This is a genomic window from Tractidigestivibacter sp., from assembly GCF_057241865.1.
This window is the reverse complement of the sequence record NZ_DBHHPX010000006.1, coordinates 55,942-104,896: the sequence shown is the minus strand read 5'-3', so window position 1 is coordinate 104,896 and position 48,955 is coordinate 55,942. Positions and strand designations below refer to the sequence as shown.

The window sequence follows — 48,955 nt, the reverse complement described above, 5'->3', positions numbered from 1 at the left end:
ACACGTTATCCCTGTTCGGGGACGGTATTCTCTAAAATTTGCTGCGGAAGTCAGGATCAAAGGCGATGGGGGAGAAGGAGGGTTTCCACAGGATGTGCGCTTCCCCCCGCGCCCTTCTTCAGGAAACCGCCAACGCAAGACGCCAAGGCAGGTAGCAGGAGCAAATGACGGTACCCCGAACAGTGCTTCCTCCATCAGTACCGAGGCTTTCTGACATGGGTTACCTTCTTCGGCCGAATCTTCTTGCAGAAGGCCACGCCCTCCTTTGATTTGACCTTCTCAGTCACTTTTTTGAATTGGATTCGGATGGGGGCAAAGTCGGCATCCATGTTCGCTTTTGCTAGACGCTGCTGGCGCTTGTTAAGCGCTGCGTACCACCCGTCGATGTCGGTGGGGACAACGCACATGTAGTCATCGTTGTGGAGGCGAAGAAGATATACCTCCTGGATATCTTCCCAAGCGATGAACCCTGATGAGAATGATGTCGTGTGGTCGGTCACGCCCTTCTCGTCGATGAGGATGGCATTGCGTCGGTTGACGACCCGATGCACGTTGTAGGCGACAAAGAGTATCGCGAAGGGAACACCAAGGTAACCCGTGATGTACTTCATGAGGGCTGGGTTGGGGGCATAGGGAAGGCTCTGAGTGGCAGCAAGTATTGCCGCAACTAAGATGCAGACGCCCATGAATATAAGCAGCAGATGAATGACGACGCCATTGTTCACTGTGAAGCTCTCGCCCGTAACTCGTGCCTCGACCCTCAATGTTGCCTCCTTCTGACGAATCTGCACGCCACGGTCTGCATTCTAAACATGTCCAGCTCCTTTGGTGACTGCAAGCAATTAAATATGTAAAAAATATGTATTATAAATCTAGTTATTTTATAAAAACCCTACTAATACGAACAAACATAAGAACAAAAAATGTTTAAATAATGGAATAGAGGTCAAATCAGCAATATGACAGGCAAACTACTATGAAGAAAATATGATTCAGCCATACGACACCGTCCCTCAGCGTGTAGCCACCACAAGCAGATAGGGGACGGCCGGTACAAGGAATTTGGGAGAGGAGGAAAGACAGATGTCAAAGAAGATGTACATCGTGGGGATCACGGCTTGTCAGATTGGTATCGCTCATACCTTTATGGCGGCAGACGCCCTGCGCGCAGCTCTCGAGGAAGCAGGCTGCGAGGCAAAGATTGAGACGCAGGGGGCAACCGGCGCCGAGGACGTCATCACTGACGGGGACATTGCCCGCGCGGATGGCGCAATCATTGCCGCAGATATCAAGATCAAGGGCAAGGAGCGCTTTGATCCTGTTCCCACGCTCAGCTGCAAGACCAAGGAAGTCATGACAAAGGACAAGGCCGCGGAAGTCGTGGCGGAGCTATTGGAGGCGATTGGCTAGATGGCCGAGATTCAGCGCAAAGGTGCCAAGAAGCAGTCCCAGGGCGCGTTCGTGTGGGACGCGGTGCTGACAGGCATATCCTACATGATTCCATTCATCGTCGGAGGAGGCGTCCTTTGGGGCATTGCAAAGGCGATGGGTGGCTACAACGTCGGCAACGAGATGGCAAACCTCGCCTACACCGAGTACACTCCGGCAATGGTTGTTTATGCCATTGGTAGCGCCATCTTCAATGTCTGCGTACCAATTATCGGTGCCTACATTGCCTATGCAATGGCGGACAAACCTGGCCTGGCGCCTGGCTTCGCCGTGGGTGTCATTTCCAACACCATTAAGGCGGGCTTTCTCGGGGCTGTTCTCGGTGGCATTATTGCCGGGTATATTGTCATCTGGCTCAAGGGACTATCCAAGAACGCACCTGATTCGCTGCAGTCTATTTTCCCAATCCTCGTTATCCCTGTGGTTGCAACTGCGGTGACATCTTTGCTCATGTGGTATGTGGTAGGAGTCCCCATCAGCTGGCTTATGGGCATCATCACATCTGCTCTCACCAACCTGCAGGGTGTTGGCGGCTTTGTCTTTGGTGCTGCCATCGGTGTGGGTATGTCCATTGACCAGGGCGGACCTATCTCCAAGGCAGTTGCTCTTGTGACGAACGGCCTTAACGCCAACGGCATCTATGGACCGACCGCATGCAAGATGTGCGGTGGCATGCAAAACCCGCTCGGCGTCTGCATTGCCCAGATTATCGACCGCTTCACTGGTAGGAAGAAGTTCACCCAGAAGGAGCGTGATACCACCATCTCCGGCCTTGTCCTTGCTTGCTGCTACATTCAGGAATATGTCATCCCGTTCCTCGTGCAGGATACCTGGCGTTGTCTCGTCCCTTGCATGATTGGTGGCGCAATCTCTGGTGGCCTCTGCGGCATGACCGGTCTGGGGTCCCCCTCTCCTCACGGCGGCGTATTCGTCATTGCCCTTATGAGCAACCCCCTCCAGTTCATCCTGTTCTGGTTCATTGGCGCGCTGGTAACAGGTGTCCTGTACTTCCTCCTTCGCAGGCCCGTTGCCGAAGAGCAGGAGATGGGGCAGAACGGCGTCCTCGACAAGCTGTTGGGCTAACCAAGAGCGGTTTGATGGAGGCGCCTGCGGGCGCCTCCATTCTTTCGGGGCATCCCACATTCGCTGGCGAGCAGCCGGAGAGACAGGCTGATCCAAACACTGGAAGGAAAGTTCCATGTACGTCTCAGTTTCCGAAATGCTCAAGCACGCGAGCACCAACAACTACGCGGTTCCCGCTCCCAACTGCCCGGACTTCAACACCATGAGGGCCGCCCTCATGGCGGCGCAGGAGGAGCGCTCTGCCGTCCTCATCGACATCTCGCCAAGGCAGATGCACATGCACATCGCTCCCGAGGTCGCGGCGGCGATGGTCCGTGCCGCCGCAGAGCCCCTCGACGTGCCTGTCGCCCTACAGCTTGACCACGGCACAGAGTTCGAGGACATCTGCCGCTGCATCAAGGCCGGCTACACGTCGGTCATGGTGGATTCCTCGAGCCTGCCGTTCGAGGAGAACGTTCGCCGCGTGTCCCAGATCGTCTCCCTCGCGCACGCCCACGGCGTGAGCGTCGAGGCGGAGCTCGGCCACGTCGGCCAGGCTGCGGCTGGCGACGGCCGCAGCGCGGACATGTACACCAAGGTGGACATGGCTGTCGAGTTCATCGAGAGGACCGGGTGCGATGCCCTGGCGGTTGCCATTGGTACCGCGCACGGCAACTATCCCAAGGACTTTGTCCCCAAGCTCGACTTCGAGCGCCTGCGCGAGATCAAGCAGGCGGTGGGGGACTACCCGCTGGTGCTGCATGGCGGCTCTGGCTCGGGTGACGAGAACTTCAAGAAGGCCGTCGAAGGCGGCATCAACAAGGTGAACCTTTGGACTGACTACTCCGCCGCGTACGTTCGCGGCTTGCGTGAGGAGCTTGCTGGCCAGGAGAAGCCCGACTACATGCTTCTCTCCCGTGCCGTCGAGAGCAAGGCCTCCGATTGGCTCAGGCACTACATGCGGCTGTTCGGCTCTTCGGGCCGCTACCAGTTTGGCGAGGAGACGGTGGAGGCGACTGACTAGCCCTGCCCATGTCCCTCAGAAACCCAGATTGGATCGTTGGAGCGCAGATGCGTCGCGGAGGTGATAGAAGATGATTTCCGGAAAGAACTGCTGGAGCCCATCGCTCCAGCGAGGGATGTCGACGCGATACGTGTCGGGCAAGGAGCTGTATGCCTTCGACGACATGGCACCCAGCCTCTACCACCAGCTTGCGCAGACGGCATCCTCATATCCCCAGCTGACAGCCATTGTCGACGACTGGGGCCGCCCAACGACCTACGAGCGTCTCCTCTCCCTGACGGATGACTTCGCAGCCTTCCTGGCTACCGAGAAGGGGCTTGGGCACGGTTCCCTCGTTGCCCTTATCATGCACGCCGACCTCGAGTTCGTGGTTGCCCTCTATGCAATCTCAAAGCTTGGGGCTGTGTGCGTGCCCATACCGACAAAGTATCGCGAGCGTGAGGTGACGTCGCTTCTGGACATCGCCAAGCCCGACGCCGTTATTGCTGGCGAGGAGTTCGAGGACTGGGCATCGGACTTTCCCGTTGACCCCAAAATGTGCGTCTGGTCTCGAGGGGTCGAGGACGGCTATGGCTTTGACGGGGTCTGCGGCTACACCTACCCTGCGGTACGTGCCTCCGGAAGTGCCAGCGACCCCGCCATAATGATGTTCACCAGCGGCACCACATCCGCTGCCAAGGGCGTGGTGCTGAGAAACTACAACCTCGTCTTTGCCACCATGATCTACCAGCGTCTCATGGGGACGACGGTGGACGACTCCTGCCTGGTGCCCATCCCCATCTACCACGTCACGGGCCTGGTGGCCCTCCTTGCGCAGTTCGTCTTCGTTGGAGGGACGGTATACCTCCATCGCAGGTTCGATGCGAGAAGGGTCCTCCAGTGCGTCCGGGACGAGGGGATAACCTACCTGCACGGCTCGCCCACCAGCTTTGCCGAGCTCCTGCCACTGCGGGAGGAGTTCCCCTCGCTTCCAAGCGTGCGCGCGATGCTTTCCGGCTCGAGCTACGAGCCGGTGTCGAAGATGAGGGCCTTCCACGAGTGGATGCCAACGGCCACGTTCCAGGTGGTCTATGGCATGACCGAGACGAGCTCCCCGGCGCTCCTCTTTCCCTGGGACTCCGCCACCTCCATCTACGCGGGTGCCACGGGAAAGCCGGTTCCCGGAGTGGATGCCGTCCTTCTCGACGAGGAGCACCACGAGGTTCCCACGGGGGAGGTGGGGGAGCTCGCCCTTCGTGGCACCTGCGTGACCGAAGGCTACTTCCACCACGACTCGGGCGACCTGCTTCCTGGCGGGTGGCTGCTCACGGGCGACATGGGCTATGCGAACGACGAGGGCATGGTCTGGATCGTCGACCGCAAGAAGGACATGATCAACCGCGGCGGCGAGAAGGTGTGGTGCTCCGCGCTCGAAGAGGTGCTCTGCGAGACCCCGGGCATCAGCGAGGCCTGCGCCTGTGGGATGCCGGATGACCTGTACGGCGAGGTTCCCGTCGCCCTCTGCGTGAGACAGGCGGGCTCGCATGTCACGGAGGACGACGTCAAGGCCGCGCTCAAGGGGCGGCTCGCGCACTTCAAGATTCCCGTCCACGTCGCTTTTGCGGAAAAGATTCCCCAGACGAGAGGCGAGAAGCCCGACAGGCGTGCCGCGCTCGAGCTCGTTCGCCAATCCCTTTCAGACAAGACACCGAGAGAGGCTTGACTCATGGCTAGCAGGGACCTTCAGGCAAACTTCGTGACCCCGGAGGAGGCGGCTGCGTCCATCGCTGACGGAACGGCCATCTGCACCATCGGCATGACGCTCGTCTCTGCCTCGGAGTCCAACCTCAAGGCGATAGAGAGGCGCTTCCTCGAGACGGGGCACCCATGCGGACTCACGCTCCTTCACTCGTGTGGCCAATCAGACAGGGCGCGCGGCATACAGCACCTGGCTCACGAGGGGCTGGTGACGCGCATCATCGGCTCCCACTGGGGTCTCCAGCCCAAGTGGATGGACATGATCGCCAACAACAAGGTGATTGCGTACTGCCTCCCGCAGGGACAAATCGCCCAGCTCTACCGGGCCATGGCCTGCGGACTGCCTGGAAAGATGAGCAAAGTCGGGCTGGGCACCTTCATCGACCCGCGCATCGAGGGCGGCAAGATGAACGAGCGCACCCAAAGCGAGCCGGACATCGTGGAAATCGTCACCTACCACGGCGAGGAATACATGATGTACAACGAGGTGCCCATTGACACCCTTCTCATTCGTGGCACCACCTGTGATGAGATGGGGAACATGACCACGACGGACGAGGCCATGAAGCTGGAGGTCTTCAATGCGGTCCTCGCCACGAAACGCTATGGCGGACAGGTGATTGCTCAGGTACGTGACGTTGCCCAGACCGGGACCCTCAACCCCAAGGACGTGACGGTACCGGGGGTGTTCATCGACAAGGTGGTCGTCTGCCCCGACCCGGAGGAGGACCACCGCATGACCTCATCGATTTACTTTGACCCCTCGTATGTTGGAAGGCTGCTCCGGCCGATGGCTGCAATGGAACCTGCTCCATTCAACGTGCGCAAGTTCATCGCACGCCGTGGTTGCCAGGAGCTTTATCCCGGTTGCATCGTCAACCTCGGTACGGGCATCCCCAATGACATGGTGGGGCGGGTCTGCGCGGAGGAGGGCCTCTCCGACAAGGTCATGATTACGGTCGAGAGTGGCATCTATGGCGGTGTGCAGCTTGGCGGCATCGACTTTGGAATTGGCCAGAACCTCTACGCAATGGTGAGCCATCCCGAGCAGTTCGACTACTACGACGGAGCTGGCGTCGACGTCACGTACATGGGGCTCGGTGAGCTTGACGGAGAGGGAAACGTCAACTCCACCAAGATGGGCGAGAGATGCACCGGCGCAGGTGGCTTCGTCGATATCACCCAGAACGCGAAGTGTGTCGTCTACCTGGGCACATTCACGGCAAAAGGCGCCGAGTACAGCTTCGATGGCAACGAGCTGCACATCCTCAAAGAGGGTGCCGCGAGGAAGATGGTCAGTCACGTTTGCCAGATATCCTTCAACGGCCCGCAGGCCCGCAAGAGCGGTCAGCGCGTCGTTGTCGTGACCGAGCGAGCCGTGTTCGAACTGGTGCCTGCAGGGGTCAAGCTCGTCGAAATCGCCCCAGGCATCGACCTCAAGACACAGGTGCTTGACATGATGGACTTCGCGCCCATCGTTGCCGACGACCTCAAGACCATGAGTCCGAGCCTCTTTGCCCAAGACGGACCCTGCGGGCTCCTGGAGAGCTTCGGCAAAAGGTAGATTTCCCGGAACGTCTCATCACGCATCAGATGCAAAACGGAAAGGATCACGGACATGGAAAAGGTCAAGGTTGCGGTCATCGGGTCTGGTCTCATGGGCGCAGGAATCGCCCAGGCGTGCGCCACCGCCGGCTTCCCGGTCGTTAACATCGACATCGCCCAGGAGCCTCTGGACAAGGCGAAGGCGCTTGTCGGAAAGCTCGTGCAGAAGAAGGTGACGAAGGGCAAGATCACTCAGGAGGAGTGTGACGCCATCCTGGGCAACCTCACGTACTCCACCGATTACGGCGAGCTGGCAGGTGCCAAGTACGTGATCGAGGCAGTCCCCGAGCGCCTTGACTTCAAGCAGTCGACGTTCGAGAAGGTCGACGAGCTCGCCGACGCAGACGCGGTGCTTCTCACCAACACCTCTGGCATCGACATCGACCAGATCGCCTCGGCGACCAGGCGTCACGCATCGGTCATGGGCATGCACTTCTTCTATCCCGCCCCCGTGATGAAGCTCGTCGAGCTCGTCCGCGGCGAGAAGACCTCTGATGAGGCCCATGAGAAGGCAAAGGAGCTTGCGGAGGCGATTGGGAAGACGACCGTTGACGCCCCCAACACCCCCGGCTTCATCGTCAACCGCATGATCAACCCATACGAGAACATGGGCGCGTGGCTCGTCTCCGAGGGAGTCTCTGCCAAGGACGTCGACATAGCGATGAAGCTGGCATGCAACCATCCAATGGGTCCCTGCGAGCTCATGGACTTCTCGGGGATTGACGTGGTGTATGCCTCGCTCATGAACCTCTACGAGGGCTATGGCCACGACGACCTGTACCGTCCCGCCCCCGTGTTTAAGGAGCTGCTCGACGCAGGCAAGCTTGGCCGCAAGACCGGCCACGGCTTCTATGACTACGAGTAGCGAAAAGCAGGACTCGTTGCAATCACCCAAGACCATCCAGACACTACGAAGGGAAAGTGCCATGAGCAACAGGCAGTTTGACAAGAATCCAGATGACGTCGTGATCGTTGCTGGCGTGCGTACCGCAATCGGCAAGTTTGGCGGAAGCCTCAAGACCGTCCCCACAATCGACCTGGGCGCCATTGCGGTCAAGGAGGCGGTCAAGCGCTCGGGCGTCGATCCGAGCAAGGTGGGCGAGGTCATCATCGGAAACGTTGGCGGCTGGGGCCCCAACGGCTTTCTGGCCCGCGCGATCTCCCTCAAGGCCGGGATGCCCAACAAGTGCACCGCATACTCGGTGAACCGCCAGTGCGGCTCTTCCGTCCAGGCAATCGCCGACGGCCTGCAGGAGATTCAGACGGGCTTTCGCGATGTCGTCGTCGCTGGCGGCGCCGAGTCCCTCTCGACGCTCCCTTACTACGTTCCGTCGGCGCGCTGGGGCGCCCGCATGGGCCACAAGCAGTTCGAGGATGGGGTCATCGACGCCCTCGTCTGGCCGCTCGACGGCAACCACAACGGCATCACTGCCGAGAACGTCGCCAAGAAGTTTGGCGTGAGCCGCGAGGAGCAGGACGCCTTTGCCGCCCGCTCGCAGCAGCGTGCCTGCGCGGCAGTCGCGTCCGGCGTGTTCAAGCCCGAGATCGTTCCCGTCGAGATCAAGGGGCGCCATGGGGCCGTGACGGTCTTCGACACCGACGAGGGTCCGCGCGAGGGCGCGACCGCCGAGAGCCTCGCGAAGCTCAAGCCCTGCTTCGTGACGGACGGTACGGGCACCGTGACCGCGGGCAACTCCTCGAGCCTGAACGATGCCGCCGCTGCCGTGGTGATGATGACGCGCTCCAAGGCGGAGGAGCTCGGGTGCACCCCCATGCTCGCCATCCGCGGATGGGCAGTTGCGGGCTACGATGCCACGCTCATGGGCTACAGCCCCTACTTCTCCACGGTTCAGCTGTGCAACCAACTTGGGCTCGACGTACAGGCAATCGACATGTTCGAGCTCAACGAGGCATTTGCCTCCCAGTCGGTTGCCGTGAGCCGTGACCTCGGCCTCGATCCCGAGAAGCTCAACATCTACGGTGGTGGCATCTCCCTTGGTCACCCCATTGGAGCCACCGGCGCCATTCTCGTTATCAAGTGCGCCTACGAGCTCGCCCGTACCGACAAGCGAGATGCGATGGTCTCCATGTGCATCGGCGGCGGTCAGGGCATCTCGATGTACTTCACGAAGGACTAGCCACAAATCGCGAGAAGCGAAAGGAGAACCGCTATGGTCAACTTCGAGTATCTCGTCCCCACGAAGATTCTCTTCGGCAAGGGGACCGAAAACGAGGCCGGCAGGCTCATCAAGGAGTTTGGGGGCCACAAGGCCCTTATCCACTGGGGTGGGGATTACGTGCGCACCACGGGGCTTCTCGATCGCGTGCACAAGGGTCTCGAGGCTGAGGGCATTGTGTACGTTGACCTCGACGGCGTTGTCCCCAACCCACGTCTCTCCCTTGTCAAGAAGGGTGTCGGGCTCTGCAAGAAGGAGGGCGTCGACTTTGTCCTGGCCATTGGCGGTGGCTCTGCCATCGATTCCTCGAAGGCAATAGCCTACGGCCTTGCCAATGACTTCGATCTCGAGGACCTCTTCCTCGGAAAGGTCTCGACTGACAAGATCGCAAAGATTGGCGCAATCTCCACCCTGGCGGGTACTGGCTCCGAGACCTCCAACTCGGCCGTGATCGACATCGATACGATGGGTCCCAAGATTCTCAAGCGCTCCTACAACCATGAATGCGCGCGCCCGCTCTTTGCCATCATGAACCCCGAGCTCACCTACTCGCTGCCTCCCTTCCAGACAGCCGCGCCAGGTGCCGATATCATGATGCACACTATGGAGCGCTACTTTACGACCGAGCGTGACGTTGAACTTACTGACGGGATTGCCGAGGGGCTTCTCCGCACCGTCAAGACCATGGTTCCCGAGGCGCTCGCCCATCCAACGAGCTATACCGCTCGTGCAAACCTGCTTTTGGCAGGTGCCAAGTCTCATGATGGGCTCACTGGACTCGGCAGGGTGGGGGACTTCGCCTGCCATGCCATCGAGCATGAAATCGGTGCCATGTTTGACGTTGCTCATGGAGCTGGCCTCACGGCTATCTGGTCCAGTTGGGCTAAGTACGTCATCCACGTCGACCCCGAGCGCTTCGCGCAGTTCGCCGTCAATGTATGGGGCGTCCAGAATGACTTCCATGACCCCATGTCAACTGGCCTGCGGGGCATCGAGGCGTGGGATCAGTGGTGCCATTCCATCGGGATGCCCACGAGCCTCTACGAGCTGGGGGTTGATCCTACGGACGAGCAGATCAAGGAGATGGCCGAGGGTGCCGTGGAGGCACGTGGCGGCGATCACGCCGGCAACTTCATGCAACTCCATGTCGACGACATTGTGAACATCCTCAAGAACGCACGCTAAAAGGCGTGGGCTGCCCGGATTCCCGGGTGGCCCGCTTTCTTGTGGCAAGAATGGGAAGATGTACGAGAGAGCCTCTGGATGAGAGGTAACCTCGGGTTTCTTCCTAGGGGGTCACGTTGTTGTATTTGCGTGCAGAGAGGGGAGCGCACATGAAGTTCGTCTTCGCGTCCGACACGCTCAAGGGCACCATCAGCTCGACTCGTGCGGCCAGCATTCTCGAAGAAGAGGCGATGCGCGTGTTTCCCCGCGTCGAATGTGCTCGGCTGGCCGTTGCCGACGGGGGCGAGGGGACCGTCGATGCCGTGGTTGCCTCCCTCGGCGGAACACGTATCGAAGCCAGCGTGGCTGATCCTCTCGGCAGGCCGGTCGAGGCGTCCTACGGCATGTTGCCGGGGAACCGCGCCGTCATCGAGATGGCCGCCGCCTCTGGACTGCCTCTGCTCATGCATGCAGAGCGCAATCCGGCTCTCACCAGCACCTATGGCACGGGCCAGCTCGTTTTCCATGCGCTTCACAACGGTGCCACCGAGGTCACGCTTGCCATTGGCGGAAGCGCAACGAATGATGGTGGCATGGGGGCCATGCGTGCGCTGGGCGTCCGATTCCTGGATTCGACGGGAGGGGAACTCGAAGGGACGGGTGCGGACCTCGGGAGGGTTGGTCGCATTGACCTCTCTGGGCTCGATCCTCTCGCCACGCGCGCAAGCTTTCGCCTCTTGTGCGACGTCGACAACCCCCTCCTTGGACCTCGCGGCGCAACCCGCGTATTTGCCCCACAGAAGGGGGCCACGCCGCAGCAGGTCGAGGGGCTTGAGCGGGGCATGGAGTCGTATGCCCGCGTGCTCGAGCGCACCTTTGGGCGTGTCGCAGACCAGCCGGGAGACGGAGCCGCAGGCGGCCTTGGTGTGGCAGTTCGCCTCTTCTTGGGCGCCACGTCGGTTCGGGGGATTGACTGGGTTCTCGATGTCGTTGGGCTTGACCAGGCACTTCTCGGCGCAGATCTCTGCGTCACGGGAGAGGGGCACGCAGACGCGCAGTCGACCCACGGCAAGGTGGTGTCGGGCGTGGCGTCACATTGCAAGGGGGCTGGCGTGCCCTGCGTTGCCGTTGTGGGCGGTATGGATTCCGGTGCCCTTGGCCTCGTTGACCTTGGGGTGGATGTGCTTGTGCCTACGGTCATCGACTGCGGTGACGTGGTAGAGGCGCTTGCTCATGCCGAGAGGAACTACCGCCTTGCCGCGGCAAGGGTCTTCTCGCTAATGGCCTTGGGGCAGCGCCTCTCGGATTGATTGCGGTGGCGGGCTACGAGTGCGGCACGGGCTGTCCGTCGTGCGTACGCACATGTGTGGGTTTCTGCCCAAAAGCGGGCCTTGGAGGCCTCCGCCGGCAAGGAGTTTCCCTTCTGCGTACGCACGACCAACGAGATTTGACAGTGCTTTCAAGTTTGCCCAGTTGCCAAGAGGGGTCGTGGTAGAAGTTTGCACGTATGCGTACGCACGAGCGACGCTTCTCGCCAGCCGGGTCTCGCCACTATGTGCAATGAGACAAGGGGAGTGCCCTTGCCTCACTGCGGCGCGTCTCCCTGCTACTATTATGGAGCAAGGGATATTGTGCCCACGCGCAAGAGTCTATGTCTTCCTACGTCACAAAGGAGCACCAGTGAGCGATTTCGTAACTTCCAATGACGTTTTTGTTAACCAGCACGCCGAGAGTCGCGACGAGGTGCTGCGCTTCATCTCCCAGAAGGCAGTCGAGCTTGGCGTCGCCGATGATGCCGACGCCGTTTACAAGGCTTTCATCGCCCGTGAGGACATGGGCGAGACGGGCATGACCGACGGCTTTGCGGTGCCGCACGCCAAGGACGCCTCCATCAAGCAGGCTGCCGTTATCGTCTTCAAGAACGACCACGCCCTCGATTGGCCCTCCTTCGACGAGAAGCCCATCGACATCGCAATCTCGCTCCTGGTCCCTGCTGGCGAGGCGGGTACCACCCACATCAAGCTGCTCTCCAAGACTGCCGTGCTCCTCATGAAGGACGACTTCAAGAGCCTCGTCCGCAGCTCCGATGATCCCCAGGTCATCGCCGATGCCATCAACAAGGGCATTGACGAGCAGAGCTAGCTTCGCGAGCTTGGCCCAATGTGCCTGCAGCCACAGTGTTTTGGAGGGACGGTCGCATACGGTAGGCCGTCCCCGTTTCGTCCACGCGTTGAGATAAGGTTCGCATCGTGGCGGGGCGCCGCCCCCGGGAGGAGCATGCCATGTTCAGGCAGTCGACCGACAAGCGCGTTGCAGTGTTCATTGCAAACGGCCTCGAGGAGATCGAGGGTCTTACGGTGGTGGACCTGCTCTATCGAGCTGGCATTCCCGCAGACACCGTATCCATCACTCCCGAGCACACCGTGACCTCCTCACACCAGGTCACCATCACGTGCGATCGCTCGATTGCAGATGGGGACTTCTCCTTCGACGACTACGACATGCTCGTGCTTCCCGGTGGCATGCCGGGGACGCTCAACCTCAGGGCCTGCGAGCCTCTCGTCGCTGCCGTCAAGGCCTTTGACCGGGCTGGCAAGGGCGTGGCTGCCATCTGCGCCGCCCCGTCCATCCTGGCGGAGCTGGGCATGCTCGCCAACCGTCCTGCCACCTCGAACCCCAGCTTCCAGCACGTGCTTGTCGAGAACGGCGCCATCCTCTCGGAGGAGCCCGCCGTTGTGGACGGCAACGTGATCACGAGCAAGGGCATGGGAACGGCCATCGCGTTTGGCCTGGAGATCGTCCGCTGGTTCCTAGGGGATGCTGCGGTCGAGGACCTAAGGCCTCGCATCGTGCTCGAGGGCTAGCGTGGCAGATGCCCCTGCAGCGCGCACCTCTCAGCGCCAGTACCTCTGCATAGACCTCAAGAGCTTCTACGCCAGCGTCGAGTGCGTGGAGCGTGGGCTTGACCCGCTCGCCGCCCGCCTCGTGGTGGCGGACCCAACGCGCACGGAGAAGACCATCTGCCTAGCGGTCTCGCCGGCCATGAAGGCGCTTGGGGTGCGCAACCGCTGTCGCGTCTTTGAGATTCCCCAGACCATCGACTACGTGATGGTTCCTCCCAGGATGGCGCTCTACATGGAGCGTTCGTGCGACATATATGCCGTCTACCTGCGGTGGATTGCCCCAGAAGACATCCACGTCTACTCGATAGACGAAGCCTTCATGGACGTTACGGGGTATCTCGACCTTTATGGCTGCTCGGCCCGTGAGCTTGGCGAGCGTATCCGCGAGGATGTGGTGAGAACCACGGGCATCTCTGCCACGTGCGGCCTTGGCACCAACCTCTACCTGGCAAAGACCGCGCTCGACATCACGGCCAAGCACAGTCCGGGCTTCTTTGGAGAGCTCGACGAGGAGACCTACCGGGCTACGCTTTGGGACCACCGCCCCATCACGGACTTCTGGCGCGTGGGGCCTGGCATTGCCGAGAGGCTCTCGGCCATGGGCATCCATACGATGGGACAGGTTGCCACCTACCCACAGGAGCCTCTCTACCAGGAGTTCGGCGTGGACGCAGAGATTCTCATCGATCATGCCTGGGGTGTTGAGCCTGTGACCATGGCAGACATCAAGGCCTACCGCTCGGGCTCGCATTCCGTCTCGACGGCGCAGGTCCTGGGGTGCAGCAGGGACTTCGATGGCGCGCGCATCATCTGTCGTGCGATGGCCGATGACCTCGCCCTTGACCTCGTTGAGCAGGGGCTCGTTGCCAGTGGCGTGAGCCTCTTTGCTGGATACGACCTCTCGCCCGAGGAGCGCGCGGGCATCAGCGACCGCTCGGACCCGCGTGCATGGTATCGTGCCGCGGCCTCTACGGGCGGCATTGAGCGATTCCTCGTGCCTACGAACTCCCGCGAGCGGGTTCTTGCGGCAACAACACGGCTCTTCGATGCCAACGTTGATGCCTCGCGCAAGGTCCATCGCCTGGGCCTTACCGCAGTGGCCGTGCTGCCGGAGGATGCATCGGGCGTACAGGGCAGCCTCTTCGCCACGCCCGAGGCAGATGCCCGTGAACGCCGCCGCCAGGAGGCCATCAGCGCCGTGAAGCGCAAGTTTGGCAAGAACTCTCTGCTCAAGGGCGTGGACCTTCTCCCCGAGGCCACCACGCGCGAGCGCAACCTCCAGATTGGAGGCCATCGCAGTGGAGAGTGACGGCCCTCGCACGCCGCCCACACCTGCAGGCGACGTGCCCACGGCACGCCAGCCCATGCCCCTCTCGGAGCGCGCAAAGATCTTTATGCCGTTCGACCCGCTTAAGGGGTACCGTGCCATGCTCGTCGAACGAGAGCGCCAGCAGGAGGAGGGGCACGTCCACGGGCCTTTACCGTGGCCTCACCCAGCTCCCCCTGCATTACACCGCGGGCCCGGGCATAATGGAGGGGTAGGCGCAAACGGGGGCTCGCCCGGAAGATTGGGCACATGACATGGCATTTGTTGAGTTCAGAGACGTCGGCAAGGTCTACCGCATGGGCTCGGTCGAGGTCCATGCGGTAGACGGCATGACCTTCGACATCGAGAAGGGTGAGCTCTGCGTTATCGTGGGACCCTCCGGCGCTGGCAAGACCACTGTGCTCAACATGCTTGGCGGCATGGACTCGTGCACGTCGGGTACCATCATGCTGGCCGGCCATGAGGTCTCGGGCCTCTCGGAGCGCGAGCTCACGCTTTACCGTCGCCATGACATAGGCTTTGTGTTCCAGTTCTACAACCTGGTCCAGAACCTCACCGCTATCGAGAACGTCGAGCTGGCAAGCCAGATCTGCGATGACCCACTGCCCGCAGCCGAGGTCTTGGACGAGGTGGGGCTCTCCTCGCGCAAGGCCAACTTCCCCGCACAGCTCTCCGGTGGCGAGCAGCAGCGCGTGGCCATTGCACGTGCGCTTGCCAAGAACCCCAAGCTCCTGCTCTGCGACGAGCCGACGGGCGCCCTTGACTACGTGACGGGCAAGCAGGTCCTCGGCCTTCTCCAGAAGACGTGCAACGAGCATGGCCGCACCGTGGCCATCGTGACTCACAACACGGCGTTCACCCAGATTGCCGACCGCGTGATTCGCGTGCGCGAGGGCCGCGCCGAGAGCGTTGAGAAAAACGCACGTCCGCTTGCCGCCACAGAAGTCGAGTGGTAGCAATGGCCGCTCGCTCCGCCTTCTCGAAGGGGGTCTGGCGCTCCATCAAGGGGTCGCTCGGTCGCTTCCTGGCCATCACCGGCATCGTAGCTTTGGGCTGCGGTTTTCTCGCCGGCCTTCAGATGAGCGGGCGAGACATGCGCACGGCGGCAGACCGTTGGTTTGATGGCTGCAACCTCTATGACCTGCGGCTTGTTTCCACAAAGGGCTTTGGCGAGAATGATGTTGAGCGTGTTGGTGCCCAAGGGGGCGTCACGGCCGTCATGCCTTCCGCGACAGCGGACGTGATGGCTCGCCTTGGTGACGAGCAGATGGCCGTGCGCGTGTCATCGCTTGACGTGGACGCGGCGCGCGCGGCAACGGTGGCCTCCTCCGAGGAGGTTGACTCCGCGGATAAGAGCTACGAAAACCGCGTGCGGCTGCTGTCGGGTCGCTGGCCGGAGTCGTCAGACGAGTGTGTGCTCGACGGGGATGCCGTGACGCCCGGCCTAGGGATAGGCGGCACCGTCGAGGTCCTCTACGGTACGAGTGACGTGGGCGACGCGCTCGGCGTTCGCACGTTCACGGTCGTGGGGCTCGTCAGTTCTCCCAGCTATCCCTACACAGGCACCTTTGGCACAACGAGTCTGGGCGATGGCTCCATGAGGCAGGTGGCCTACGTGTTGCCTTCCGCGTTCGCGGACGACTACCCGTGGACGGAGCTCTACATCACCGTTGACGGCGCAGCAGAGAAGACGGATGGCACGACGGAATACGACGACGCCGTTGCCCCAGTGAAAGACGCGCTCTCTGCAAGCCTGGACGAGCTTGCCGAGGCGCGCCTTGATGACCTCCGCGCGGACGCGCAGGCCAAGGTGGACAATGCCCAGGCAACGCTCGACGAGAAGCGCGCTGATGCAGACTCTGGGCTTGCTGACGCAAGGGCGCAGCTCGATGATGCTGCGGCTCAGATCGCGGAGGCCGAGGACGAGGCCTCGTCCGGCAAGTCACAGCTTCAGGCGGGCAGGGAAGAGCTTTCGCAGAGCCGCGCGAGCGCCGAGTCAGAGCTGGCATCTGCCCAGGAGCGGCTTGACTCAAAGCAGCAGGACCTTGATGCGCAGTCTGCTCAGATTGACGAGTCTGTGGCCTCGACGCTCGAGGGCCTGGGTGCCACGTCGCTTGACGAGGCTGCCTCTACGCTGGCCTCGCAGCTCGAGCAGACAAGTGCCGCGGCCGATGCGCTTGCACAGCAGGTGGCCGCCCTCGAGGCAGCAGGGGATGCGGTGGACCCGGCGCAGCTTGCTGCAGCACGCGAGCAGCTTGCCCAGGCACAGACAGCGGTGGCGCAGCTGCAGGCCGCCGCGGACGGCGTTGCCCAGCTCCAGGCTGCGGAGCAGCAGCTTGCGGACGGCCAGGCGCAGCTCGATGACGCCAAGGACGAGCTTTCGCAGAGCCGCGCGAGCGCCGAGTCAGAGCTGGCATCTGCCCAGGCCACACTCGACGAGAGTGCGGCCCAACTCGCAGATGCCGAGGCCCAGCTTGCGGATGCGAAGGAAAGCTACGAGGAGGGCCTTGCCCAGTACCAGGAGCAGGAGGCACAGGCCAACTCCGAGCTGGCAGACGCCCAAGCACAGATTGACGACGCACAGGCGCAGGTAGACGCCCTCGAGAAGCCGGACGTGTATCTCCTCGACCGCACGCAGGACGAGGGCGTGGAGACCTACATGCAGGACACGCGGCGCATGGACGGCATCGCCAACGTGTTCCCTGTCTTCTTCTTCCTCGTGGCAGCGCTCGTGGCGCTCACCACCATGACGCGCATGGTGGACGATGACCGCGTGCTCATCGGCACGCTCAAGGCCCTTGGCTACTCCAAGGCGCGCATCGCCTCTCGCTACCTCACGTATGCGGCCATCGCAAGCGTGAGTGGTGCGGTTCTCGGCATAGCTGTGCTCTCGCAGGCGCTGCCACGTATCATCATGTCCTCCTACAGCGTAATCTACGCGGTCCCCGCCATGCCCTTCCCACTGCCCGTTGAGCCTGCGGTCGCGCTCGTTGCTGGCGGCGCGGGCGTGGGTGTCACGCTCGTTGCCACGTGGGGTGCCGTTGCGTCGAGCCTTCGAGAGACGCCGGCAAGCCTCATGCTGCCGCTTGCGCCCAGGCCGGGCAAGCGCATCCTCCTGGAGCATATTGGCCCTGTTTGGCGGCGGCTCTCGTTCTCGTGGAAGGTCACGTGCAGGAACCTCTTCCGCTACAAGCGGCGCCTCGCCATGACGGTCGCGGGCGTTGCCGGCTGCACGGCGCTGCTTCTTGTGGGGTTTGGCCTGCACGATGCCATCTGGGACATCATCGACTGCCAGTACGGGCCAATCGTCCACTACGACGCTGCGGTGGGCCTCAAGGACGGCTCGACGGAAGGTGACGTCAAGGCGGCTGAGGATGCGCTTGAGGCCACCGGCGAGGTGTGGCGCATCGAACGGGTGCAGCAGGTGACCATGCGTGCGGGCTCCCGGAACACGTCGGACACGCTCCGCGTGAGTACCATGGTACCGCAGGACTCCTCGTCGTTTGACGGTGCCATAACGCTGCGCGACAGGGTCACGCACCAGCAGGTTGCCTTTGGCGACAATGCCGTGGTTATCACCGAGAAGCTCTCAGTGCGCCTGAAGATCGGCGTGGGTGACGAGGTGGTGCTCTTTGACGTTGACGATGTGGGCAACTCGACAGGGGAGGGGCATGCCCTCACGGTGACCGGCGTCTGCGAGAACTACGTAGGCAATAGTGTCTACGTGGGACACAACGCCTGGGCCCAGGTGGACGATGCCACGCCGGCCTTCTCCACGCTTCTCGCCCAGACCTCACTTGACGAGGAGGGCCGCTCGCAGGTCTCCGAGGCCCTCCACGACGGGGGCGCGGTCTCGACGGTGTCCTTCTCGACAGCGACCATCGAGCAGTACCGCTCCATGCTCTCGGTCGTGGATGCCGTTGTGGTGGTGCTCGTGGTGTCTGCCGCCGCACTTGCCTTCATCGTGCTGTACAACCTCACGAACATCAACGTCTCCGAGCGCATGCGTGAGATCGCAAGCCTCAAGGTGCTCGGCTTTACTCGCCGAGAAATACACGCCTACATCTTCCGCGAGATAGTGATTACCGCACTCCTTGGCGATGCGGTGGGGCTTGCCTTGGGCACATGGCTCGAGAGCTTCGTGGTCACGACGGCCGAGGTGGACTATGTGATGTTTGGTCGCACCATCCATGCGGCAAGCTACGGTGCGGCGTTTGCGCTCACGATGGCATTCGCACTTCTGGTGATGCTTGCCATGCGTCGGCGCCTCGATACCGTTGACATGGTCGAGAGCCTGAAGAGCGTTGACTAGGAATGCGGGATGGGGCCTGCGGCATGACGCGGCCACCCGTGATGTGAAGGAGTCGGGGCGCATGCCCTGGGCTGGTATCATTATGCCGTTAGCGAACGCCGTCCAGCAATATGCCCTTGGGAGGCATCATGCCCAGAATCTCCGTGATCATCCCGGCCTACAATGTGGATGCCTACCTTGAGCGCTGCCTTGCCAGCGTGGAGGGGCAGTCCTTCAAGGACTGGGAGGCAATCGTGGTGGATGACTGCTCGCCGGACCAGTCTGGCAGCATCGCTGAGCGCTTTGCGTCAAGCGACTCGCGCTTCCGCGTGATCCGCCACGAGGAGAACAAGGGACTTCACCTTGCGCGCAAGACGGGTGTCGAGGCTGCGAGGGGAGAGTATTCGTTCTTCCTTGACGGCGACGACTCCTTTGCGCCCGATTTTCTCGAGGGGATTGCCCGTGCCGCCGAGCAAGACCCCAAGGCCGACGTCTTTCATGTAGGCATTACCGTCATTGCCGAAAACGGTGTGACGGACCAAGGCGCTCAGGGGTTTGCAGGCTTTGTCAACAGGCCAAGCGATGTGGCCGAGGGTGATGATGTGCTCCTCGACATCTTTGACGAGAAGCACGGACAGCTTGTTGACTGGCGTGCGACCCAGCGCCTCTATCGTACCGAGCTTTTGAGGCGTGCGTTTGCAGCGATGACCTCTGAGCGACTGGAGCGTGCGGAGGACGGCTACGAGGTATTCGTCATCTCCGACCTTGCCGAACGCAGTGTTGGCATCGAGGAGAACCGGGGCTACATCTACCACTACGGCGAGGGGATTACAGGAGTGAGCCCTATCACTTCTGCTCGCTTTGGAGCATTCTGTGACCAGTTCCTCGCCTGCATTGAGGCGGCGGGCGACTACGTCCATGGGCACGAGACGGCAGCGCTCTTTTCGTCCTTTGTGGGCATGCGTCACAAGATGCTCGAGCTTCTCTCGAATGACCTGCTCGTTCGTGTTCCAGATGACGAGAAGCCCGGTGCCGCCCTGCATCTTTCGCACACGTTTGGGCCTGCCGCCTGTGCCCGCGAGCTCTGGCGCCTCGTGCGCGACCGCGCGTACTCGTTTGTGGATGCGGGCGCGCTTCCCTCCGAGGAAGACCAGCTGCACCTGCTCCTCTCGCTTGCCGAGCGCGTAGATTCAAAGATTGATGTCGCCACGTCCAATCAGACCGACCTCCTCCGTGCTCGCGCCATGTGCGAGAAGGCGCACATTCACCTTTCTCAGCTGCATGTAGCGGACTTCTCCGCTCAGGACATCCGCATACTCGTGACCACCCACAAGGACGTTGACGTTCCAAAGAGCAACATCCTTCAGCCCATCCAGGTTGGGCCAGGCAACAATAATTGGGACACGAGGTTTATCTGGGCTCTTCACGACGACGAGGGAGATAACATCTCGCCTAAGAATCCCATGTACTGCGAGCTCACCACCCAGTACTGGGCGTGGAAGAACACCACCTCCCCATACGTGGGCTTCTGCCACTATCGACGCTATTTCAACTTCACGGATACCGCGTACGAGGAGAACCCCTATGGTGAGGTCATGGATGACTTCATCGACGCCGATGCGGTGAGGCTCTACGGCCTGGACGACGCAAGCATCCGCCGCTGCATTGAGGGTTACGACCTCGTTACCACGGGCTTCAAGCGCCTAGCAGACTTCCCCGGTGACTTCTCTACGCCCCGAGAGCACTATGCCGCTGCGCCGTCACTCCACATCGAGGACCTCAACCGCTGCGTGGCAATCGTCCACCGTCTGTTCCCCGATTATGCCCCGGACTTCGACGCCTTCCTTGGGGGCGAGAAGTCCTGCTTCTGCAACATGTACATCATGAGGCGTGAGCTCTTCTCGTCCTACTGCGAGTTCCTGTTCCCCGTCCTTGACGAGTTTGTCCGCGAGACGGACATGTCCACCTACAGTCGCGAGGCGGTTCGTACTCCCGGGCACCTGGCAGAGCGTCTCTTCAACGTGTGGTACCTGCATGCCATGCGTGCAGGCGAGGGAGCTTCGTGGAAGACCAAGCAGCTCCAGTGCGTCCACTTCACAAATCCCGAGCCGGCACAGACGTTCACCCCGGTCTTTCTCGACCGTGAATCCGTTGAGGCTTCTAAGGTGGTGCCGGTGGTCTTCGCCTCCGACGACGCCTATGTTCCGGTGCTCACGGTTGCCATCGAGTCGATGCTGAGAAACGCCAGCCCCGAGCGCTTCTATGACGTTGTGGTGCTCACGCGCGACATCTCTGGCGACCACCAAGCCGCCATGCGCGCCTTCCTTGGCCGTCACGAGAACGTCCGCATCACCTTCTTTGACGTATGGCGCATGGTTGAAGGCTTTGACCTCGATACCAACAATGAGCACATCTCGGTTGAGACCTACTATCGCTTCCTCGTGCAGGATGTCCTTTCGGCCTACAACAAGGTGGTCTATCTCGACTCGGACCTTGTGGTCGAGGGCGACGTTGCGCAGCTTTTCGATACCGATCTGGGCGACAACCTGGTTGCTGCAACGCGCGATGTCGACTACCTTGCCAACCTTAATCTCCCAGACGGCAAGCGCATGCGCTACACACGCGGCGTTCTCAAGATGAAGAGCCCGTACGACTATTTCCAGGCTGGTGTGCTCGTGCTCAACACGCGTGCCATGCGAGAGCTGCATACGGTTCAGGAGTGGCTGGAGGTTTCTCAGCGTTCTGACTTCATCTATAACGACCAGGACATCCTCAATACCGAGTGCGAGGGGAGAGTTACCTACCTCGACGCTTCGTGGAATGTCACAAACGACATCTTCCACCGGACAACCGCGCTCTACCCCAACGCTCCCGCCGCTGCCTACGATGCCTACCTGGCGTCGCGCAGCAATCCCAGGGTCGTCCACTTTGCTGGTGCCGTAAAGCCTTGGACCCATGGGTGGATTGACCTTTCCGAGCACTTCTGGAACTATGCCCGCGAGACGCCGTTCTATGAGGCCATCATTGCAGGGCTGCACAGGGCCGACGTCCGCCAGGCGGAGTCCCAGGTGATGGACTACATCAACAACGAGTGCACAAGGCTGGGAGTTCACGAGCGCGCGGTAGGTGAGGACAACCCCCTCCGTCAGATTGTTGACCCCCTCGCGCCTGTGGGAAGCACGCGCCGGGAGGTGCTCAAGTCGATTGGCCGTGGGCTTCGCGGCCGGAGCTAGGGCGGCGGGCGGTCATCTCCAATTGTGTCAGGGAGAAAAACAGATTGCCCCTTGCGGTGCAGCCCTGCGCGCCTGTGCTATCCTGCACCCAATAAACAAAAGCAATTTTGCATACTAGATTATGTTTATGCATTATTATGGGGTGATTGAGGGAATGGAGCGCATAAGGGCCTGTGTCGTGGGGGCAACCGGCTTTGCCGGGGTCGAGGTCTGTCGCATTGTCCTGGGGCACCCCTCCATGGAGCTTGTCATGGCAACGGACCGCAAGGCCGCTGGTGCCAGGCTGGCCGACGTGTACCCTGCGTTCGAGGGTGCAACCAACATCGTCCTCTCGCTTCCCGAGCCGGGGGCAATCGCCCAGAATGCGGACGTCGCCTTTCTCGCCGTGCCCCACACGGCCTCGCTTGCCATCACGCCGCAGCTTCTTGCGCTGGGCGTTACCGTGATCGACCTCTCGGCGGACTATCGCCTGCATGACGCGGCCGTCTACGAGCAGTGGTACGGCACGCCGCACACGAGCCCTGAGCTTCTCAACCAGACGGCCTATGGCCTGCCCGAGCTCAATCGCTCTGAGCTTCTCGCCTTGGGGGAGCGCCACGCGAAGGATGAGCCAGTGCTTGTTGCCGTACCGGGCTGCTATCCCACGGCCACGGCGCTTGCCGCCATCCCGGCGCTCGAGGCGGGCCTTGCCACAGGGGACCTCGTAATCTCTGACGCCATCTCCGGCGTCTCTGGCGCAGGTCGCGCGGCCAATGCGCGCACGCACTTCTGCCACGCCAACGAGTCCGTCGAGGCTTACGGCGTGGCGCGCCACCGCCATACCCCCGAGATCGAGCAGACGCTCACCCAGGCAGCAAATCGCGAGATGAACGTCGTGTTTACGCCGCACCTTGCCCCGCTCACCCGAGGCCTTCTCGCCACCGTGTACATGACGGCGGCAGACGGCGTCACCGCACATGATGTGCAGGGCGCCTACGAGCGTCGCTATGCCAACGAGGCGCTGGTCTCAACGCTTCCCTCCGGGCGCATGCCGCAGACCTCGTCTGTTGCGGCGACCGCTCGTGCCCAGGTTGGCGTGGCCCTTGATGACCGACGACGTAGGGTCATCATCGCGTCCTGCGCGATCGACAACCTCGGCAAGGGGGCTGCTGCCCAGGCCATGCAATGTGCAAACCTGGTGCTGGGGCTTCCGGAGACCCAAGGCATTGGGGCTACCGCCCCGCTCATCTAGGCTCATGGCCGAGTCCGTCGGCTGGCGCAGGACCACCGCGTTGTCCATTCCGGACGCGTATGCGGCGCGTCCCCGTCCAGAAGGGCCCTTTCATGACAAGCATCAAGCCTCTCGCCATCCCCTTGCAGGATGACGCTCCCCAGTCGTTCGGCTTTGCCCCCTGCGAGGGAGGCGTCTGCGCGGCCGCAGGCATGCGTGCCGCCGGAATCTCTGCAGGATTTCGCAAGAATCCCGAGCGCAAGGACATGGCGCTTGTCGTTGCCGATAAGACCTGCGTCTGCGCGGCAACGTTCACGCAGAACCGCTTCTGCGCCGCGCCGGTGCAGGTGAGCAGAGCGCGTGCCGCCTCGGGCCACGCCCGGGCCGTGGTTCTCAACTCCGGCAACGCCAATGCGGCCACCGGTGAGCCGGGCCTGCGCTGTGCCGAGAAGGCCTGCGCCCTTGTCGCCCAGGCTCTGGGCTGTGACGAGAAGGACGTGCTTGTGGCGTCGACAGGCGTCATCGGCGTGCGGCTCCCCCTCGAGCCCTACGTGACAGGCGTGCCAGCTGCCGTCGAAGCGCTTGCGGCGACGCCCGAGGCCGCCCATGACGCTGCCTGTGCGGTTATGACCACAGACACGCACCCCAAAGAGGCGGCCCTTGTGGGGTCCGCCCATCAGGCGGACGGCGGCTCTGTCACGGTGCACGTGGGCGGCTTTGTGAAGGGCTCGGGCATGATTCAGCCAAACATGGCAACCATGCTCTGCGTGCTCTCGACCGATGCCCCGCTTACGCCCGAGGCCGCGCATGCCGCGCTCCTCTCAGCCGTTCGCCAGACCTTCAACAAGGTGACGGTGGACTCTGACACTTCCACCAATGACACTTGCATCCTTTTTGCCACGGGTGCTGCCGGTGGCGCCGCCATCGACGAGGGCTCGCCTGCGTATCCGGCTGTCGCTGCGGCCATCAGGGGCGTCTGCACCAACCTTGCCCGGCAGATTGCTGCGGACGGCGAGGGCTCGACCAAACTCGTGACCGTGGACGTCCTTGGAGCGACCAGCCAGGAGGACGCCGATAAGGTTGCCTTTGCCATTGCAAACTCGCCGTTGGTCAAGACTGCCATCTTTGGACACGATGCCAACTGGGGCCGCGTGGCTGCGGCTGCCGGCAAATGCGGCGTGCCCTTCTCGCAGGAAGCCGTCGACATCGACTTCATGGGCGTGCCTGTGCTCCGTGTGGGACTTCCCGTTCCCATGGACGAGGACGACATGCTACGCCGCTTTGAGCAGCCCGAGATAGACATTGCCATTTCGCTTGGTGCGGGAAAGGCATGCTCGCGGGTGTGGACCTGCGATCTCACGCACGACTACGTCAAAATCAACGGAGAGTACCGAACCTAGGGCTTCGGATTGCCCGGCCGCGTGCGCCGTGCCCATGACCAACAAAACCCACGGCAGGAGGTACACATGCAAGGTCGCGAGGAAGGCGAGCTCGAGCTTGCCCAGAAGAAGGCAGAGGTTCTCACCGAGGCGCTCCCGTGGATCAACAGGATGCGCGGGAAGACCATCGTTGTGAAGTACGGCGGGTCTGCCATGGAAGATCTTGAGCTCATGGTCCAGGTGGTCGGGGACATCGAGCTTCTCAAGCTCATGGGCATGCGCGTTGTTCTCGTGCACGGTGGTGGGAAGGCGATAAGTGCGCTTCTCGGCAAGCTGGGCATTCCCACAAAGTTCAAGGACGGCCTGCGCGTGACGGATGACGCCACAATGGAGGCCGTACAGGAAGTGCTCGTTGGCAAGGTGAACCAGCAACTGGTGTGGGCATTGAACGAATACGGTCACAACGCGGTGGGCATTTCGGGTGCCGACGGGAAGACCTTCAAGAGCGAGCCCGTCTCGGCCGAGCTTGGCCGTGTTGGCCGCATTCGCGAAGTGAGCCCGGAGCTCATCAATTCCATCCTTGATGACGGATACACCCCCGTGGTTGCAAGCGTTGGTTGTGGCCCCGATGGGTTCTACAACATCAATGCCGACATCGCTGCGGGCAGGGTAGCGGAAGCGCTCCATGCCGACAAGCTCATCTACCTCACGGATGTTGATGGACTCTTTGGTGACTATCGCGACAAGGACAGCCTTATCTCGTCACTTACGCTATCTGAGACAAAAGAGGTCCTTGCCTCTGGAGAGTTGGACGGCGGCATGATTCCAAAGATTCGCTCGATTGAGGAGGCAATGGAGAACGGCGTCCATGAGGTTGTCATTCTCAACGGCAAGACACCGCATTCGCTCCTCGTCGAAATCTTCACTGACGCCGGCGTGGGCACCCTTTTCACCCAGGACTAGAACAAGGAGAGCAACATGGCAGACACCAGCTTCGAGAGCGCCAAGGCCCTTGATGATGCGTATGTGATGCATACCTACGGGCGTCTCCCCGTTGAGTTTGTCTCGGGCGAGGGGGCGACGCTTACCGACTCGACCGGCAAGGCCTACATCGACTGCCTGGGCGGCATTGGCTCCGTGAGCCTGGGACACCGCAACCCCGTGGTGGCAGCGGCACTTCACGCGCAGGTCGACAGGGTATGGCAGGTTGGCAACTACTTCTACGTCGAGAACCGCGGCGAGCTCGCCCGTGACCTCTCGGGGCTTCTCTCATCCACGTGCGACGAGGAGGGCCATGTGGTTGGCTCCACGGGCTCTGCGTGGAAGACCTTCTTTGCGAACTCGGGTGCCGAGGCAAACGAGGGAGCCATCAAGGTTGCAAGACGTTGGGGCGAGAAGAGGCTTGGTGGCGCGTCCGGCATCATCACGGCGCAGAAGAGCTTCCACGGCCGTACGCTTGCGACGCTGGCGGCGACCGGTCAGGCTGTTTTCCACAAGACATTCCTCCCCATGCCCGCCGGCTTTGCAGCGGTTCCCCTAAACGACGCGGACGCACTTGTGGCGGCGTTGGACAACCCGCCGGCGTCATGCGGTCCCGTGTGCGCCGTAATGCTCGAGTGCGTGCAGGGCGAGGGCGGCGTGTGGCCTGCCGACTACGACTACCTGCGCTTTGTTTCTGCGGAGTGTGAGAGGCGCGGCGTGCTTCTCATCATTGACGAGGTCCAGACCGGCTTCTTCCGTTGCGGGGCGCCGTTCTGCTACCAGCTTGCCGGCATCGAGCCGGATGTGGTGAGTATGGCCAAGGGCATCGCAGATGGCTTTCCTATGGGAGCCGTTGCGGCAAAGGCTGAGGTTGCGGACCTCATGGGGCTGGGGGATCACGGCTCTACCTTTGGGGGCAACGCACTTGCGGCGGCTGCCGGCCGCGTCACGGTGGAGGTGCTGGTCTCCGAGGGGATAGGGGAGCACGTTATTGCCTGCGGCGCACGCCTGCGCCAGCGCCTTGAAGCGCTGCCGCACGTGACCGAAGTGCGTGGGCACGGGCTCCTCCTTGGCGCGCAGCTTGACGTGCCCATGGCCAACGAACTTGTCGACAAGGGCCTTGAGCAGGGACTCGTTCTCAACCACATAGGTGATTCGATCCTGCGCTTCCTTCCTCCGCTGGTGATTACCGAGGAACAGGTGGACGAGGTCTGCGACAGGCTTTTCGAACTTCTCGATTAGCTACAGACCGGGGGCATTGAAGCGGGCTGGCCTCAATGCCCCCAGTCGGAGTTCCGATGCATGAAAACGCGATATCGTACGGTTTTTTGCTCTTCGCTGCATGAAATCGCGCTATCGCGGGGTGGTTTTGGCGTTCCGACATAAAACATTGAAGTATATTTGCATATTTATGCATATTTGTTGTGAAATATAGAAATATATGCAAATATAGTTGTAACTTTTATCTTGGGGTGCGGAAGAGGCCCCGCGATAACGCGATTTCATGCAGAGGCCGCTAGAAAACCGTACGATATCGCGTTTTCATGCAGGACGATTTGACTGTGGGCTACCCCGTTAGCCGTAACTTCGGCTTCTCCGAAGAAAACCCTCGGCATGCCACGCTCGTTGCACTGCGAAGAACAAGTATCGATGGATGCTGTCATCAAAATCGTGGAAATCGTGGCATTCAGGCGTGGCGAAAAAATGCCATGGCCATCGGCGAAGGGCAGCGGCTCAGATTTGGCCACCCTAGCACTGTGCCCCTCGCCGATGGGGAATGCTATTGCTCCGACTTGGCGCCCGTGCGCTCTGGAACGCGCAGCATGACCACGAAGCCAATCACGAACAGCACCACGATCGAAAGCACGCCCAGCGAGCCGTTGCTCGTGATGGCCGTCATGGTGCCCACGATAAGGGTGCCGAGAATGGCGGCGTACTTGCCAAAGATGTCGAAGAACCCAAAGTACTCGTTTGCGTGCGCCTTGGGGCAGAGCTTGCCAAACTCGGAGCGCGAAAGCGCCTGCAGTCCGCCCTGGAAGAGGCCGACCATGATGGCCAGAATCCAGAACTCGACGGCGGAGCGCAGGAAGAAGGCAGCAAACAGCGTGATAAGGGTGTAGCCGGCGATACCCACAAGAATCATCGTGCGCGTGCCAAGCTTGTGTCCCAGCCTGCCGTATGCGATCGCCGAGGGGAACGCCACAAACTGCGTGACGAGCAAGGCCAGCACCAGCTGCGTACCGTCGATGCCAAGGTCCGCTCCGTACGAGGTTGAGAGCTTGATAATGGTGTGTACGCCGTCGATGTAGAAGAAGTACGCAATGATGTAGTTCCTGATGGACGGGTCGCGCCAGATGCGCCCCGCCGTGGCTCCGATGCCGTGCACTGCGTTGGCAAGGGCGTGCTTCTCGCGCGGCTTGTAGTGGGTCTGTTCGACGTTCTTGAGCATGGGGATCGTAAACGCCACCCACCAGGCAGCCGTAATGAAAAATGAAATCTGCATGGCTACCTGCAGGCTCATGCCAAAGGGCCTTGCCAGTACAAAGGCAAGGCAAGCGAGGAACGGCACGCAGCTGCCGATGTAGCCCCACGCATACCCCCGACTGGAAACGTCATCCATGCGGTCATCCGTCGTGGCGTCCACAAGCAGCGCGTCATAGAACACGAACGACGTGTTGAGCGCCACGGAGGAGATGACGTAGATCACGAGAAACGCCATGGCGTTTGTGGGGAAGCCCATGGCCACGCAAGCCACGGCACCCGTTCCTACGGAGCCGATGACGAACTTCTTCTTCATGCCCTGCTGGTCGGCAATGGAGCCGAGGATGGGCATGAGCAGTGCGATGACCAGCGATGCAACCGTCTCTGCATAGCTCCACGCGACAAGAGCGGGGCCATCTGCCAGCGACTTGAAGTAGATGGGAATGACGCTCGTGGCGAGAAGCACCAGCGCGGAGTTACCCACGTCATACATAACCCAGCTTTTCTCGGCCTTCGTCATCTTAAAAGACATAGCAATCCTCTCCGTTGGCCCTCCTGGAATCGCGCTCAGACAAACCAAAACGGTGTCGCTGGAATGGCGGCGAAACTCCCGGCTTCTGTCAGGATTATGTAATGGCTTGCCCGATGCGTCATCCATGCGCCGCCGTGCGGCCGCACCGCAACCGTAGACGTGCAAGAGATGGCGTCGCCTCGGCGCGTGTGCGCCAGATGTCCCTTGGATGGGGCATAATGGCGGAGCGGCACAACGGCGCCTCTCGCGCCGCTCACCGGAACCAGAAAGGGGTTACGATGCCGGCCATTCTCACGCACGACTTCTTTGCACGCGACGTTGCCGAGTGCGCGAAGGCGGAGCTTCCCCTGGCAACCCTGGACGAGCGCGACGCCTTCCTCTTGGGGAGCCAAGGCCCCGACCCGCTCTTCTACATCGAGCTGTACCCCCTCATGGCGAAGTGGGCCGAGATGGGAGGCCTCATGCACGACAAGCGCCCCGCCAGGCTCCTTGCAGCCATGCGCGAGGCCGTTGACCGCCTGTCCAAGCGCGAGAGGGCGGTTGGTGCAGCATATCTGGCGGGCTTCTCGTGCCATTGGCTCTTGGACTCGACGGTCCACCCTTTTATCAACGCCTGGGCCTATGACCTGACGCACGCGGGGGTTGCCGGGCTAGGACCGGAGTGTGACAGCAAGGTCCACATGGAGGTCGAGCGTGACCTCGACGAGGCTGTGCTTTTCCGTAAGACCGGCAAGACGATTGCCGAGTACCGCCCGTTTGCAAATACCCTGCGGGCTTCGCGAGAGGCGCTTGCCATTATCGACAAGCTCTACTTCTATGCTGCCCTGTGGACCTATGGCAGGCCCATCGACCCCACGACGTTCTCGGCTTCGGTGGGATGTTATCGAACCATGATGCGCCTGCTCTATGCCACGCGCGAGCACCATCGCAGCGCGATCGCTGCTCTTGAGCGTGCTATTTCCGGTGCCCCTTACTCCACCTACAGCGCCCTTTCGCATCGCGTGCGGGCGTCTGCCTCCTCGGAGTTTGACAACTCTGAGCACCGTGCATGGACCAACCCCGCGACTGGCATTGTGAGCAGGGAATCGTTTGCGAACCTCTACGAACGCGCTCTCGATCGCGCGACCTCGGTGGTTGCGTCCGTGCTCTCTCCCGGCTTTGACAGTGCGGCGTCGTACGCGCTCACAGGCAACATCAACTTCGGGGGTACGCGAGACGAGGAGAGTTTCCCCTTGTCTCATGGCACGGAGGCTGCGGCGTCTTGACGAGTGAGGCTACGCGCCATGTGATGCAGGCGAACAGGAGCAAGAACACCAAGCCAGAACTTCTCGTGCGGGCAAGGCTTCGCGAGGCCGGCTACACCGGCTACAGGCTGCACTGGAAGAAGGCGCCAGGCAAGCCTGATATCTGCTTTCCCGGCAGGCAGGTTGCCATTTTTGTGAACGGCTGCTTCTGGCATCGCTGCCCCCATTGTCTCCTGCCGCTTCCAAAAACCAACGTCGAGTTCTGGAAGGCCAAGTTCGACCGCAACCGCGCACGCGACGCCCGCGACAATGCACTGCTGGTACAAGACGGGTGGACAGTCCTTGTGGTATGGGAGTGCATGCTCAAGGAGGAGCGGCTCGACTCCACCATGCGTGAGGTCCTGCGCGAGCTCGACCGGGCAAGCAGGGAGGGCCAAAACGTTGCTCGGATGGTGGAGATTGGCTCTCCCCGCCCTTGGAAGCTTCGCCGAGAGCGACAAAAGCTACGCTCACGGCATACTTTGCGCTAAACCAGTCGCAGGTCTAAGCTAGTGCCCATGGCCAACGACGGGGGGTATCGCCATGTCGACATACGTATTCTCTGATGTCCACGGACATCGCGCGACGCTCGAGCGCGTTCTCGAGCGCGTGTCCCCCGGCGCAGATGACGCCGTGTTCTGTCTCGGGGACATGATTGACCGCGGGCCCGATCCCGTCGGCGTCATGCGCCTCGTGCGCTCGCTTCCCAACGTGTGCGTGCTCAAGGGCAACCACGAGGACCTCATGCTCGACGCGCTCGGCCACGAGAATGACGTGATGTCGCAGGCAAACTGGGCAATCAACGGCGGCATGGCTACGCTTTCGGGTCTTCAGGGGCTCCCGGGCGACGAGGCGAGCGAGCTTATCGAGTGGGTGCGTGGCCTTCCGCTCTCGACCCACGTGGAGGTGGCGGGACGCCACTACATCATGGTCCATGCCGGAATCCGTCCGGATGGCCCGGCACCAGCCGATGGCACCTGGAACGGTGCCGCAATCGATGCGCTGCTCGGCGCGCAGACCCCCGATGACCTGCTGTGGATTCGCGACGAGTTCTGGTCGGTCCCCACAGGCCTTCTCAACGAGAAGGGAGAGGGACCCATTGTGGTGGCGGGGCACACGCCGACGCCCTACCTTGCGTCCATGACGGACGAGCTTGACCGTCCGGTAAGAGACGAGAATGGCATCGCACAGATGGTGCGCGTTGGAGCGCGCGACGCCACGGGTGGTGTGGCTGATCGCTGGGACATAGACTCCGGTGCCGCTGGAGGTGCCGGTTTTGGTCGGGTCACGGTCATGCGCCTGGATGACGGCGAGGAGTTCGCGGAGCCCGTTCGCGATGGCGAGTAGGGAAGACGTGTGCGGCTCCGGCCGAGCGGGCCAGCGCGTGGTTCATCCGCTTGCGCCAATCTTCGATGAGACGAGCCGCGTGCTTGTGCTGGGTACCATGCCCAGCCCCAAATCGCGTGAGGTGAGCTTCTACTACGGCAACCCTCAGAACCGCTTCTGGCGCGTGATGGCTGCACTGTGGGACGAGTCTGTGCCGACGGGCAACGACGGCCGTCGCGACCTATGCCTGCGACACCACGTCGCGCTGTGGGACGTGCTCGCAAGCTGCACCATCACGGGTGCGAGCGACGCCTCCATACGCGACCCCGTCCCCAACGACGTGGAAAGGATCCTCTCGGTCGCGCCAATCGTTCGCGTATTCTGCACGGGCGGGGCTGCCACAAGGCTCTATCGGCGGCTTATCGAGCCCTCGTGCGGCCTTCCGTGCACGGGACTTCCCTCGACGAGCCCGGCAAACGCCCGTATGAGGCTCGATGACCTAGTGGTGGCCTACGAGCCCCTGCGTTGTGCGGCGGAGAGAGAGTGGTGCGCAAAAACTGCGGTTTGATGACGGCTCCGTGCACCCTCGCCGTTTGGGAGTGAGTAGTTAAACGGCGAGAAAACGCGACTGGTGGGACGGCTGCCTGTGCCGCCTGGCGAGCGACCGCCTCCAATGGCAGAGGTTCGGTGTCGTGCGTATGCACAGGCCCACATGCTGGCCAGCGAGGTAAAACTGCGGATTAATTGCACGTCGCGGAGAAGGACAGCCTGTCCGCCTGCTTTCTCGACGGCACCTGTCGAAGGCCGCAATTAACCCGCAGATTTGTCAGGCGATGCCTCATGAGGCGTCGACAACGCCCACGGCTCCGCGAGTTTCTGCCACAATGGATGCCCAACATCAATCGCAGCGCACACAACGTGGCTGAATCGCAGAGGGGCGACATGCGATGAGCGTCAGTGAACTCATGGATGAGAAGGACATGGCCGACCTGCTCGTGAGCGTTCCCGCAGAGGGACTGCTGCACGGCGTCGTGTGGGCAGAGCCCCTGGGCCACGGGTGGACTCACCCTTGGCGCTTTGCAAAGGGCCAGCTCAAGGCCATTGGGAGTTGCCGCGCCTGGCATCCGGGCCTCTACCGGACAATGGCTGCCTGCACGGCGGGCGTGACCGTGGAGCTCGAGACGGACTCTTCGGCCATCGTGCTCGAGGCGCGCGTGGAGGCCTTCCCGCGCGGCTCGCGCGAGGTCCTGGCCGAGACTTCCGAGTGCGCCTTTGCGCCGGACGGTCCGCTCGACGGCTTCTCTTGCGACGTTGACGGCAGGCACCTGCCCTGTGTGCTTCCGGAGGAGAACGACGACGGCATCACGCGTGTGGAATTCTCGCTCGATGACCCCGACGAGGCACCCGTAAGCAATCTTCAGCGCCTGCCGGGTCTGGGTCGCCACCATCGCGTACGCGTGTGGTTGCCGTGCCTTACGAGCTGCGACCTACGCCGTGTTGTGGGTGACGGCAACGTGATTGAGCCGGTGGAGGCCCGCGGCCAGCTCTTGGTGATTGGCGACTCGATTGCCCAGGGCTTCGTCGCCGGTGACCCGGCACACAACTGGCCGGCGCTTCTCGCCACGCGACTTGGCATGGACGTGCTCAACCAGGGCATCGGCGGGCAGGTGTTTCTCCCCGGCTCGACGGTGGGCCTTGCCGACGAGGCATCGCCCGAGGTCGTGGTGGTTGAGCTGGGCGAGAACTATCGCTACGAGCCCTGTCAGGAGATGCGCATCTCGCGCGACATCCGCACGAGCCTCTTCGAGGTCGCCGAAGCGTGGCCGGAGGCGTCGGTCTGGACCCTCACGCCGCTGTGGCACTCGGACGAGACCCACCCCACGCATCGTGGCAGCTGCTTTGCCGTGGTACCCGATCTTATCCGTGGCGCGGTTGCCGCCAACCCCGGCATGCACCTGGTGGAGGGGTCGCGCCTCCTGCAAGCCAGCCCCGTCCTCATGGCCGATGGCTACGAGCACCCCAACGCAGGCGGTTCCAAAACCATCGCAGAGCGTCTAGCCTTCATCATGGATGCGCTGTCGGAGCCCGCGGAAACCCGCCGGGCACGCGCGATCGAGCTCCTCTCGGACGGACCGCGCGAGGCGTTTCCCATCCTCGAGTGCGCCCGCCGGGGGATTGGCGAGGTGCTCGTTGCCGAGAAGGGCGTCTGCATCCTGGAGATTCCGCATCACGGAACCTTTGTGTGGGGAACCGCGAAGAAGGCCCTGCGCGAGGCGCTTGACGTCTTTGCGTCTCGCGATTTCGTGTGCGTCTTGGGTTCGGCTCCCGTGCACGACGTGCGCCGCGACCTGGGCCTCACTGAGGACGTGCCCTGCAACATGGTGATTTACGAGAAGGGACGGCATCTCGACGTCGATCCCACGCTCGACATCCGCACGCTCACGTCGGCCTATGCCGAGCTTGTCGCCGAGCACTACTCGCACCCCGAGTACCTGGCTGCAGGCGAGCTAGAGGACATTCTCGAGCGCGGCCTTGTGCTGGGCGGCTTTGAGGCGGGGCGTCTCTGTGCCTTTGTCGGCGAGCATCCCGAGGGTGCCATCGGCATGCTGGAGGTCTTCCCCGAGCAGCGTCGTCGCGGGTGGGCAACGGCGCTTGAGTCGGCAAAGATTAACGAGCAGCTCGACCGCGGCCTTGTGCCCTGGGGTGAGGTGTGGCCCGACAACCGGGCATCCATTGCCCTTCAAGAGAAGCTCGGGCTTACGGTCCATCCGGAGAAGGACATGCGCTTCCTGAGCCGAGCGTAACTTTGGTGCCATCGAGTGAACTTACGGGCGTCTTACGCTTTCGTAAGCTTCGGCTTCCCGGCGCCGCCGCCGGCTCTCGGCCGTGCTGGCTTCGAATGTGTGACGGTTCGCAACACGAACGTCGACGAATGTGTGACGTCCTGCGCGGGTCACGCATTCGGATGCGAGTCTGTGACGAACCGTCACACAATCGCGGGCGGGCACGGGTTTGCCTCGTGCCGAGAGCCGCCTTTCGCCCGGAGAAGGACATGCGCTTCCTGAGCCGAGCGTAGCTGCACAGGCGGGGGCTCTCGGCCCTCGCCGCCCCCGAGTATGACTGCTAGTGTGCAGAATTGGTGATGCTGCTTCCAAGCGACTACAATCTCACAGCCATATGCAGAATATTTCAGTGCGCTCGCCGATATGCCATTCCATATGAGGGCGAGCAGGAAGTGGTAATCATGACCAGTCTTCATGGACGCGAGCTCGAGGACGAGTTCCTTTCGACTGCGCGCGAGTTTAACGGCGACGTTGAGAGCAGGGAGGCCGGTGACCGCTACCTTCTCACCACCCACGCGCTCTACCATGGCGGGCCCGTCTCCTGGGCCATGACGCCCAAGATCTTTGATGCCGCCCAGACTGACATTCTGCGCGATGCCGCCGAGACCATGGGTCGCATCATGGACAAGATTACTGCGGAGTACCTGCGCAACCCCGAGTTCCGTGCACTTTTCCGCCTTTCACCGGAGCTCGAGGCTCTCACAATCATCCCCACAGGCTATGACCAGATGATCCCCATCGCGCGTGTGGACGTCTTCTTCAACGAGGAGACTGGCGACTTCCAGTTCTGCGAGCTCAACACCGACGGCTCGGCTGGCATGACCACGACCGTCGAGGTAACCCGTGCCATCCAGGCAACCCATACCTATCGCAAGTTTGCCGAGAAGTACCCATCGATCACGACGTATGACCTGGTCGGCGAGGCAATCGACGCCATCGCGGAGACGTATGCCAGCTGGGCGAACGCTGACCGCTTTGGCAGTGACGTGGCGCACCCGTCGATGTGCATCGTGGACTATCCCGAGAGCGCCTCGATGGATGAGCTCGAGGACTTCCTGTGGCGCCTTTCCGACCGCGGCTTTTATGCCCAGTTCTGCGACATTCGCGACCTGCGCATCGAGCATGTGGCTGGTACCGACCTCCTCATGGCGCCGGGCGGCCCCGTCTCCTGCGTGTATCGCCGCGCCGTTACATCCGAGATTGCCGAGAAGCCCTGCCCCGGTGCGGACGCCTTGGCCGAAGCCGCGCGTCGTGGCCTAGCCTGCGTCATTGGTGGCTACAGGACCTGGCCGTGCGCAACGAAGACGGTCTTTGCGGTCATGCGCTCGCATGCGATGGACGGCATCCTTACGTCAGAGGAGCGCGCCTTCATTGACGCCCACGTACCCGAGACCGTGCTGCTCGACGCCGATGCGGACCTCTCGCCCTATGCCGAGAAGGACCGCTGGATCGTGAAGCCCGCTGGCGGGTACAACGCCGTAGGCGTGGTGGCCGGCCTCGACTGCAAGACGCAAGAGGAGTGGGACCGCGCTCTCTCTTCGTGCGCGAAGAGCGGCGGCGTGGTGCAGGCGTACGCACCCCAGTACCGCACTCCCACCATGCGAGGCGGCATGCTCAAGCCCGGCGAGGACCCGCTTGCGGCCCCCGAGATGAGCAACATGGAGGGGCTCTTCCTCTTCAACGGCAAGTTTGGCGGTGTCTTTACCCGCTGCGGCGAGGGTAACGTCATTGGCGAGTGGACGCATCGTCTTAACATGGGGTGCCTTGTCGTCGAGTAGGCAGGTACCAGCGCCGGGGCGCCCGTCCCGAAAGCCTGCGACCCAATTGCGTCCCGGTGGGACACCGCAGTCAATCTGTCTCGGTTTCTCTCGGCAGGGACTGACGCAGCCTGCGGACAGATACCGACGGCGCCTGCGGGACGTCCCTAACTCCCAATTAATGTCACGTTCCCTTGCTAGAATCTGCCTCGAGAAGCAAAACCGCCAGGAGGCAGACATGGAAACCATCAACAAGCTCGCTCCCCACCTCACAGGGGAGCTTTCGCCCAGGGCCCAACGGGCCGTTCTCAGCTCTCGCGCAGCGGGGTCCCTCTCGCCATTTGCTACGCCCAACGAGGCAGCCCTCCGTCGCGACAAGACCGAGCGTGACCAGGAAAGTGCCCTGCGTCCTGCCTTTGTCCGCGATGCCGAGAAGATCATGCACATGTCCGCGTACAACCGCCTTGCCGGAAAGACGCAGGTGTTCTCGTTCCGTGCGGACGACGACCTGGCGCGGCGCGGCCTGCACGTGCAGCTTGTGGCCCGCGTGGCAAGAGATATCGGCGCCGCACTCGGTCTCAACCTCGACCTCATCGAGGCAATCGCCTTGGGCCACGACATTGGCCACACACCCTTCGGCCATGCCGGCGAGCGCTTCCTGAACGACGTCTACCACGCTCGCACCGGCCGCTTCTTTGCCCACAACGTGCAAAGCGTTCGGGTCCTTGACGTTACGTATGGCAGAAACCTCGCCCTCCAGACCCTCGACGGTGTCATCTGCCACAACGGCGAGTTCGAGCAGCAGGTCTTCGAGACAAGCCAGCTTTCCGACTTCGAAGAGTTTGACCGTGGGGTGGGGGAGTGCTGGGAGAGGGGCGGTCCTACCATTGCCCGCCTGCGTCCCATGACGCTCGAGGGCTGCGTGGTGCGCGTCTCCGACATCATCGCCTATGTGGGCAAGGATCGCCAAGATGCCATTCGTGCAGGTCTTTGCACCGAGAAGAGCTTCGATGACGGCCTTGGCGGGGCGTACAACGCTTGGGCGCTTGGTGCCTTTGTGGCTGACGTGGTCGAGAACAGCATTGGCAAGCCACGCATCGAGATGAGCGAGGAAGGCTTTGCCGAGATGCGCCGAGCCAAGCGCGAGAACTACGAGAAGATCTATGGAGCCTCGGAGGTCAACGGAGACTTCTCGCGCGGTGTCTCCGAGCTCTTCTCGCTGCTGTATGAGCACGAACTGGCAGCGCTTCATGCAGGTGATGAGTCTGCGGCAATCTTCCGTCACCACATAGAGCCACTGAGGCGTCACCTTGCACCTTACGGGCGTAGCTACGACTGGGAGATAGACCCAGACCTGGCCGTAGTCGACTTCATCTCGTCGATGACCGACGATTACTTTATGGCTACGTGCTCAGAACTCTTTCCCCGGGCCCGGGAGCTCTTCCCGCGTCGCGGCTACTTCGAGGGGGTGAGGCCCTAAGGGGCGCGCTTGGTGCCCTCCACTACAGCGGGGCCCTGGAAATCCCATGCACGCAGCTGCCTCTCGGCGGCTACCGGCTCCCTGCTACCGCACGCTCGGCTGCGCCGTGCTCTTGCGCGGCATCGACGAAGGCAGCAAAGAGCTGCGGCTGCGTGCGCAGCTTCTCGGGATGCCATTGCACGCCCAGGAAGAAGGTCTTCTCGTCAAACTCCAGGCCCTCCGGCGTGCCATCCTCGGCCCATGCCACGACGTTGCCCTTTGGAGCTTGGGTGTAGATGGCCTCGTGGTGAAGGGAGTTCACCTCGCCCGACGTGAAACCCAGGATTTTTGCCAGGCGGCTCGTCTCTGAGACGCGCACGTGGTGGACGGGGGAGTCGGGCGAGTCGCCCCTGGTGTGGAGAATCGTCTTGGTAGGGTAGTCCTTGACGTCGTGCACGAGCGTGCCACCAAGGGTCACGTTCATGACCTGCATGCCTCGGCAAATGCCAAGGACAGGCACATCTGCGTCCCAGCACGCGCGCATGAGCGCCTGTTCGAACGTGTCGCGTGCGGGGCAGGTGAGCGATATGGGCGAATGGCTTTCTGGCGCGTAGGCGTGGCCGGAGAAGGAGCAGTCGGCAATGTCGCCGCCACCTGTGAAGAGGATGCCATCAAGGCGCTGCACGATGTCGGGGACGAGGGCCGTCACGTCAAAGCCAAAGGGAATGGCATAGGGGAGCGCAACCGGAATGCCTCCCGCCTCGGCTACGGACGCAGCGTAGTGATCGTCGGTCATGGTCCAGTAGGGGTATTCCGGGTCCTCCCGAGGCCTAGACGTGATTCCAATGAGCGGCCTGGTGGCTGCGATTCCCATATTTCCTCCCCTGAGCGATGTGCCGTTGGATACCTTAGCCGACCGATGAGGCCTCGACCCCCGGCGGCAGCCATTCCAGAAAAAACGAACGCCAGACGAGAGGGCGGCGGTCTTTCTCGAGCTCTGCCGTCGACGCAATAGCCCGGCGCCCAACGGTTACGTCCCTGGGCTACAATCGCTTGCATGGACAACCTCTTCACCAACATAGAACGCTACAAGCGCACGATGAACGCCCCGCTTGCCGCGCGCATGCGCCCGCAGACCCTCGAGGAATACGTGGGCCAGACCGAGGCCGTGGGCCCAAGGAGCTGGCTTCGCACTGCAATTGAGCATGACACGCTCTCTTCGGTGATTCTCTATGGGCCTGCCGGCACGGGCAAGACCACCCTTGCGCGCATCATCGCAAACTCGACACATGCGGAGTTTGTCGAGGTGTCTGCCGTTACGGGAACCGTGAAGGACCTTCGGCGCGAGGTGGACGCTGCCGAGAGCCGCCTGCTCTCCTTGGGTCGGCGCACCATCCTCTTCGTGGACGAGATTCACCGCTTCAATCGTTCCCAGCAAGATGCGCTGTTGCATGCCGTTGAGGATCGCACCGTGGTTCTAGTGGGTGCCACGACTGAGAACCCCTACTTCGAGGTGAACTCGGCGCTGCTCTCGCGTTCGCGTGTGGTGGAGCTCGAGCCGCTCGACGACGACTCCATTCGCACAATCGTGTGTCGCGCCGTGACCTCGGGGTACGGCCTCAAGGGGGCCTTCGCGCTCGATGACGATGCCCTTGAGGAGATCGTTACTCTCGCCGGGGGAGACGGGCGCGCCTCCCTCACCTCGCTCGAGCTGGCAAGCCAGATGGCGGCGCCATCGGGCGCGGCTACGCCCGAGGAGCCGGTGCGCATTACGCGCGCCCACGTGCTTGAGGCAAATCCCCGCCATGGCCTGTCGTACGACAAGTCCGGCGACATGCACTATGACATCATCTCGGCCTTCATCAAGTCTATGCGCGGGAGCGATCCGGACGCCGCGCTCTACTGGCTGGCACGCATGCTCGACGCGGGGGAGGATCCCAAGTTCGTTGCGCGCCGCATCTTCATCCTGGCCTCGGAAGACATTGGCAATGCAGACCCCCAGGCGCTTCTCGTTGCCGAGGCGGCATTCAAGGCAACCGAGGTCATCGGCCTTCCGGAGTGCCGCATCAACCTTGCGCAAGCAGTTGAATACATGGCGCTGGCGCCCAAGTCGAACGCTGCGGAGGCGGGGATTGATGCTGCGCTCAAGGAGGTACGCGAGGGCCCGCGTCGCGAGGTGCCCAGCTACCTGCGCGACCGGCACCGTCCTGGCTCCGACGAGTACGGTCCGTACCTGTATCCTCACAACTACCCCACGGGTTGGGTCGAGCAGCGATACCTGCCCGAGGGCCTAGAGCGCGGCGCGTTCTTTCACCCGAGCCCACGTGGCTGGGAGGCCTGGCGCATCGAGTCCGCCGCGCGCGACCGTGCCGACACAGCTCCGCAGCGGCTGGAGGGCATATCTGCCGGAGACGTCGCTGAGGGCAGCGATGGCAGTGAGAGCGGCGCGTCTGACAGCGACAATGCATCCGGGCGCAGCGCATAGCGCTAAGGGGCTGGGTTCACGCGAGGCCAACTAGGGTTCATGGAGAAGTTGGGGCGTTGCGCCCCAGAACCGAGAGGGTTACTTGCCTGAGGGGGCCCTCGGAGCTATCACATTTCACGAATTGACGGTTGGTGGCAGTTTGCGGCAAATCCTTGATATGAGTGCGTCGATGTCGCAAATCCCTGACCTGCGGTTTATCAGGAATGCAATCGTCTGATACTCGGATCATCCCCGAAAAACTGCCACCAACCGTCAAAACTTGCCACCCGGCGTCTCGTGCCCGGCTGCACGCGCCCGACAGGGAACCCCAGTGGCACCCGAGCAAAGCCCAACACTGCCGAATGGCACATACTTACAGTTGGTGGCAGTTTTTGGCGGTACCCCCGAGTAGCAAGCTCTTTGAGATTTGATAAATCGCAGGCAGACGATTTGTGACTAGCTCGATTTCATATCAAGGATTTATCGCAAACTGCCACCAACCGTCAATCCGTGACGGACGCCTCGCGTCGAGGGACCACCTCGCCCGCCGAGAGCCTCTGCTGATGGCTGGACGGCTAAAATGCCCTACGATATCGTCGTTTAGTGCATCGATGGCTCACCGTAAACGCCCAGCTGTCCCGGCGAGGGCCCGATCAGCGACGCTTGCCTCCCGTCGCGACGCATTTCGCCCCTCCGTCTACCGTCTCGGGTTGCAAGACACGCCAGAAAATCGACAGATTAGTACCGTCCCCCTCAAACATGGCGTCATCGATTTGTAATGGCTATCGAGCAAGGCGCGTCGAGTTGCGGCGCGCGGGGTGGCTGGAGATGGGCTCCAGCCAGAGGGGAAGGAACCAAGCATGAAGAAGCAGGTACTGGTGGCGGGCCTTCTCGCCGCGACGCTGTGCATGCCGCTTGCGGCATGCGGCGGCTCGTCGACGTCATCAACGGGCTCGTCATCCTCGTCGACCACGAGCAGCACGTCTACCACGAGCTCCGGCTCGTCCAGCAGCTCCAGCTCCTCGAAGGACTTCGATGCCAATAGCTTCTACGTGGGCCAGTGGCGTGGCTCCGTCGAGATCACCGGCCAGACCGTCTACGGTACCGCCGGCGGCACCGAGCAGATGCTGGACGTGAACGTCAAGGATGACGGCACCTGCGAGGTCAAGCCCCTCGAAGCCCACGCCGACCTGCTCACCGACACCGGCACCTGGGAGGGTACCGAGACCGAGCTCACCTTGAACCTCAGCAGCGGCAAGACCATCACGCTCGAGGTTGCCGACAAGTCCTCGCTTAAGGGCAACGCCGCCGACTTTGGCATCGCCGACTTCGACACCATCAACTTCGACTTCTACGGCTAGTGAGACAAAGGGAGTTTCCCCTTGTCTCATCTGGCCAGGGCCACGCAGGCTGGCGCCGGGAGCGCCTCGCCTGTGAGCCTCACTAATCACGCGGGAATTGCCACGGCTACAAGGCCGTGCGGAGGGAAGGCCACGCCCCTGTGGGAGGGGGCCGCATGACAAAGAGGAGAATGGATATGGGAAATAACCTGACGCGCAAGAACTTCCTCGCAGGCTCTGCGGCCGCGGCAGCCCTTGCGGGACTTGCCGCGTGCTCGACAAGCGGTGGGTCTTCTATCGAGTCAAGCGTGCCGTCTGCAGACAAGTACCCCATCAATCCTGATGCCGATTCTATTCAGGCGAAGTGGACAAGTGAAGAAACTCGTGACGGTTGGACTCGCTACACCAACCCTGATGGTGGCGCCGTACTTGGCGTGATGGATACGTCAAAGATCATTCAGGTCGACGGCCTGGCGTTCAAGGACCTCAACGGCAACGGCAAGCTCGACTTCTACGAGGATTGGCGTCAGAGCATTGATGACCGTGCCAAGAGCTTGGCCGATCAGCTCGAAATCGATGACATTCTCGGTCTTACGTTTGCCGACGGAACTACCGGTGGCAGTACGACATCCACCGACACGAACGGCTACGGCCTCATTGACCAGGGATCGAGGTCTGGCGTGTCTCGTCTTATGTCTGACGCAGACTCCTATGCCTCGGATGTTGAGTGGATTAACGGTGCGCAGGAGGAATGCGAGAAGGTTGGTGGCTGGGGCATCCCATACCTGAACTTCTCTGATCCCTATGTTCTTTTCAACGTTCCTAGTTCTGTTGGCCTTGGCTGCACAATGAATAAGGATGTCTGGCGTAAGGCTGGTATGTGGCAGGCAAGGGCATGGAGGTCCACAGGCGTACGTATCGAGCTTGGTCCCCAGATTGACCTTTACTCTGAGACAAAGGGCACTCGTCTTTCCGGCTCATGCGGTGGCGACCCCGCTCTCAACCGTGACTTCATTCAGGCGTTTGGCGCTGGCATGCAGTCGACCTGGGGTGACGATGACGCTACGGATGATCAAGGTTGGGGTGGCCAGTCCTGTGCGATTATGCTGAAGCACTTCGTGGGAGAAGGTTCCAATGAGGGTGGCCGTGATGACCATTCGGACATGGGCAAGTGGAACGTGTTCCCTGGTGGGAACTTTGAGGCTCATCTTATTCCCTTCCTTGATGGCGGCTTCAAGCTCGACTCCCAGACCGACCATGCTCTGGCGGTTATGCCGTGCTATGGCATCGCGTACGACCCGAACAACCCTGATGAACTTGGCGAGACCGTTGGCTCTGCGTACAGCACTGCGAACATGAACATCCTTCGCTCAGTTGGCTGGGATGGCTGGATTTGCACTGACTGGATGATTCTTTCCGCCATCATGCATGGCTGCAGAGACCTAACGGTCCCCGAGCGCTATGCAAAGCTCATGCAGAACAACGTCGACACCATTGGTGGCGAGTGGGACCTCGACAACGCTAAGGCTGGGTATCAGCTGATGGTCGATGACCTCGGTGAGAACCAGGCACTCTCGATTATGCGTGAGCACGCGCGTCGGTTCATCAAGGTCGAGATGACAGTCGACCTGTTTGAGCAGCCGTACTCCGATCGCATTGCTGCCAAGGAAATCATGACCTCCGATGCTGCAAATGCCTTTGGTCTCGATGCTGCATGTAAGTCGATAGTCATGCTCAAGAACAAGAGCAACGTCATCTCCAAGAGCGGACTGTCCGGCAAGGTCTATATTCCTCAGAAGTTTACTGCTGCGGCTACCAACGCATTTGGCGGGTCTACCCCCGCAAGCATCTCTCAGTGCTTTGGCGCTAACCTTACTGATATGGGCTTTGATGTCGTTACCGATAAGATTGCTGATCCTTCTGGTCCTGCCGGAGACGATGGAAAAGCAACTTATCAGGAGAGCGATCTTACGCAGCTCACCTCTGAGGAGCTGGCGGAGGTCAAGTACGCCATTGTCAAGATTGACAACCCCAAGGACGCCTACCAGGGCGTAGATGGTGGCAACAAGTTCATTAACGTCGTGATGGGCATTCCTGCCGAGAAGCCCGATCCTACATGGAAGCCCCTCTCCCTGCAGTATCGTCCCTACACCGCCGATGGGGCCAATGTCCGCAAGGAGTCGCTCAACCCCGTTGACGAGTACGGCACCCTTGAGAATCGCAGCTACTACGGCGAGTCTACCTACGCGACCAATGAGTCTGACCTTGACTTCGTCATTGATGTCAAGAATCGCATTCCCGCTGATGCCAAGCTCATTCTTGTGATCGATGCTGACAGGCCTATGTGCTTTGGCGAAATCGAGCAGTATGCCGATGCCATTCTGTTTGGCTTTGGCAGCATCACCGAGGAGGCTTTCGCCAAGATCATTGCTGGCGAGGTTGAGCCCAGTGGCCTTCTCAACCACCAGATGCCCAAGGATATGGATGCCGTCGAGGCAGACCAAGAGGACGTGCCGCGTGATCTCGATTGCTACGCGGACTCCGAGGGCAACACCTACGACTTCTGCTATGGCCTCAATTGGTCCGGCGTGATCGACGATGACCGCACGAAGACCTATAAGGCCACGCCTCTTACGAAGACCGAGGCATCCTGGAGTCGCGACTAGCCCCACCCCTTCCGCCCGGCCATCATCTCCCGTCGGCCGGGCGGGCCCCTTGCTGCGTGCGGGGGCTGATGCGGGACGCGCCATCCCTCCTCCCTCATCCCACGCGTCCCAGCAAGCGGGGCACCGCAGGTCCCTAGCGACCTCTCGCGAGAGTCTGCCCCACCGAAATCCGCCGCCCTCGTCGTCCAACCCTCGGCTATGATGTCTCGCGGATAACATTCAGCATCGCATCAGTTGGGACACGTATGCCAAGTACCATCACCCCTGCCGCGGATCGGCGCCGCGGGCTCTTCTCAAGCTTTCTTGCCTACTATGCGGGCCAAGTCCATCTCTTTGTGGCCGACACCGTCTGCGCCATCATCGTTGCGGGCATCGACCTTGCGTTTCCGCAGGTGCTGCGCATGCTTACGGGCGGTCTCTTTTGCGAGGGCACGGACGCCATCATGGGAGCCCTCGCGTATCTCCTCATCGGTTTTGTGGCGGCTTATGCCGTGCGCTTTGGGTGCCGATACTTTGTCGCGTATTGGGGCCACGTCATGGGCGCTCGCATGGAGAGCCTCATGCGAGAGGACCTTTTTGACGCATACGAGCGCATGAGCCTCTCGTTCTTTGACCGCAACAAGTCAGGCGACCTCATGAGCCGCCTGGTGAGCGACCTTTTCGACATCTCAGAGGCTGCCCACCACGGTCCGGAGTTTCTCCTCATCGGCGCCATCGAGGTCGTGGGCTCGTTCGTGATCCTCTCGTTTATCAACGTGCCGCTCACGCTGTGCCTCGCCGCCGTTCTCGCCGCCCTCGTGATCTACAACCTGCGGGCAAACCTCCAGATGAAGGCGGTCTTTCGCGAGAACCGCGTGCGCATTGCAGACGTGAACTCGCGTCTGGAGGACAGCCTCGCGGGGGCGCGCGTGGTCAAGAGCTTCGCCGCCGAGGACGTCGAGCGCGAGAAGTTCCGCATCAGCAACGAGGCCTACCTCGACTCGAAGGTGCGCATGTATCGCGCGATGGGCCGCTACCAGGCAGGCATTGCGGCACTCATGGGCATCCTCTACACCCTCATCGTGGTCATGGGCGGCTGGCTCATCGCGCAGGGCCAGATGGACGTCGCAGACCTTGCGACCTACGCCCTCTATATCTCGCTCTTTACCACGCCCATCGAGAACATCCTCAACTTCACCGAGACGTTCCAGAAGGCAATCGCAGGCTTTCGCCGCTTCAAGGAGATGGTCGATTCTCAGCCAGATATCGAGGATGTCCCCGGAGCGCCGGCGCTCAAGGTCACCCAGGGTGCCATTTCCTATAACGACGTCCGCTTCTCTTACGAGAACGGCGGGGATGCGGACGGGGGTCCCGAGGTCATCCGTGGCCTTAGCCTGGACATTCACCCAGGCGAGACCATTGCCCTCGTGGGCGCCTCCGGTGGCGGCAAGTCCACGACGTGCGCGCTGCTGCCGCGCTTCTACGACGTGGATTCCGGCTCGATAGCCATCGATGGCCAGGATGTGCGCTCGGTCACGCAGCGAAGCCTGCGCGAGGCCATTGGCATCGTGCAGCAAGACGTCTACCTCTTCGACGGAACCATTGCCGAGAACATTGCCTACGGCAGTCCGCGTGCGACCATGGCCCAGATTCGCGATGCCGCCGAGAAGGCCAACATCGCCGAGTTCGTCGAGACGCTGCCCGGTGGCTACGAGACCCAGGTGGGGGAGCGGGGCACGCGGCTCTCTGGCGGTCAGAAGCAGCGCATCGCCATCGCCCGGGTCTTTCTCAAGGACCCAAGGATCCTCATTCTGGACGAGGCCACCTCGGCTCTGGACAACGAGTCCGAGCATGCGGTGCAGGCGTCGCTTGCCGCGCTTGCGCAGGGGCGAACGACCATCGTGATTGCGCACCGGCTTTCGACCATCAAGGACGCCGACGAGATCGCGACGATAGATGCCGGGCGTGTGGTTGAGCGCGGGACGCACGATGAGCTTCTTGCACGAGGTGGCACCTACGCGCGGTACTACCGCATGCAGTTCGAGGGCGTGCGAGAGTAACGAGAGGCGTTGTCCTTGGTGCCGCGGCGTCACCCAAGCGCCGAAGCGGTGCCACCTTTGGTGCCTTTAGTGCCCAGCAGCTGTCTGGCGGGCAACCAACTCAGGGCAAACGGGTAGAATGTCGGCGTACGTGTGGTGCGCTGCGCCTCCGAAGCTCCGGAGAGCGTCGCGGGAGAAAGGGATGAAGATGGGCCCTCTGGACATTGCCCTTATTGTTCTGGTCGCCGTCGCAATCTGGGCTGTGGCTGAGCTCGCGCTTACCATCCGCAGGGCGCGCGCCTCGGTAGATGAGGTCACGACCTCGGCAAACGAAGCCATTGCGCAGGTGCAGCCAATCCTTGTCAAGGTGGACGGCATGGTTGACGAGCTCGACCCCGCCATGAAGCAGGTAAACCTGCTTCTCGTCAAGGCCGAGGGGACCATCGACAGCGCTACGCAGAGCCTCGACAGCCTCAACGGTATCCTGGGGGACGTCTCTACCGTAACGGGGACGGCGTCTGCCGTGACGGATACGGTGGGCAAGGGTGTCGCGGGCGCCGCCGGTGCCGTTGCAGGTGCCGTGACAAAGCTCGTGAACAGGGGAGAGGCACCGCAGGCCCGCCTTGAGGATGCCGCAGGCAAGAGGGGCGCCGAGGAGGACTCCGTACCTGCCCGGCGGCGCTCCGCCACCGCGTACGTGACCTACGCACCGGTCGAGGCTGATGAGACAAAGGGACAGCCCCCTTGTCCCACCGCAGACCCTGCGCCTGTCGCAGAGAAGCAACAGCATAAGCCCAAGCACGCCGCGTCCGCTTCCGCCCTGGATGCCGTGGCAGATGGCGAGGAGAACAATGCCTAGTACCAGTATCGTCAAGCTCAGCGTCCCTGCGGAGGCGCGTTTTGCAAGGGCGGTTCGCATGACTGCCTCCAACCTCGCCGTCTGCTGCGACATGAGCGTCGACGATGTCGAGGACGTGCGCATGGCCGCGGAGGAGGGCTTCGTCTATGCATGTGCGACCAAGCCCGCTACCTGCGACATCGTCTTTGGCCTTGCGTCCGACGGCATGACTGCCGACTTCTCGCTCGGCGACGAAGACCCCGATGAGGCAACAGATTCTTCCGGCGAACCCCAGCCCATCGATTTGGTCGAGGTTCTCCTTGGTGCCGTGTGCGATGACTTCAGCATCTCTGAGGATGGCCGCACGCTGCACCTCTCCAAGAGAATGGGCGTGCAGCATGCCTAGCGCCAGCACCGCGGACACCCAGGAGACCAGGGGGGAGCGCACCGAGCGCGGGATATCGGAAGCCCGCGCCGAGAGGGCCCGCCATCGCTCGCTTCACCGCACGCCAAAGGGCAAGGCCGCTTGGGACAAGGACCGCACGCGCGAGCTCTTCCGCCAGTACAAGGCCACGGGTGACCCAGAGGTTCGCGACCAGCTCATCGTGAGCCACCTGAACCTCGTCCGGTTCCTTGCGTCCAAGTTCAAAAACAGGGGAGAACCCCTCGATGACCTTATTCAGGTGGGCACCATCGGCCTCATCAAGGCCATCGATCGCTTTGACCCCTCGCGCGGCCTCGAGTTCACGACCTACGCCACGCCCACCATCTTGGGCGAGATAAAGCGCCACTTCCGCGACAAGGGCTGGTCGGTTCGCGTGCCACGCCGCCTGCAGGAGCTCTCGGCCAAGGTCAACCAGGCAAACGACGAGCTTACCAACGAGCTCTCGCGCAGCCCCTCCATAGAGGAGATTGCCAAGCGCGTGGGCGCGAGCGTCGATGACGTCTTGGAGGCCATGGAGTCCTCCAGCGCGTACAGCTCTGTCCCGCTCGAGGGCGGCGGCTCTTCAGACGATGACGACACGCCCTCGGTCATCGACCACTATGCCACGGAGGACGAGAACCTTGCCGCCTCCGATGACCGCATCGTCCTCGAGGATGCCATCCGTGACTTCTCGCCGCGCGAGAAGGACGTCATCCGCATGCGCTTCTTCGAGGGCATGACGCAGGTCGAGATTGCCGAGCGCCTGGGTATCTCGCAGGTCCAGGTCTCGCGCCTCCTGCGCCGTACGCTCCGGCGCGTTCAGGACAAGATCGACCCAGAGGGTCTTATGGGTAAGTAGCAACGCCGATGCGGCGTCGGAAGACTCGGCCCGGCGCCGCGTGTCGTGTAGTGCCGGTCACCCGCACATAATCCCTTCGCCAAGGAGCCCTTCTCGTCTTGCTAGAATGAGTTATTTGCCGAGGAGGGGAGATGCCGATGGGGGACAGTTCCGCTGACGAGAGATATGCCACCTGGCGCAGGAGGATGGTGGTTGCCTGGGCCATCGTGGGTGCCATTGCGGTTTTCGTCCTTGCCGTGCGCGGACTCTCTATGATTGGCGACGCCGTCAAGCTGTTGGCCACAGGCCTCGTCATCGGCTTTATCTGCAGCCCCATCACCAACGCGCTCGAAGACCGGCACGCCCCCAGGGCGCTTGCCGCGCTTATCTCGCTTCTGGTGGTACTGGCGGCGCTTGCGGTGGTCATCGTGGTTCTCGGCGGCACCTTTGCCCAGCAGTCCATCGAGGTGCTGCGGCAGGTACCAAGTTACGTTCGCAGCGTGCAAGACGCTCTCTCGAGCTTCTGGGGGAGTTACGGCACCTCGGATAACGAGCAGCTCCAGAACACGGTGAACTCCATCGTCCAGACCGTCTCATCCGCCGGCAGCGCCATGGCCTCGGACACCGTGCGCCAGCTTTCCGACGGTGCCGTCTCGGGGTTCTTTGACACCATGGACAACCTCGTGAACTTCTGCCTGGCGCTGATACTGGCGTACTGGTTTGCCAAGGACTATCCCGTGATCGTGCGTGAGCTGTCCCAGATAGCAGGCCCTTCTCGCAAGGGCGATATGACGTTGCTCCTCGCCGTCATGAGCCGTTCCATGGGCGGCTACATGCGCGGGCAGCTCATCTGCTCAATCATCAACGCCGTTGCCGTGTGGGTGGGGCTGGGCCTCCTCGGCCACCCGTATGCCGGGCTCGTTGCAATCATCACGTTCTTCCTGCACTTTGTTCCCGTCATTGGCCCCTTTGTCGCGGCGGTCCTGGCAACGCTGCTCGCCCTCTTTGAAAGTCCCTGGCTTGCGCTGTGGTCGCTTTTGGTGATGGTGATTGCGGCGAACGTGACGGACAACCTCATCTCGCCGCTCATCATGCGCTCGGCGGTCAAGATCCATCCCGTCCTCTCCATTGTGGGCATTGTCAT

Annotated in this window: 37 protein-coding genes (1 of these 37 cut by a window edge); 34 read left to right on the top strand and 3 right to left on the bottom strand. The window is 61.8% G+C overall.

Translation table 11 applies throughout. The features are described from left to right. Positions 1 to 194: 194 nt before the first annotated feature. Positions 195 to 764 (bottom strand): STM3941 family protein, encoded by a 570-nt coding sequence (locus ACO59D_RS03515; protein WP_485125786.1) that lies wholly within the window; start codon positions 762 to 764, stop codon positions 195 to 197. 319 nt (positions 765 to 1,083) lie between these two features. Here ACO59D_RS03515 and ACO59D_RS03510 point away from each other — a divergent pair, with 319 nt between their 5' ends. From ACO59D_RS03510 to ACO59D_RS03420, 19 genes are all read left to right on the top strand, one after another. Beyond that, entirely contained in the window at positions 1,084 to 1,410 is a 327-nt protein-coding gene (locus ACO59D_RS03510) for a PTS fructose transporter subunit IIB (protein WP_485125785.1), read from the top strand. Further along, entirely contained in the window at positions 1,411 to 2,532 is a 1,122-nt protein-coding gene (locus ACO59D_RS03505) for a PTS fructose transporter subunit IIC (protein ID WP_485125784.1), read from the top strand. Positions 2,533 to 2,647: 115 nt separating this feature from the next. Then, positions 2,648 to 3,535: a class II fructose-bisphosphate aldolase gene (locus ACO59D_RS03500; RefSeq protein WP_130812496.1), complete on the top strand. Its 888-nt coding sequence runs from the start codon at positions 2,648 to 2,650 to the stop codon at positions 3,533 to 3,535. Between the two features lie 70 nt (positions 3,536 to 3,605). Continuing rightward, entirely contained in the window at positions 3,606 to 5,237 is a 1,632-nt protein-coding gene (locus ACO59D_RS03495) for a class I adenylate-forming enzyme family protein (RefSeq protein WP_130812495.1), read from the top strand. Between the two features lie 3 nt (positions 5,238 to 5,240). Then, positions 5,241 to 6,836 carry an acyl CoA:acetate/3-ketoacid CoA transferase gene (locus ACO59D_RS03490; RefSeq protein WP_485125783.1) on the top strand — a complete coding sequence of 532 codons (1,596 nt, stop codon included), beginning with the start codon at positions 5,241 to 5,243 and terminating at the stop codon, positions 6,834 to 6,836. A gap of 54 nt (positions 6,837 to 6,890) precedes the next feature. Then, positions 6,891 to 7,742 (top strand): 3-hydroxyacyl-CoA dehydrogenase family protein, encoded by an 852-nt coding sequence (locus ACO59D_RS03485; protein ID WP_485125782.1) that lies wholly within the window; start codon positions 6,891 to 6,893, stop codon positions 7,740 to 7,742. A gap of 61 nt (positions 7,743 to 7,803) precedes the next feature. Further along, entirely contained in the window at positions 7,804 to 9,015 is a 1,212-nt protein-coding gene (locus tag ACO59D_RS03480; protein WP_485125781.1) for a thiolase family protein, read from the top strand. A 33-nt stretch (positions 9,016 to 9,048) separates the two neighbouring features. Beyond that, positions 9,049 to 10,239, top strand: a complete 1,191-nt coding sequence (locus ACO59D_RS03475; RefSeq protein WP_130812493.1) for an iron-containing alcohol dehydrogenase — start codon at positions 9,049 to 9,051, stop codon at positions 10,237 to 10,239. Positions 10,240 to 10,388: 149 nt separating this feature from the next. Continuing rightward, on the top strand, positions 10,389 to 11,528 hold the full coding sequence (locus ACO59D_RS03470; RefSeq protein WP_485125780.1) for a glycerate kinase: 1,140 nt from the start codon (positions 10,389 to 10,391) through the stop codon (positions 11,526 to 11,528). Positions 11,529 to 11,898: 370 nt separating this feature from the next. Continuing rightward, positions 11,899 to 12,360, top strand: coding sequence for a fructose PTS transporter subunit IIA (locus ACO59D_RS03465; RefSeq protein WP_485125779.1), 462 nt, complete (start codon positions 11,899 to 11,901; stop codon positions 12,358 to 12,360). A gap of 140 nt (positions 12,361 to 12,500) precedes the next feature. Beyond that, positions 12,501 to 13,082 (top strand): DJ-1 family glyoxalase III, encoded by a 582-nt coding sequence (locus ACO59D_RS03460; protein ID WP_485125778.1) that lies wholly within the window; start codon positions 12,501 to 12,503, stop codon positions 13,080 to 13,082. Between the two features lies 1 nt (position 13,083). Further along, the gene (locus ACO59D_RS03455) at positions 13,084 to 14,430 is read left to right on the top strand and encodes a Y-family DNA polymerase (protein ID WP_485125777.1); all 1,347 of its coding nucleotides are present in this window, start codon (positions 13,084 to 13,086) and stop codon (positions 14,428 to 14,430) included. Between the two features lie 272 nt (positions 14,431 to 14,702). Beyond that, entirely contained in the window at positions 14,703 to 15,404 is a 702-nt protein-coding gene (locus tag ACO59D_RS03450) for an ABC transporter ATP-binding protein (RefSeq protein WP_485125776.1), read from the top strand. Between the two features lie 2 nt (positions 15,405 to 15,406). Further along, entirely contained in the window at positions 15,407 to 18,760 is a 3,354-nt protein-coding gene (locus ACO59D_RS03445; protein ID WP_485125775.1) for an FtsX-like permease family protein, read from the top strand. Between the two features lie 128 nt (positions 18,761 to 18,888). Then, positions 18,889 to 21,972 (top strand): DUF4422 domain-containing protein, encoded by a 3,084-nt coding sequence (locus ACO59D_RS03440; RefSeq protein WP_485125774.1) that lies wholly within the window; start codon positions 18,889 to 18,891, stop codon positions 21,970 to 21,972. Positions 21,973 to 22,114: 142 nt separating this feature from the next. Then, positions 22,115 to 23,203 (top strand): N-acetyl-gamma-glutamyl-phosphate reductase, encoded by a 1,089-nt coding sequence (gene argC, locus ACO59D_RS03435; RefSeq protein ID WP_485125773.1) that lies wholly within the window; start codon positions 22,115 to 22,117, stop codon positions 23,201 to 23,203. A 92-nt stretch (positions 23,204 to 23,295) separates the two neighbouring features. Further along, positions 23,296 to 24,582, top strand: coding sequence for a bifunctional glutamate N-acetyltransferase/amino-acid acetyltransferase ArgJ (argJ, locus tag ACO59D_RS03430; protein WP_485125772.1), 1,287 nt, complete (start codon positions 23,296 to 23,298; stop codon positions 24,580 to 24,582). Positions 24,583 to 24,648: 66 nt separating this feature from the next. Then, positions 24,649 to 25,524 (top strand): acetylglutamate kinase, encoded by an 876-nt coding sequence (gene argB / locus ACO59D_RS03425; protein ID WP_485125771.1) that lies wholly within the window; start codon positions 24,649 to 24,651, stop codon positions 25,522 to 25,524. A 15-nt stretch (positions 25,525 to 25,539) separates the two neighbouring features. Further along, entirely contained in the window at positions 25,540 to 26,784 is a 1,245-nt protein-coding gene (locus tag ACO59D_RS03420) for an aminotransferase class III-fold pyridoxal phosphate-dependent enzyme (protein WP_485125770.1), read from the top strand. A 538-nt stretch (positions 26,785 to 27,322) separates the two neighbouring features. On the opposite strand, the gene ACO59D_RS03415 is transcribed toward ACO59D_RS03420, so the two are convergent. Then, the gene (locus ACO59D_RS03415) at positions 27,323 to 28,555 is read right to left on the bottom strand and encodes an MFS transporter (protein WP_485125769.1); all 1,233 of its coding nucleotides are present in this window, start codon (positions 28,553 to 28,555) and stop codon (positions 27,323 to 27,325) included. A gap of 278 nt (positions 28,556 to 28,833) precedes the next feature. On the opposite strand from ACO59D_RS03415, the gene ACO59D_RS03410 reads away from it, so the two are divergent. From ACO59D_RS03410 to ACO59D_RS03380, 7 genes are all read left to right on the top strand, one after another. After that, positions 28,834 to 29,820, top strand: a complete 987-nt coding sequence (locus ACO59D_RS03410) for a hypothetical protein (RefSeq protein ID WP_485125768.1) — start codon at positions 28,834 to 28,836, stop codon at positions 29,818 to 29,820. Continuing rightward, positions 29,817 to 30,329: a very short patch repair endonuclease gene (locus tag ACO59D_RS03405; RefSeq protein WP_130812478.1), complete on the top strand. Its 513-nt coding sequence runs from the start codon at positions 29,817 to 29,819 to the stop codon at positions 30,327 to 30,329. The genes ACO59D_RS03410 and ACO59D_RS03405 overlap by 4 nt, the downstream gene beginning before the upstream one ends. Positions 30,330 to 30,381: 52 nt before the next feature. Then, on the top strand, positions 30,382 to 31,185 hold the full coding sequence (locus ACO59D_RS03400) for a metallophosphoesterase family protein (RefSeq protein WP_485125767.1): 804 nt from the start codon (positions 30,382 to 30,384) through the stop codon (positions 31,183 to 31,185). Further along, positions 31,175 to 31,732, top strand: coding sequence for a DNA-deoxyinosine glycosylase (locus ACO59D_RS03395; RefSeq protein ID WP_485125766.1), 558 nt, complete (start codon positions 31,175 to 31,177; stop codon positions 31,730 to 31,732). Before ACO59D_RS03400 ends, ACO59D_RS03395 begins: the two co-directional genes overlap by 11 nt. A gap of 379 nt (positions 31,733 to 32,111) precedes the next feature. After that, positions 32,112 to 33,968, top strand: a complete 1,857-nt coding sequence (locus ACO59D_RS03390; RefSeq protein WP_485125765.1) for a GNAT family N-acetyltransferase — start codon at positions 32,112 to 32,114, stop codon at positions 33,966 to 33,968. Positions 33,969 to 34,408: 440 nt separating this feature from the next. Further along, positions 34,409 to 35,785 carry a hypothetical protein gene (locus ACO59D_RS03385; protein WP_485125764.1) on the top strand — a complete coding sequence of 459 codons (1,377 nt, stop codon included), beginning with the start codon at positions 34,409 to 34,411 and terminating at the stop codon, positions 35,783 to 35,785. A gap of 217 nt (positions 35,786 to 36,002) precedes the next feature. Beyond that, positions 36,003 to 37,244, top strand: coding sequence for a deoxyguanosinetriphosphate triphosphohydrolase family protein (locus ACO59D_RS03380; protein WP_485125763.1), 1,242 nt, complete (start codon positions 36,003 to 36,005; stop codon positions 37,242 to 37,244). 70 nt (positions 37,245 to 37,314) lie between these two features. On the opposite strand, the gene ACO59D_RS03375 is transcribed toward ACO59D_RS03380, so the two are convergent. Then, positions 37,315 to 38,097 carry a gamma-glutamyl-gamma-aminobutyrate hydrolase family protein gene (locus ACO59D_RS03375; protein ID WP_485125762.1) on the bottom strand — a complete coding sequence of 261 codons (783 nt, stop codon included), beginning with the start codon at positions 38,095 to 38,097 and terminating at the stop codon, positions 37,315 to 37,317. A gap of 183 nt (positions 38,098 to 38,280) precedes the next feature. Between ACO59D_RS03375 and ACO59D_RS03370 the strand changes: the two genes are divergently transcribed. The 8 genes from ACO59D_RS03370 to ACO59D_RS03335 form a co-directional block, all read left to right on the top strand. Further along, positions 38,281 to 39,708 carry a replication-associated recombination protein A gene (locus ACO59D_RS03370; protein ID WP_485125761.1) on the top strand — a complete coding sequence of 476 codons (1,428 nt, stop codon included), beginning with the start codon at positions 38,281 to 38,283 and terminating at the stop codon, positions 39,706 to 39,708. 839 nt (positions 39,709 to 40,547) lie between these two features. Then, positions 40,548 to 41,048 (top strand): hypothetical protein, encoded by a 501-nt coding sequence (locus tag ACO59D_RS03365; protein ID WP_485125760.1) that lies wholly within the window; start codon positions 40,548 to 40,550, stop codon positions 41,046 to 41,048. Between the two features lie 155 nt (positions 41,049 to 41,203). Next, positions 41,204 to 43,693 (top strand): glycoside hydrolase family 3 N-terminal domain-containing protein, encoded by a 2,490-nt coding sequence (locus ACO59D_RS03360; protein WP_485125759.1) that lies wholly within the window; start codon positions 41,204 to 41,206, stop codon positions 43,691 to 43,693. Between the two features lie 245 nt (positions 43,694 to 43,938). Next, positions 43,939 to 45,732 carry an ABC transporter ATP-binding protein gene (locus tag ACO59D_RS03355; protein WP_485125758.1) on the top strand — a complete coding sequence of 598 codons (1,794 nt, stop codon included), beginning with the start codon at positions 43,939 to 43,941 and terminating at the stop codon, positions 45,730 to 45,732. A gap of 181 nt (positions 45,733 to 45,913) precedes the next feature. Beyond that, positions 45,914 to 46,570, top strand: coding sequence for a hypothetical protein (locus ACO59D_RS03350; protein WP_485125757.1), 657 nt, complete (start codon positions 45,914 to 45,916; stop codon positions 46,568 to 46,570). Further along, the gene (locus ACO59D_RS03345) at positions 46,563 to 46,955 is read left to right on the top strand and encodes an ATP-binding protein (RefSeq protein ID WP_130812466.1); all 393 of its coding nucleotides are present in this window, start codon (positions 46,563 to 46,565) and stop codon (positions 46,953 to 46,955) included. The genes ACO59D_RS03350 and ACO59D_RS03345 overlap by 8 nt, the downstream gene beginning before the upstream one ends. Further along, complete coding sequence (locus ACO59D_RS03340; RefSeq protein ID WP_485125756.1) at positions 46,948 to 47,832, top strand: SigB/SigF/SigG family RNA polymerase sigma factor; 885 nt, start codon at positions 46,948 to 46,950, stop codon at positions 47,830 to 47,832. Before ACO59D_RS03345 ends, ACO59D_RS03340 begins: the two co-directional genes overlap by 8 nt. A 131-nt stretch (positions 47,833 to 47,963) precedes the next feature. Next, a protein-coding gene (locus ACO59D_RS03335; protein WP_485125755.1) for an AI-2E family transporter crosses the window boundary here: on the top strand, positions 47,964 to 48,955 show its 5' portion. It continues 415 nt past the right edge of the window; only the first 992 of its 1,407 coding nucleotides appear in the window; it begins with the start codon at positions 47,964 to 47,966; its stop codon lies off the right edge, out of view.

Coding starts and splice junctions, on each gene's coding strand:
- ACO59D_RS03510 (WP_485125785.1), top strand. CDS start 1,084: ATGTCAAAGAAGATGTACATCGTGGGGATCACGGCTTGTCAGATTGGT.
- ACO59D_RS03505 (WP_485125784.1), top strand. CDS start 1,411: ATGGCCGAGATTCAGCGCAAAGGTGCCAAGAAGCAGTCCCAGGGCGCG.
- ACO59D_RS03500 (WP_130812496.1), top strand. CDS start 2,648: ATGTACGTCTCAGTTTCCGAAATGCTCAAGCACGCGAGCACCAACAAC.
- ACO59D_RS03495 (WP_130812495.1), top strand. CDS start 3,606: ATGATTTCCGGAAAGAACTGCTGGAGCCCATCGCTCCAGCGAGGGATG.
- ACO59D_RS03490 (WP_485125783.1), top strand. CDS start 5,241: ATGGCTAGCAGGGACCTTCAGGCAAACTTCGTGACCCCGGAGGAGGCG.
- ACO59D_RS03485 (WP_485125782.1), top strand. CDS start 6,891: ATGGAAAAGGTCAAGGTTGCGGTCATCGGGTCTGGTCTCATGGGCGCA.
- ACO59D_RS03480 (WP_485125781.1), top strand. CDS start 7,804: ATGAGCAACAGGCAGTTTGACAAGAATCCAGATGACGTCGTGATCGTT.
- ACO59D_RS03475 (WP_130812493.1), top strand. CDS start 9,049: ATGGTCAACTTCGAGTATCTCGTCCCCACGAAGATTCTCTTCGGCAAG.
- ACO59D_RS03470 (WP_485125780.1), top strand. CDS start 10,389: ATGAAGTTCGTCTTCGCGTCCGACACGCTCAAGGGCACCATCAGCTCG.
- ACO59D_RS03460 (WP_485125778.1), top strand. CDS start 12,501: ATGTTCAGGCAGTCGACCGACAAGCGCGTTGCAGTGTTCATTGCAAAC.
- ACO59D_RS03450 (WP_485125776.1), top strand. CDS start 14,703: ATGGCATTTGTTGAGTTCAGAGACGTCGGCAAGGTCTACCGCATGGGC.
- ACO59D_RS03445 (WP_485125775.1), top strand. CDS start 15,407: ATGGCCGCTCGCTCCGCCTTCTCGAAGGGGGTCTGGCGCTCCATCAAG.
- ACO59D_RS03440 (WP_485125774.1), top strand. CDS start 18,889: ATGCCCAGAATCTCCGTGATCATCCCGGCCTACAATGTGGATGCCTAC.
- argJ (WP_485125772.1), top strand. CDS start 23,296: ATGACAAGCATCAAGCCTCTCGCCATCCCCTTGCAGGATGACGCTCCC.
- argB (WP_485125771.1), top strand. CDS start 24,649: ATGCAAGGTCGCGAGGAAGGCGAGCTCGAGCTTGCCCAGAAGAAGGCA.
- ACO59D_RS03420 (WP_485125770.1), top strand. CDS start 25,540: ATGGCAGACACCAGCTTCGAGAGCGCCAAGGCCCTTGATGATGCGTAT.
- ACO59D_RS03415 (WP_485125769.1), bottom strand. CDS start 28,555: ATGTCTTTTAAGATGACGAAGGCCGAGAAAAGCTGGGTTATGTATGAC.
- ACO59D_RS03410 (WP_485125768.1), top strand. CDS start 28,834: ATGCCGGCCATTCTCACGCACGACTTCTTTGCACGCGACGTTGCCGAG.
- ACO59D_RS03400 (WP_485125767.1), top strand. CDS start 30,382: ATGTCGACATACGTATTCTCTGATGTCCACGGACATCGCGCGACGCTC.
- ACO59D_RS03395 (WP_485125766.1), top strand. CDS start 31,175: ATGGCGAGTAGGGAAGACGTGTGCGGCTCCGGCCGAGCGGGCCAGCGC.
- ACO59D_RS03390 (WP_485125765.1), top strand. CDS start 32,112: ATGAGCGTCAGTGAACTCATGGATGAGAAGGACATGGCCGACCTGCTC.
- ACO59D_RS03385 (WP_485125764.1), top strand. CDS start 34,409: ATGACCAGTCTTCATGGACGCGAGCTCGAGGACGAGTTCCTTTCGACT.
- ACO59D_RS03380 (WP_485125763.1), top strand. CDS start 36,003: ATGGAAACCATCAACAAGCTCGCTCCCCACCTCACAGGGGAGCTTTCG.
- ACO59D_RS03375 (WP_485125762.1), bottom strand. CDS start 38,097: ATGGGAATCGCAGCCACCAGGCCGCTCATTGGAATCACGTCTAGGCCT.
- ACO59D_RS03370 (WP_485125761.1), top strand. CDS start 38,281: ATGGACAACCTCTTCACCAACATAGAACGCTACAAGCGCACGATGAAC.
- ACO59D_RS03365 (WP_485125760.1), top strand. CDS start 40,548: ATGAAGAAGCAGGTACTGGTGGCGGGCCTTCTCGCCGCGACGCTGTGC.
- ACO59D_RS03360 (WP_485125759.1), top strand. CDS start 41,204: ATGACAAAGAGGAGAATGGATATGGGAAATAACCTGACGCGCAAGAAC.
- ACO59D_RS03355 (WP_485125758.1), top strand. CDS start 43,939: ATGCCAAGTACCATCACCCCTGCCGCGGATCGGCGCCGCGGGCTCTTC.
- ACO59D_RS03350 (WP_485125757.1), top strand. CDS start 45,914: ATGAAGATGGGCCCTCTGGACATTGCCCTTATTGTTCTGGTCGCCGTC.
- ACO59D_RS03345 (WP_130812466.1), top strand. CDS start 46,563: ATGCCTAGTACCAGTATCGTCAAGCTCAGCGTCCCTGCGGAGGCGCGT.
- ACO59D_RS03340 (WP_485125756.1), top strand. CDS start 46,948: ATGCCTAGCGCCAGCACCGCGGACACCCAGGAGACCAGGGGGGAGCGC.